The 40,946-nt window shown below is 59.3% G+C and carries 34 protein-coding genes; 14 read left to right on the top strand and 20 right to left on the bottom strand.

Features of this window, described 5'->3' with window-relative positions; translation table 11 throughout:
• The 3 genes from DTF_RS23945 to DTF_RS0115820 form a co-directional block, all read right to left on the bottom strand.
• Nucleotides 1-2,810: efflux RND transporter permease subunit (locus tag DTF_RS23945; RefSeq protein ID WP_226989376.1), on the bottom strand; the 2,810-nt coding region annotated here is incomplete at its 3' end.
• A 1-nt stretch (nt 2,811) separates the two neighbouring features.
• Nucleotides 2,812-3,912 (bottom strand): efflux RND transporter periplasmic adaptor subunit, encoded by a 1,101-nt coding sequence (locus DTF_RS0115825; RefSeq protein ID WP_027716109.1) that lies wholly within the window; start codon nt 3,910-3,912, stop codon nt 2,812-2,814.
• Complete coding sequence (locus DTF_RS0115820; protein ID WP_081703020.1) at nt 3,909-5,243, bottom strand: TolC family protein; 1,335 nt, start codon at nt 5,241-5,243, stop codon at nt 3,909-3,911. The genes DTF_RS0115825 and DTF_RS0115820 overlap by 4 nt, the downstream gene beginning before the upstream one ends.
• Before the next feature lie 271 nt (nt 5,244-5,514).
• Between DTF_RS0115820 and DTF_RS25705 the strand changes: the two genes are divergently transcribed.
• Complete coding sequence (locus DTF_RS25705) at nt 5,515-6,174, top strand: BON domain-containing protein (RefSeq protein ID WP_051361375.1); 660 nt, start codon at nt 5,515-5,517, stop codon at nt 6,172-6,174.
• 415 nt (nt 6,175-6,589) lie between these two features.
• A complete protein-coding gene (locus DTF_RS26675) occupies nt 6,590-6,784 on the top strand; it encodes a GSU3473 family protein (protein ID WP_027716107.1) in 195 nt (64 codons plus the stop codon).
• Between the two features lie 98 nt (nt 6,785-6,882).
• Here DTF_RS26675 and cls read toward each other — a convergent pair whose 3' ends face one another.
• The 6 genes from cls to pdxA all read right to left on the bottom strand — a co-directional run bounded on the left by cls (nt 6,883) and on the right by pdxA (nt 14,314).
• On the bottom strand, nt 6,883-8,364 hold the full coding sequence (gene cls, locus DTF_RS0115805; RefSeq protein WP_081703019.1) for a cardiolipin synthase: 1,482 nt from the start codon (nt 8,362-8,364) through the stop codon (nt 6,883-6,885).
• Nucleotides 8,365-8,425: 61 nt separating this feature from the next.
• Nucleotides 8,426-8,755: a hypothetical protein gene (locus DTF_RS0115800; RefSeq protein ID WP_027716105.1), complete on the bottom strand. Its 330-nt coding sequence runs from the start codon at nt 8,753-8,755 to the stop codon at nt 8,426-8,428.
• A gap of 129 nt (nt 8,756-8,884) precedes the next feature.
• Nucleotides 8,885-9,394: a rubrerythrin family protein gene (locus DTF_RS0115795; RefSeq protein ID WP_027716104.1), complete on the bottom strand. Its 510-nt coding sequence runs from the start codon at nt 9,392-9,394 to the stop codon at nt 8,885-8,887.
• 248 nt (nt 9,395-9,642) lie between these two features.
• Nucleotides 9,643-10,047, bottom strand: coding sequence for a PEGA domain-containing protein (locus DTF_RS0115785; RefSeq protein WP_027716103.1), 405 nt, complete (start codon nt 10,045-10,047; stop codon nt 9,643-9,645).
• Between the two features lie 323 nt (nt 10,048-10,370).
• On the bottom strand, nt 10,371-13,241 hold the full coding sequence (uvrA, locus tag DTF_RS0115780; RefSeq protein WP_027716102.1) for an excinuclease ABC subunit UvrA: 2,871 nt from the start codon (nt 13,239-13,241) through the stop codon (nt 10,371-10,373).
• 74 nt (nt 13,242-13,315) lie between these two features.
• On the bottom strand, nt 13,316-14,314 hold the full coding sequence (gene pdxA / locus DTF_RS0115775; protein ID WP_027716101.1) for a 4-hydroxythreonine-4-phosphate dehydrogenase PdxA: 999 nt from the start codon (nt 14,312-14,314) through the stop codon (nt 13,316-13,318).
• Between the two features lie 242 nt (nt 14,315-14,556).
• Between pdxA and DTF_RS23930 the strand changes: the two genes are divergently transcribed.
• Entirely contained in the window at nt 14,557-15,246 is a 690-nt protein-coding gene (locus DTF_RS23930) for a cyclase family protein (protein ID WP_051361374.1), read from the top strand.
• Here DTF_RS23930 and DTF_RS0115765 read toward each other — a convergent pair.
• The 3 genes from DTF_RS0115765 to DTF_RS0115755 form a co-directional block, all read right to left on the bottom strand.
• Nucleotides 15,243-15,695: a universal stress protein gene (locus DTF_RS0115765; protein WP_027716100.1), complete on the bottom strand. Its 453-nt coding sequence runs from the start codon at nt 15,693-15,695 to the stop codon at nt 15,243-15,245. The genes DTF_RS23930 and DTF_RS0115765 overlap by 4 nt on opposite strands.
• 16 nt (nt 15,696-15,711) lie before the next feature.
• On the bottom strand, nt 15,712-18,147 hold the full coding sequence (locus DTF_RS23925) for a TRAP transporter fused permease subunit (protein ID WP_035057553.1): 2,436 nt from the start codon (nt 18,145-18,147) through the stop codon (nt 15,712-15,714).
• Between the two features lie 103 nt (nt 18,148-18,250).
• A complete protein-coding gene (locus DTF_RS0115755; protein WP_027716099.1) occupies nt 18,251-19,246 on the bottom strand; it encodes a TAXI family TRAP transporter solute-binding subunit in 996 nt (331 codons plus the stop codon).
• Nucleotides 19,247-19,707: 461 nt separating this feature from the next.
• Between DTF_RS0115755 and DTF_RS0115750 the strand changes: the two genes are divergently transcribed.
• A complete protein-coding gene (locus DTF_RS0115750) occupies nt 19,708-19,893 on the top strand; it encodes a DUF2188 domain-containing protein (RefSeq protein ID WP_027716098.1) in 186 nt (61 codons plus the stop codon).
• An 84-nt stretch (nt 19,894-19,977) separates the two neighbouring features.
• Complete coding sequence (locus tag DTF_RS0115745) at nt 19,978-20,457, top strand: DUF4112 domain-containing protein (RefSeq protein ID WP_027716097.1); 480 nt, start codon at nt 19,978-19,980, stop codon at nt 20,455-20,457.
• Nucleotides 20,458-20,541: 84 nt separating this feature from the next.
• Here the strand turns inward: DTF_RS0115745 and DTF_RS27835 are convergent, their stop codons facing one another.
• Nucleotides 20,542-20,712 (bottom strand): GSU3473 family protein, encoded by a 171-nt coding sequence (locus DTF_RS27835; RefSeq protein WP_369798623.1) that lies wholly within the window; start codon nt 20,710-20,712, stop codon nt 20,542-20,544.
• Between the two features lie 230 nt (nt 20,713-20,942).
• Here DTF_RS27835 and DTF_RS23920 point away from each other — a divergent pair, with 230 nt between their 5' ends.
• On the top strand, nt 20,943-21,740 hold the full coding sequence (locus tag DTF_RS23920; protein WP_035057549.1) for a DUF3014 domain-containing protein: 798 nt from the start codon (nt 20,943-20,945) through the stop codon (nt 21,738-21,740).
• Between the two features lie 106 nt (nt 21,741-21,846).
• Here DTF_RS23920 and DTF_RS0115730 read toward each other — a convergent pair whose 3' ends face one another.
• A complete protein-coding gene (locus tag DTF_RS0115730) occupies nt 21,847-24,231 on the bottom strand; it encodes a U32 family peptidase (protein WP_027716095.1) in 2,385 nt (794 codons plus the stop codon).
• 226 nt (nt 24,232-24,457) lie between these two features.
• Between DTF_RS0115730 and DTF_RS0115725 the strand changes: the two genes are divergently transcribed.
• A complete protein-coding gene (locus DTF_RS0115725; RefSeq protein WP_027716094.1) occupies nt 24,458-25,519 on the top strand; it encodes a hypothetical protein in 1,062 nt (353 codons plus the stop codon).
• Nucleotides 25,520-25,621: 102 nt separating this feature from the next.
• Here DTF_RS0115725 and radC read toward each other — a convergent pair whose 3' ends face one another.
• From radC to DTF_RS0115705, 4 genes are all read right to left on the bottom strand, one after another.
• Complete coding sequence (radC, locus tag DTF_RS0115720) at nt 25,622-26,308, bottom strand: DNA repair protein RadC (RefSeq protein WP_155890846.1); 687 nt, start codon at nt 26,306-26,308, stop codon at nt 25,622-25,624.
• Between the two features lie 78 nt (nt 26,309-26,386).
• Entirely contained in the window at nt 26,387-26,743 is a 357-nt protein-coding gene (locus DTF_RS0115715; RefSeq protein WP_155890845.1) for a hypothetical protein, read from the bottom strand.
• Nucleotides 26,744-26,747: 4 nt separating this feature from the next.
• Nucleotides 26,748-27,245, bottom strand: a complete 498-nt coding sequence (locus tag DTF_RS0115710; RefSeq protein ID WP_027716091.1) for a ferritin family protein — start codon at nt 27,243-27,245, stop codon at nt 26,748-26,750.
• A gap of 156 nt (nt 27,246-27,401) precedes the next feature.
• Nucleotides 27,402-28,706, bottom strand: coding sequence for a M23 family metallopeptidase (locus DTF_RS0115705; protein ID WP_226989375.1), 1,305 nt, complete (start codon nt 28,704-28,706; stop codon nt 27,402-27,404).
• Nucleotides 28,707-28,991: 285 nt separating this feature from the next.
• Between DTF_RS0115705 and DTF_RS23915 the strand changes: the two genes are divergently transcribed.
• From DTF_RS23915 to DTF_RS0115665, 7 genes are all read left to right on the top strand, one after another.
• A complete protein-coding gene (locus tag DTF_RS23915; RefSeq protein ID WP_035057544.1) occupies nt 28,992-30,446 on the top strand; it encodes a sigma-54-dependent Fis family transcriptional regulator in 1,455 nt (484 codons plus the stop codon).
• Between the two features lie 185 nt (nt 30,447-30,631).
• A complete protein-coding gene (locus DTF_RS25700; RefSeq protein ID WP_051361373.1) occupies nt 30,632-33,052 on the top strand; it encodes a transporter substrate-binding domain-containing protein in 2,421 nt (806 codons plus the stop codon).
• Nucleotides 33,053-33,249: 197 nt separating this feature from the next.
• Complete coding sequence (locus DTF_RS0115690; RefSeq protein ID WP_027716089.1) at nt 33,250-33,687, top strand: Hsp20/alpha crystallin family protein; 438 nt, start codon at nt 33,250-33,252, stop codon at nt 33,685-33,687.
• Nucleotides 33,688-33,748: 61 nt separating this feature from the next.
• Nucleotides 33,749-34,129, top strand: a complete 381-nt coding sequence (locus DTF_RS0115685; RefSeq protein WP_027716088.1) for an Hsp20/alpha crystallin family protein — start codon at nt 33,749-33,751, stop codon at nt 34,127-34,129.
• 142 nt (nt 34,130-34,271) lie between these two features.
• Nucleotides 34,272-36,902: an ATP-dependent chaperone ClpB gene (clpB, locus tag DTF_RS0115680; RefSeq protein WP_027716087.1), complete on the top strand. Its 2,631-nt coding sequence runs from the start codon at nt 34,272-34,274 to the stop codon at nt 36,900-36,902.
• Between the two features lie 104 nt (nt 36,903-37,006).
• Nucleotides 37,007-37,864: a response regulator gene (locus DTF_RS0115675; RefSeq protein ID WP_027716086.1), complete on the top strand. Its 858-nt coding sequence runs from the start codon at nt 37,007-37,009 to the stop codon at nt 37,862-37,864.
• Between the two features lie 198 nt (nt 37,865-38,062).
• Nucleotides 38,063-38,338, top strand: a complete 276-nt coding sequence (locus tag DTF_RS0115665; RefSeq protein ID WP_027716085.1) for a thioredoxin family protein — start codon at nt 38,063-38,065, stop codon at nt 38,336-38,338.
• Between the two features lie 90 nt (nt 38,339-38,428).
• On the opposite strand, the gene DTF_RS0115660 is transcribed toward DTF_RS0115665, so the two are convergent.
• Both DTF_RS0115660 and DTF_RS26875 read right to left on the bottom strand, forming a co-directional pair.
• Entirely contained in the window at nt 38,429-40,294 is a 1,866-nt protein-coding gene (locus DTF_RS0115660) for a radical SAM protein (RefSeq protein ID WP_027716084.1), read from the bottom strand.
• Between the two features lie 31 nt (nt 40,295-40,325).
• The coding region (locus DTF_RS26875) for a patatin-like phospholipase family protein (RefSeq protein WP_193352707.1) at nt 40,326-40,946 on the bottom strand (621 nt) is incomplete at its 5' end.

The following is a 40,946-nucleotide window of genomic DNA, read 5'->3' as shown; positions in this document are numbered from 1 at the left end:
CGGCAGCCGAACCAGGATATCCAGGGGATTGCGTTCCGAAGGGATATGGACGGCGCCGACCTTTTGCCCCTCCAGGGCACCAGCAGGATGTAGATCCCCACCAGGGCGGCCCCGAAGGCGATCCCCAGGTCCCGGAAGACGTCGATGGTGATCTGCCACTCCCCCTCTCCGCTCCAGACGACGGAATTGCCCGTGGGCAGCGGGTGCTCCTTGAAGTGGGAGGAGAGATTGAGGATCGCGTTGACCGGGCTTTTTCCGGCAACGTCTCCCATCACGTAGGATACCCGCTCCAGATTTTTATGGTAAATGGTCGGCGGCAAGGTTTCGCGCTCGAAGCTTCCGAGTTCCGAAAGCCGCACCGCGGAGCCCGCTTCGCCCCGCACTGAAAGACCTTGCAGGTCCTCCAGAGAGGAACGGCCTGCACGCGGCAGCCGAACCAGGATATCCAGGGGATTGCGTTCCGAAGGGATATGGACGGCGCCGACCTTTTGCCCCTCCAGGGCGACCGCCAGGGTCCGGGCGATATCGCTGTCGGTGATTCCTGAAAGGGCGGCCTTCTCCCTCTCCGGGATGAAATGCCAGCGCTCCTGGGGCGCCTCGACCATGTCGTCGACATCCACCACGCGGTCCTCTGATTCCATGCGCTGCCGGACGATTCCGGCGGCGGCGACCTGATCCTCATAGGGAACGCCCGGCTCCGCATAGACCTCCCCGACAAGGGTGGCGATCACCGGCGGACCGGGTGGCGACTCGACGATCTTGAGGTTGGCGCCGTGAGCTTCGGCGATGCGGGTGAGCTCGTCGCGCAGGCGCAGGGTGATCTCGTGGCTGCGCATGCTCCGTTCGGCCTTGGGGAGCAGGTTGATGCGGATGTCTGCCGCGTTGGGGCCTTCCCTAAGATAGTAGTGGCGCACCATGCCGTTGAAATCCATGGCGCTGGCCATGCCCACGTAGGACTCGAAGTCCGTCACTTCGTTCACCGTTGACAGGTAATCTTCCAGGGCCCGGACCGCCGCGTCCGTTTCCTCAAGAGTGGTCCCTTCCGGCATGTCCACCACCAACTGGAACTCGTTCTTGTTGTCGAAAGGGAGCATCTTCAAAGGAACCAGGTTGAGGACGGGCAGCAGCATGGAGCCCAGCAGCAGAACCACCACCGCGGCGACGAGCAGCCACGATTTCCTCCGCGATTCGAGAAAGAGCAGAAGGAGGTTCCGGTAAAGGCGCTGCAGCCGGGTCTTCCCCTCTTCCTTTTCCTGCGGCTTTCCGTATTCCCCCTTAAGGACATGGTAGGTCATCCAGGGGGTGACGGTGAAGGCCACCAGCAGGGACATGGCCATGGTCAGCGGCACGTTCACCGCCATCGGCATCATGTAGGGGCCCATCATGCCGGTGATGAACATCATCGGCAAAAAGGAGATGATGACTGCCGCCGTCGCCAGGATGATCGGCGGGCGCACTTCGTCCACCGCGGTCAGCACGGCTTCCCGGGGCTTCTCCCGGCGCAGCTTGAAATGCCGGTAGATGTTTTCCACGTCGACGATGGGGTCGTCGACCAGCAGCCCCAGGGAAAGGACCAGGGCGAAAAGGGTCACCCGGTTGATAGTGAAGCCGAACCAGTAATTGACCAGCAGGGTGAGGGAGTAGATGATGGGGATCGCCACGGCGACGATCAGCGCCTCCCGCCATCCCAGGGAAAACAGGATGAGCAGCAGCACCGTGATCACCGCCACGGTCAGGTGCATCATCAGTTCGTTCACTTTGTGGTCGGCGGTCTCCCCGTAATTGCGGGTGACGCGGACCTGGACGGCGTCGGGGATGATCGTTCCCCGCATTCCCATGACCCGCTCGATGACGTCCTCGGCCACCGTGACCGCATTGGTCCCCTTCTTCTTGGCCACGGCGATGTTGACCGCCTGAAACTCCGTCTCCCGGCTTCCCTCCCCGGAGTCTGCGGCGGGGCCGAAACGCAGACGGGTGTAGCTGTCGGCCTCGGCCATGCCGTCGTTCACCTCGGCCACGTCGCGCAGGAAAACCGGCGCTCCCGCATGGACTCCCACGACAAGTTGGCCGACATCCCGGGCCGAGCGGAGAAAGGCGCCTCCCCGCACCAGCACCTCGGTATTGGCCCGCTGGAAGCTTCCTGCGGGGAGCTCCAGATTGCCCCCTTCGAGAGCTCGCACCACATCCCGGACCGCCAGCGATCGGGCCGAAAGCGCCTGCGGATGGAGCTCGACCCTGATCTGACGGGGACGGCCGCCGATCAGGGTGGTGACATTGGTGTCCTTCACGGATTGGAGGCGCTCCCGCACCTCTTCGCCCACCCGCCGCAGGTCATGATCGGAGAAGGTCTCAGAGTACAGGGTCAGATTGACGATGGGCACGTCATCGACGGAAACAGGCTTGACCACCCAGCCGGCGACTCCGGAGGGCACCTGGTCGATGTTGGAGCGGATCTTGTCATGGAGCTTGACGAGGGAAGGAATATACTCCTCGCCGACGTGGAACCGGACCGTGACGACGGCCATGTCCGCCCTGGACATGGAGTAGACGTACTCCACCCCCTCCACCTGCCACAGGAGCTTCTCGAGGCGCGAAGCGACCAGCTTCTCCACCTCCTCGGCATCGGCGCCCGGCACATGGACGAAGACATCCGCCAGCGGCACCTCGATCTGGGGCTCCTCCTCCCGGGGGGTGAGGGTCAGGGCGACGAAACCGGCGAGGAAGGCGAGGGCGATCAGGATGACCGACAGGTTGCCGTCCAGGAACTTATCGACGATGCGGCTGGAGAAAGAGCGCTTTTCGCCGGCCATGCTACCCCTCCACCCTGGCCCCGTGGCGGGCATTTTCGACCCCGCGGACCACAATGGCCTCTTCCCCCGAGAGCCCAGAGAGTATTTCGATGCGTTCATCCACCTTCTCGCCGGTCTTGACCTGGCGATAGTGAAGGATGCCGTTCTGAACCACATACACCCCGGTGAGCTGGCCGCGGGTCACCACTGCCGCGGCCGGAATCGTAATCAGAACCTCCGGCGCTCCGGAAGTGATCACCCGGGCGTATTGTCCCGACCTGAGAGCCGGATGCTCCGGAACCTTCAGCTTGACAGGAAAGGAGCGGTTTCGGACATCCACGGAGGGCAGAATCTCCACCACTTCTGCGGAAATCTCCAGATTCGCGGCCGGGACCTCAACCGGCAGAGTTTCCCCGATCCGGATCCGGTCGAGAGAAGATTCGGGCACTTCGGTGATCACCTGCCAGCTTTCCCGGGAGTCGAGGGTCACCAGGGGTGAGCCCGGCATCACCGTCGCCCCTTCCCTCACCTCCTTGCGCACCACCATCGCCGCATAAGGGGCCGTGATGCGGGTGTATCCTTCGCCGATCCGGGCCGCGCTTCTGCCGGCGGCGGCCTGGCGGCCGGCGGCTTCGGCGGCAGCCAGCTCCTGCCTGGCCCCCTCCAGTTCGGATCGCACCTGATCCATCTCGTGGGGGGTCACCGCTTCCCCCTCCCGGAGACGGCTATAGCGCTCGAAAGTCTTCTCGGCCAGCTCCATCCGGACCCGCAGGGCGGCGATTCTGCTTTGCGCCTGCTGCATCCCCGCCTCGGCTTCCTGCAGACGCGCCGCGGAGAGGTTTTCTTCCAGGATCAGAAGGAGCTCGCCGGACCGCACTGTTTCGCCTTCACGCACTGCGAACAGCCCGACCCTGCCGTCGACCCGGGCCGTCAGGGTGATCCGGTCAGGTCGCTGGACAGTCCCGATAAGTGCCCGGGCGGCGGAATGCTCCCTACGAAAGACCTCTCCGATTTCGATGCCGGAGACGAGCGGTCTCTCCACGGAAACCTGACCGGGGGGAACCTCCTGTCCGCATCCGAAGAAAACGAGGACCACAGATAGTATCAGGAACAGTAGTTTCACGGCTGAACCTCCATGTCGGGAAGCAAGGTTTCGATCAATGTTCCCTGCTCGTAATGGATCCGGCCCAGAGAAAGGATCAGGTCGGTCGTCGCCTCAGTCAGGTCGAAACGGCTGCGGTCCAGGGCCGCCTGAACCGCAAGGAGGGCGGTCAGATCAACCAGGCCGGCCTGGTAGCGCTGTTCGATCTGGCTGCGGCTCTCTTCTCCCGCGGCCACCGACTGTCGGGCCGCCTCCAGGTTGAGCCTGGCTTCCTCGGCCCTCAGGCGCGCCTCCTCGACCCTGAACCGAGCCTGTTGAGCCGCTTCCAGCCACCGCTGCCGGGTTGCCTGCTCTCCGGCATCCGACCGGGCAACGGCATGCTTGCGGGAGCCCCCGTCGAAGAGTTCCCAGGACAGCCTGGCGCCGACTTTCCAGGATCCCGCATCGGTTCCGAACGGGACGTCGGCATCATGCAGGGAATAAGAGGCGCCTAAGTCCGCGCGCGGCAGATATCGGTTCCGGCTCTGCTCCGCGGCGAGTTCCGCTTCTCGGCTGCGGTGACCCAGGGCCGCAAGATCGTTCCGCCGCAGCATCGTCTGCCCGCCTTCTTCAGCAAACAGCTCCGGAGTCAAGGGGGCGGCGATATCCACCGCCTCTCCCGCGCGTCCCATGTTCAATGCCAGCGACCGCCTGGCAAGTTCCAGGTCATTCTCCGCGGCCCGAACCCGTCGCCGAGCTACGGTCAGTGCGACCTTGGCTCGCAGCTGATCCGCCTTGAGACCGGTGCCCGCCCGGTATTGTTCATCGGAGAGCCGTAGCATCTCCGCCGTTTCTCTTTCTGAACTTCGGGACGATTTAAGGGCCGCATGGGCCCGTTGCAGATCCAGGTAGGATCGGAAGGCGGCAAAAGCCGCCTGCTGGGTCGACCATTCCGCTTCGGCATCAGCGGCGCGCGCGGCCTCCTCGGCCCGGCGGGTCCCGTAGGAGATGTCCGGGTTGAACAAAGGCTGCTCGACGGAAACGCGGGTTTCGAAATCCCGGCGCGAAGGAGGAAAGTTGTAGCTGTCGGCATCCTGGCTGAGCGCCAGGTCCTCCTGGTTGAGGTCGATGAACAGACTGCCGGCCGGCTCATCGGTCCAGGAGAAAGTCTCCGAAAGCATCACCCGCGGCAGATAAAGGCTCCTCGCCTCATCGGCGGCCGCGCGGGCGGCCGCCGCGTCCCCCTTAGCCGCCACCGCCAGCGGACGGCGGGATATCGCTCCATACAGTGCCTGATCTAGATTAACGGTTTCGCCTCGGAGGGAAGCGGGAAGGGACACGAATAATAAGGTTATGAATACCGGCCAATGCATTTAACGATCTCCAAATGATTGTAAGAATAATATATATATATCAAATCATATTTTGTCTACCCCTATTCTCTTAAAAATACTTTACCTTTCAGGTGAGGCAAGAAAGATCGGAACTCTTCTGCTGCACTGTTCCGATCCGATGCTTTCCGCCCCGGCGGATCCGCGCCTACTGGCGCTCCTCTCCGACTCCTTGAGAATGCCGCCGGGCGCGCTAAACTGGGAGTAGATTCCCCCATCAGCAGAGCGTGTTTATTCCGTCCGGAGGAAAGAGATGAGCGAGGACCGAAAGATCATCCAGAAGATTGAGGGAACCCTGACCCGTGACAAGAGAGTCAACCTGAATTCAGGTACTGTGGAGATCTCCTGCGAAGGAGGCTACGTTACCCTGACAGGGACGGTCCCGACTGTGGCTGCCAAACGGTTGGCGGTAAGATTGACGCAAGAGCTGCCCGAAGTGAAATCGGTCAGAGATGAGCTTCGAGTCACGACCGACAGTCCCATGGGTGATCTGCAGATTGCCGATCACGTTCGCCACGCCTTTATTCAGGAACGCAACATTGAAGAGGGTAATATCGAGATAGAAACCGACCCGGAAGGGGTTGTCATCCTGAGGGGCCATGTCCATGCCCTGGCGTACACGCGGCTCTGCGAGGTTCTCTGCTGGTGGGTGCCGGGAGTCACAGAGGTTCGAAATCTGCTGGTGGTCGACCCTCCCGAAGAGGACAGCGATGAGGAACTGAAGGATAACCTGATCACCATTCTGGAAAAAGATGTTCTGGTGAGTCCTGCCAAGTTCCGCCTGGATGTTCATGGGAAGAAAGTCACTCTCCGCGGTCGGGTCGACTCACAGACGGAAAAGGACGCGGCCGAGAAGGATTGCTGGTATACGCCGGGCGTAATCGACGTGACCAACGAACTGACGGTTTCCTGAAATAGAAATGCTTGTGTTTCGGTTTTAAACAATATATATTAAATGAACTATATAGGAGGTGCTTCATGGAAATTCTCAGTATTTTAGGTATTGTGGCAATCTGGTACGCACTCAATCGATGGATCCTGCCCCGGTTCGGGATATCCACCTGACTCTCCAACACCTGCAGCCTTCCGGTTCGGAAGGTAAAACCCGCAGCTCAAGAAGATTCAGACGAAAACATGGAATAGTTGTCTAAATCATCCAACCTGGAGAAGAATAACCTCCCCGGCATCGCATGGCAGTGCCGGGTTTTTCATTGGGAGGAATGACCGCGCCCAGGAGCAAAAAACCAGGGGCAATCTATTTTGTCAACTTTCCGCGCCCTGCTATGATGGAAGTGGAAACTTCAGAGGCCTTCGCGGAGGAGCCCGTCATGATGATTAAGGTTATGTACAAGGACGGGTCAACACACCTGGTGTCGCCCCGGTTTCTTGATCGGCTGCTTTCCTCAGATGAGATATTTGCCTTCAGACGTTCCAGCGGCTGGGTCGTTGTCAGCCGCGATCGGTTGAGGGAGAACGACGAAGGAAATGGCTATACCGGGCAGGAAAGGCGCTTAAAGCACTGAGGAGATGATAGCTCTTCGTTTTGGAATACTACCTCTGCGCCAGGAACTCATCCGTGCAACCACCGCACATCGGGCCTGGAATATCGCTCGCGCGGTGTTCACAGGTAAGGGGAGAAAATTTTCGCGGAAGTGTCCCGGAGCTTTACCGGCAGCGATCGGCCATCGACTTCTTCCAGCGACGTTCCCCGCGCCTGCTGGCGCAGATCGTCAAAATGCCGCGCCAGGGACGCGTTCAATTCCCGGTCGTAAACCTCCAGGTTGAACTCGAAATTGAGACGCAGGCTGCGCGGATCGAGATTGGCCGAACCTATCAGGGAATAATGATCGTCCACCAGGAGGAACTTGCTATGAATGAAGGGCGGCGGCTGAAAATAAATGAGGGTCCCGTACCGGAGCAGCTCCCAGAGATAGGCCTGGGTGGCCCAGGCGACATACGGCAGGTTGTTTTTACCGGGCAGCAGGATCTCCACGGTGACCCCCCGGAGAGAAGCGGCGTTAATGGCCGAGATGAGTGCGCGGTCGGGGATAAGATATGGGGTCATGATTCGAACGTGACGCCTGGCGCAGTCCAGGGCGCCGATCACGATCCAGGTAAGCTTCTCGAAGTCCTCATTGGGTCCGGCACTGATCCCGCGGCAGAACGCCTTCGATTCAGCGATACCTTCCGGATATCCCATTTCGGGAATCGCCTCCCCGGTTGTAAACTGCCAGTCCTCCAGAAAAGCCTCCTGCATCTGTTTCACCACCGGTCCCTCAACCCGGAAGTGGATATCCACAACTCGCCGGGGGTTGTTCCTTTCGGCCAGGTGGCGGTCGCCGATGTTCATGCCGCCTGTGAAGCCGGCTGGTTCGTCGACGATCAACAGTTTCCGGTGATTTCTCAGATTGAGGTGAATGCCCCGCTCGGAGAAGGACGGGGGAAGGAAGCGGGCGACGCGGACCCCGCTCCCCCGCAACAGCCGGCGGGCCGGAGGGAAAGAATACCTCTCGCCGAGGGCATCGACAAGGACACGAACGTCCACACCCCGGGCGGCGGCCGCGCGCAGGGAGTCGACAAACTGCCTGCCGGTGGTGTCGGTATCGAAAATATACGTGGACAGATAGACGAAGGAGCGGGCACGGCCTATCGCCTCGAGCATGGCCGGATACGCTTCCTCGCCGTTATGAAGGGGCGTGATGCGGTTTCCCTGGAGCAGGGGCCTCCGAGTCACGGCATCGGCTAGGCTCAGCAGTGCGGCATAGTTTTCGGAACGAAACGGCAAATCGCCCGCCATATCCGCCACCCAGAGGCAGTGATCAGGCTCGGGACCGTGCATCCCCCGGCCGCTGGCCTGCCAGTAGCGGGCCAGGGTCCGGATGCGGTTCACACCCAGCAGCCAGTAGACCATCGCGCCGATGCCGGGAAAAGCCAGGCAGAGAACGATCCATCCGAGAGCGGATCGGGGATCGCGTTTATTCAGCAGGGCGTGGCCGGCCGAAAAAAAGGAGAATGCCGCCAGGGCGCTCCAGAACAGGAGCTTGAGAATCGATTCTATCAAAAGGGGGACTCCTCCTGCGACGCGGGTCCGCGCCACTCTCATGAGAAGTCTATCTGAAAAAGGCCTGGAGTCCAAGTGAAACGAAGAAGCTTTACTTATTCACTCATCGCAGGCTGGTGGCACAGCGGGGGCAGGTCAGCATGCTGGTCGAAGGCACCTTGTGCCCGCAGGTGGGACAGCTGAACCAGTACTTGCAATATTTGCATTGCGGCTCCGAAAGTCCCTGTTTCTTCTTACATTTGGGACACTGTCGATACATCTTTCGGTTGGTGATATAGTCAGCCAGCAACAGCCCGCATCGAGGGCACTCCGCGGCGTCGTGTTTGCGGATCTCGGCGCCGCAAGCCTGGATGGGGCAAACGAAGACTGCTTTACAGGCGCTGCACCAGTACTTTCCCTTTTTCAATTCCTTGCACACCGGGCATTTTTCCATAGTCACACCTCATGATGAATCATTGGTTCATACTGCCATCGAGCCCGCGCCTTGCCAGAGGTACAGATCCGCACCAATAGAAAAAGCCGGGCCCAGGGGCCCGGCTTTGAGCGTCCGTGGGAGAGTATTTCAGTCCATCTTTTTGAAGGCGCTTTTTGCCGCTCCGCAAACCTCGCAGGGTCCGTCCGGCTCTCCTTCGAGCGTATGGCCGCACGCCTGGCAGACATAATAATCCACAGTATCGGACTTGCCAAGATTCTCCAGGGCCTTACGGTAAAGATCGGCATGAACTTTTTCCACCGCATTGGCCAGGGTGAAGGTCTTCAAGGCGGCATTGAAGCCCTCGTTTTCAGCCGTCTTGATCATCTCCGGATACATAGCAGTAAATTCGTGAGTCTCGCCGCTTATCGCTTCCTTGAGGTTCTCCTCGGTGGAAGAAATCCCGCCCAGCACCCGCAGGTGGGCGTGGGCATGAATGGTCTCTGCCTCCGCGGCCGCCCGGAACAGTTTAGCCACCTGGGTGAATCCTTCCTTGTCGGCCATCTGGGCGAAGGCCAGATATTTTCGATTCGCCTGGGACTCCCCGGCAAACGCTTCTTTCAGATTATTTTCCGTCTTGCTTCCCTTGAGATCTGACATGGACTTTCCTCCTGAAACTATAAAATAGAAGCCAAAATAGATAACCGGAACCGCCGACAATGAACGCACCTTAGTGTACCGCGTCCGCCTCTGGTGTCAACCCCCAAAGAACCGGCTTCCCCCATCGATCATCAACACCTTTCCCAGCGAACCGGCGGAAAGAATCAGCCCTTCTACAATTGAAACAAAAAAAAGCAGACCCATCGGCCTGCTTGTATTCTATCTGCATAACAACTCTTAAATAGAACTCAGAAAGTTTTTTCGCCAGCTGATTCCGCTCTGGCGGTTACAGTCGATGATTTTTTCAGGACGAACTCGTAATTATCCCTGAGTTTTTTTGTGAAAAGAGCTCCCAGCATGAGGGCGCTTCCTCCCGGGATTATGAGGCCGGCCGTAAGTAGCTTGTTTCGGGTTGCCCGGTCCACCTCAACGGCCGCGATATCATGATGAACGGTTCCGTATCCTTCCTTGCTGACGGTTACCTCGTAATCTTCACCGGCACTGTTATTGTAATCAAAGTTACAGGGGGTCACCCCCACAAGTTTGCCGTCGATCATCACCCGAGCTCCGGGAGGGTCTGAGAGAATCACCGCCTGATGGGCGCACGCGCTGGTGAAAAAAGTCAGCAGTGCAGCGGCAACCAATTTGAGCATGACCGATCCCTTCGGAGTCGCAGAAATTCCGTCTTTTGCGCTTACGATGAGACAAGTCAAGCAAGTCACATGCCAGCTCGACCTGACCAATGCAGTCTATCCGTCCGGCCGACCTCATCTCCGTCGCAAAAACGACCACACCGGCGTCAAACGGTCGGAATCACTTGGTCAAATATTCTAAGCTGTTGACTGGTCGCGATTTTTCAAAAGGATGGAACCTCAGAGGTCTCGTATCGCATCCGGTCGTTTCGCGAGACCGTTCCGTGAAAAAATCACCATTCCGTGCAAACGCGTCTTCCGATTGCTGAAAAAATGGATGGGATTCATAGATCGAGGTAAGGGCGGAGATAACGGCCGGTATGAGAGAGGGAGGAGCGTGATACTTCCTCGGGCGTGCCGCTGACCACCACCTCGCCGCCGCGGCTTCCCCCCTCCGGGCCGAGATCGATGACATGGTCGGCCGTTTTGATGACGTCGAGGTTGTGCTCTATGATCACCACCGTGTTGCCGGTATCCACCAGACGGTGCAGCACGTCGAGCAGCTTGCGGATATCGGCGAAGTGGAGCCCCGTGGTCGGCTCATCCAGGATATAGATGGTCTTGCCGGTGGCTCGCTTGGCCAGTTCTTTGGCCAGCTTGACCCTCTGCGCCTCGCCTCCGGAGAGGGTGGTGGCGCTCTGCCCCAGCTTGATGTATCCGAGTCCGACTTCCCGCAGGGTCTCCAGCTTGGCATGAATGCGCGGGATATTCTCCAGAAAGCGGGCGGCCTGGTTGACGGTCATGTCCAGCACCTCGGCGATGCTTTTCCCCTTGTATTTCACTTCAAGGGTTTCCCGATTGTAGCGGGCGCCCCGGCATACCTCGCAGGTGACGAAGACATCCGGGAGGAAGTGCATCTCGATGCGGAGGATTCCGTCTCCCTGGCAGGCTTCGCAACGCCCCCCCTTGACGTTGAAAGAGAAGCGCCCCGGCTTGTAGCCGCGCACCTTGGCCTCGGGGAGATGGGCAAAAAGGTCGCGGATGTCGGTAAAAACCGCCGTGTAGGTGGCGGGATTGGAACGGGGGGTGCGGCCGATGGGAGACTGGTCGATATCGATGACCTTGTCCAGGTGCTCCAGCCCCAGGATGTCGTCGACTTGGCCGGCCTTCTCTTTGGCACGATAGAGGCGCTGGGCAAGGGCCTTGAACAGGGTGTCGATGACCAGGGTCGATTTCCCTGATCCGGAAACGCCGGTGACGCAGGTCATCACTCCCAGAGGGATCTGCACATCGATCCCTTTGAGATTGTTCTCCTTCGCCCCGCGCACCTCGAGAAAGCGTTCGCCGCGGCGCCTCTCTGCCGGCAGGGGAATAGTCAGCGACCCGGAGAGGTACTGGCCGGTGAGGGATTCCGGGTGCTCCATGATCTGCCGGGGCGTCCCCTGGGCGACGATCTCGCCGCCGAGCATCCCTGCCCCCGGCCCCATGTCGATGACATGGTCGGCCTCCAGAATGGTTTCCTCGTCATGCTCCACCACCAGCACCGTATTGCCAAGATTCCGCAGCCGCTTGAGGGTTTCCAGAAGCCGCCGGTTGTCCCTCTGGTGCAGCCCTATGGAAGGCTCGTCAAGAATATACAGAACCCCTACAAGGGAGGAACCTACCTGGGTGGCCAGACGGATCCGCTGCCCTTCCCCCCCGGACAGCGTGCCGGAGGAGCGATCGAGGGCCAGATAGTCGAGGCCGACATGGGAGAGGAAAGAGAGTCGCTCGCGGATCTCCTTTAGGATGCGCCGCCCTATTTCCGCCTCCTTCCCCGAAAGCTGCAGCTCGGCGAAAAAGGTCTCCGCCTCGACGATGGACAGGGCGCATACCTCGCGGATGTTTTTTTCTCCGACCCGCACAAAGAGCGCCTCCGGGCGCAGACGCGCGCCCTCGCAGGTGGGGCAGGGCATCACGTTCATGTAACGCTCCAGGTTCTCCCGCACCCCGTCCGAATCGGTCTCCCGATAGCGCCGCTCCAGACTGGGAATCACCCCCTCGAAAGGCTTGCTGTAGAAGTGTCTCCTCCCCCCCTGGTCGAACCAGAACTTCACCTCTTCTTTCCCGGAGCCGTGGAGAAGGATCCGGCGCACCTTTTCGGAAAGGGCGTGGAAGGGGGTGTTGATATCGAAGCCATAATGGTCGGAGAGGGCCTCCAGCAGCTGCTGATAGTAGAACCCGGTGCGGGTCTCCCAAGGGGCAACGGCTCCCTCGCGCGGGGAGAGGGCGGGGTTGGGGACCACCTGCTCGGGGTCAAAGTACATACGGGTGCCGAGCCCTGAGCAGTCGGGGCAGGCCCCGTGAGGATTGTTGAAGGAGAATAGGCGAGGAGCGATCTCGGGATAGGAGATGCCGCACTCGATGCAGGCGTGTTTTTCCGAGAAGAGGATGGATTGTTCCGGCAGGCGCGAGGCGCGCGGTGCCCCTGCCTGCGCTGCGGCACCGCCGGCAGGAGAATCGACTGTTTCCACCCGGACTGTGCCGTCGGCCAGACGAAGGGCGGTCTCCAGGGAATCGGCCAATCTCCCCTGAATCCCCTCCTTGACCACGAGCCGGTCCACCACCACCTCGATGGTGTGTTTCCTCTTCTTGTCCAGGGCGATCTCTTCGGCCAGCTCAATCATCTCGCCGTCGATGCGCACCCGGACGAAACCGTCGGCCTGGAGCTGTTTCAGTTCCTTGCGGTATTCTCCTTTGCGCCCTCGGACGATAGGGGCGAGCAGCAGCAGGCGCGTCTTCTCAGCCATCCCCATGATCCGGTCGACCATCTGTTCCACCGTCTGGGAGGCGATTTCCCTGCCGCACTGATGGCAGTGCACACGGCCGACCCGGGCGAAGAGCAGACGCAGGTAGTCGTAGATCTCGGTGACCGTCCCCACCGTCGAGCGGGGGTTCTTGGAGGTGGTCTTCTGTTCGATGGAGATGGCCGGCGAGAGCCCTTCGATGCTCTCCACGTCCGGTTTTTCCATCTGCTCGAGGAACTGGCGGGCATAGGCCGAAAGGCTCTCCACATAACGCCTCTGCCCCTCTGCATAGATGGTGTCGAACGCAAGGGTGCTCTTTCCCGAACCGGAAACGCCGGTGATGACCACCAGCTTTTCGCGGGGGATCTCCAGATCGAGGTTCTTGAGGTTGTGTTCGCGGGCGCCTTTTATGATGATCTTGTCGGACATTGAAAAACCGTGACGGGTGATTCGTGATTCGTGATTAGTGACTCGTGACTGGAGCAAAGGCAAACGACCGGATGTCAGGTTTCTGCCATTTCCTCGGCCATCCTGACCGCCGCAACCAGGCTGGTGCAGCTGGCTTGGCCGGTGCCGGCGATATCGTAGGCGGTGCCGTGGTCGACTGATGTGCGGACGATGGGGAGCCCCAGGGTAATATTTACCCCATCCTCAAAGGAGAGCAGCTTCAGCGGAATCAGCCCCTGATCGTGATACATGCAGACCACCGCGTCGCAGGAGCCCCGCACGGCAAAGTGAAAAAGCGTGTCGGCACTGTGCGGCCCGGTGGCGGCGATCCCCTCGGCCTGCGCGGCAGCAATCGCCGGGCGGATAATCCGCTCCTCCTCGTCGCCGAACATTCCCCCTTCTCCGGCATGGGGATTGAGAGACAGAACGGCAATACGCGGCTGAACCAATCGGAAGTGCCGACGAAAGGCGGCATCGGTGATGCGTATCGTCTCCAGAATTCCAGCCGTTGTGAGCACCTTAGGCACCTCGGCCAGGGGCAGATGGGTGGTGACGAGGCAAACCTTCAACCGCTCCCCGGCAAGCATCATCACCACCTTTTCCACTCCGCAGCGCTGGGCCAGCAGCTCGGTATGCCCCGGAAAATCGCAGCCTGCCGCCCGGATTGCCTTCTTGCTGATCGGCCCCGTAACCATGGCCGAAGCATCGCCGGCCAGACACCGGTCGCAGGCCCACTCGATATAGTCGAGCATGGCGCGACCGCAGGAGGCATCGGGATTGCCGTAGACGAGACGCTCTGCGGCGATGCTGGAGAGGGACCTCACGGCCAGAGTGCGATCTCCGATCTTTAGCCGATGGCTGGCTCCGCCTTCGCCGGGCAGGAGCTCGGCTCCGGCCGGAAAAACCGCGGCAGCCCGCTGCAGCACACCCGCATCGCCGGCCACCAGCAGGGGACGGGACAGATTGTCCAGGTCTCCATGCAGCAGGGCCTTGACGATGATTTCGGGACCGATGCCGGTAGGATCTCCCATGGTCAGAATAATCGGGCGCGTCACGTTTCCTCCGGAAAATGTGAGAAGCAGATTATAACCTCTCAGGTCAGGAAATGACAACGTCTATCAACGCGGCGGAGGAAATTCGGGACAGATTCCGGAATATCCGGATCTCCCATCCTTGATGCCCTCGTATATCCGGAGAATAGCTAACTGACAACGGCAGGGATGATGTGCTACATTTTCACCTCGACACCGGCGGATATTTCAGACATGCAGCCGGACCTTTCCCCCCCGAGGCACTTATGAGCGACGATGCTGAATGGATCGACATTTCGGTCCCGATCACGGAAGAGATGGCGACCTGGCCCGGAGATCCGCCGGTGATAATCGACCGGGTGCTCGATATGGCGGCGGGGGACGATGTCACCCTCTCGAGACTCGAAACCGGACTGCATGCCGGCACCCACGTCGATGCCCCTCTTCACTTCCTCCCGGGCGGCGCGAGAATAGACGCCATGCCGATCGAGGCGATGACCGGACCGGTGCGGGTGATCGCCATCGACGCCGATGAGCGGATCGAAGTCGCCCACCTCCGGAAGGAGCGACTTGCCGCGGGGGAGAGGGTCCTTTTCAAGACCCGCAATTCGCGTCTCTGGGCGGAGAAAGGATTCATCAGGGATTTTGTTCATCTGAGCCTGGAGGCGGCCGAATATCTGGCGGGAACGGGCGTGCGGTCGGTCGGAATAGATTATCTTTCCGTATCCGGGTACGGAAAAGAGGCCGGCGAGGTGCACCGGGTACTGCTCGGCGCCGGAGTGTGGATCATCGAAGGACTGGATCTCTCAAGGGTTGTTCCCGGCCGCTATCGGCTTTTCTGCCTGCCGCTTAAAATCGCCGGTGCCGAGGCCGCCCCGGCGCGGGTTTTCTTGCAGCGCACGGGGAACCCTGGCAGGCCCTCGTGCTCGGACGAAGATGAAAACCGTCGAGGCTAGACCTCCGAGCGCACCGTCAGGACGGGTATAGTCGATCTGCGCACCAGACGCTCGGCAGTGCTGCCGACGAGGACATGTTCGAGGCCGGTGCGGCCATGGGTGCCGATGACGATCAGATCGGCCGGGAGGCTTTCGGCCCGCTTCAGAATCTCCTGGAAAGGGATTCCCATAACCACTTCGGTCTGGAAACGCACCTTCTCGTCGAACTTGTCCCGACAGAAGTCTTTCATCTCCTTGACCGCCTGCAACTCGACTTCCCGTTCGAGAAGCGCCATCGCCTCGGGCTGGATCTGGCTCTTGCGCTGGTCGGCGAACTCGCCGATGACATGCAGCACGTGCACCTCGGCCCCGGCCAGGCCGGCCAGAGTCAGAGCGTAGTCGCAGGCCGGTACGGAGCTCTCCGAGTAGTCCGTGGCATAAAGAATTTTGCGAATCGTTTTGACTGGCACGGTTGTCTTCCTCTTCTCAGGCTGTTACTGCCACCATGGCATCGCGCTTGTTCTTGGTTTTTTGCATGAACCACACCAGGGCCACCACCACCAGTCCGGCCACATCGGTAACAACGGTCGGCCAGTAAAGCAGGACGGTCGCGGCCGCAAGCAGCAGCCATTCGGGAATGGTGGTTCGCCGGATCCAGTAGAGCATAGTCAGCGAGGAGAAGGCGATGGTGCCCAGGATGGCCGAAACGAAGGAGGAGACGACCTTTGTTTTGGTCGCCTTGATCTCACCGAGGACAATGGCATCATCGGGGTTGACCATGCCGCCTGCGGGAATCAGGACCTGCGTGACCGTTCCGTCTCTCTGTGCCGTGACCTCTAACGGCTTGTCGTCGATCAGGACCGTGGCGATGATGTCGCCATCGGCGAAGACATCTCCTTCCTTGACGTTGACCTTGAGGACCGTGGCGAAAGGCATCTCGCTTTCGATCTCGGGCATGTTGACCATGATCGGTTTCGCCTGGAAGAGGATGGAGGGGGTGAAGGCGAAGAGGATCGGCATCACGTACAGGAGCTTGGCGTACTTGAAGCTTGTCCAGCCGGTCTTCCAGGGGTCGGATCCCGCGATGGCCGCTCCGGCGTAGGCCGCGACGCAGACCGGAGGGGTGATGTTCGAGTCCTGGCTCAGCCAGTAGACGATCATGTGGGCGGCGAGAATCGGCACGCCGAGGTCGCCGAGGGGCGGCACGGCAAGGACGGCGGTGATCAGGTAGGCGGCGGTGACCGGCACCCCCATACCGAGGACCAGGGAGGCCAGGGCCACCAGCAACAGGGCCATCAGCAGGTTGCCGGCGGCGAGCGAGATGATGATGTCGGAGAATTTCAGGCCGATGCCGGTCAGGGAGATGATCCCGACGATGATCCCGATGACGCCGACGGTGGCGCCGATGACCAGGGTGTTGCGGGCTCCGACCTGGATGGCGTCCCAGATCTCCCGAGGACCCATGCGGGTCTCCTGGCGGAACCAGCTGATGCCGATGCAGGAGAGGGTGGCCCAGAAGGCGGAGAAGCCGGGAGAACGCCCCATGATCATCAGCACGGTGATGATGATCAGCGGCAGGGCGAAATAGCCGTCGCGCTTGAGCACCTGCTGCCAGCGGGGGAAGTTCTCGTCGGTCAGACCCTTGATCCCCATCTTCTTGGCTTCGAAATGGATCATGCAGAAGACCGAGAAGAAGTAGAGCAGGGCCGGAAAGACCGAGATCATCATGATGGTAGCGTAGGGGGTCTCGGTGAGTTCCGCCATCAGAAAGCCCCCCGCCCCCATGACCGGCGGCAGGAACATGCCGCCGATAGAGGCCGCAGGCTCGATGGCGCCTGCCACGTGCGGCCTGAAGCCGGCCCGCTTCATCAGCGGGATGGTGAAGGCGCCTGTGGAGACGGTGTTGGCGATGGCGCTGCCCGAAACCGAGCCGAAAATGGCCGAGGCGATGACCGCCACCTTGGCCGGCCCGCCAGTGGTCCGTCCGGCGAGCGCCAGAGGCAGGTCGATGAAGAACTTGCCGGCCCCCGACTTCTGCAGGAAGGCGCCGAAGAAGATGAAGAGGATGACGTAGGTGGCCAGAACGCTGGCCATGACTCCGAACACCCCATTGGTGGTGAGATAGATGGAAGTGGCCAGCCGCTCCATATCGAAGCCCCGATGGGCGATGATATCGGGGAAGTGGGGGCCGAAATAGCCGTAGCAGAGCATTCCGACTCCGATCAGGGTCATCGCCCATCCGAGCACCCTGCGGCAGACCTCGAGGGAGAGGATGACGCCGGCGATGCTGACCAGGGCGTCGAGCTCGTTTTCGGCGCCGGCCCGGTAGTTGAGCGCCTCAAACTGGCTGATCCAGTAATAGACGACGAGAGTCGAGGCCAGGGCGAAGAGGACGTCGGAGAGGACCGGCCACTGGGGCCGGCGTTTCATCAACCAGGTATCGGCAGGCATCAGCAGCGCCGCTATTGCCAGTGTTCCGAAGGCCACCCACCAGAGACCGCCGGCTGCCCCCAGGGCTGCCATTCCCTTCTCGCTCCAGGCTTCGCCGAAAGCGGTCAGTTGGCCATGGAAGGAAGCGGTGTCCTCGAAGAAGAACAGGACGGCTGCCGTGCAGGAAATCATCGCTCCGAGGATCAGCGAAAGCAGCAGCCTGATCCGCGTCTTTCCCGCCGGATAGAGGAGAAAGACCAGGACGTAGGTGGCAAAGACGTAGATCCCCCGATGATACTCGGTGGCGACAGCCTTCAGGCCGGCCGCATAGAAATAGAAGATGACCATGCCGGCGCCCAGCAGGGCGACGACCCAGTGCCAGAAACCGGTCGGAGTGCGGAAGGATTTGGCGTCCTTCTCCATCAGCTTCTTGAGTTTTTCCTGCTCCTCGGGAGAGAGCTCCTTGAGTTCGTCGTTGAGTTCTTCAGCCATACTGCCTTCCTGCGCCGTTTTTGATGAAATAGTAATGAGGGGATAGACGAAGCGGGGCCGGAAGGCCCCGCTCCTGTATTTCAAAAAATCATTTGCCGCTTCATCACTGGGCTTTTTGCCGCTCGCTGATGGTGAGGCCTTTTTCGGTCCAGAACTTCTCGGCCCCGGGATGAATGGGGGTGACGATGCCGTTCAGGCCGCCTTCGACGGACATAGCCTTGGCGGTGCTCTTGACCTTGACCAGGTAGGCGAGCCCTTCGGGTGAGAAGGTCTCTTTCAGGGCCGCGGAGATGACCTCCGGCTTGACATGCTTTCCCGTCACCCAGAGGGCGGAGTCCTGGAAAGTCTTCACCGGGGCGTCCACGCCGCTATAGGTGCCGGCGGGAATGGTGACCTCGGTATAGAAGGGGTATTCGTCGAAGAACCCCGCCTTCTGGCCCGCCTCGACGGTGTCGAGGACCTTGATTTTGTTGCTGGCGGCGGCCTGGATGACGGAGGCGTTGGGGAAGCCGGCAAAGACCCAGACGGCATCGATCAGCTTGTCGCCCATGGCCGATACGGCTTCGCTGTAGCCGATGAACTGGGGCTGCATCTTGTCCCAGACCCCGAGCTTCTTGAAGTAACGTTCCGCCGAGGCCGCGGCTCCGGAACCGGCTCCGCCGACGGCAACCTTCTTGCCGGCCAGTCCGGCAACATCGTTTATGCCGCTTGCTTCAAGGACGACCAGGTGAGCAGGGGCGCCGTACAGGTAAGCCATGCCCAGAACGTTTTCGTATTTTTTCGCGTCCTGCGGCAGCTTGCCGTTGCGCGCGAGGAAGAGGTCGCCCGAATAGGTGATGCCGAAGTCCGCGTCACCCGAGTTGACCCGCCGCAGATTCTCGACGGAGCCGGCCGAGGCCATGTTGGAGACTTCTACGTCCGGCAGATTCTTGGACAGAAGCGTGGAGATGCCGTTGGAGAAATACTGGAAGGTGCCGCCTTCGGGTCCGCCGGAGAAGGCGAGGCGGGATTTTGCCGCCAGACCCGTACCGGGGAGAGTCAGCAGGACGGCGATGGCCAAACAGCCTGCGAGGGAAAGGATACTCTTCATTCTGCCCATGTTCTACTCCTCCTCTTTTTAGGGGGTGAAATTTCAAACGCCATTTTAAATCAGGAACATGCACCTATCGCAATGATGATGCCAAGACGGAATGGCGTTAATACGCATTTAACTTAACCAAAGATGAATGGAATATCAAGCACATAACGAGAATTAAAATCCTGTGAGGCTTGATAGTCGTGGCCAATTGTTGCCCAAAGAGGCTGAAAATGGCCGGTGCCGGCTAAAATCTGTAAATAGATCAAACTGCGTTGTAGATCGCAGTTCCTTTTAATGGATAAAAATACGGCAGATCCAATCATCCCTTTTGCCTGCCGGTGAATGTTTCTTTTTTACGAAGATCAGGACCTGTATTACATCCAGGTGCGCGAGGAGCAAGTTTCCTGGGGCCGCACTTTATTGACAGGTCTCGATTCGGCTATACAGTGAATACAGCATGAGAGGGGGAAAGGAGAAAGGTGATGGCTACGGTCCATATCATGCCCCGAGGAGTGGAGGGCTGGCTCCTGAAGGTTGAAGGCGAAAAAATAAAAGATGGCTTTTTCGCAACCCGCGAGGAAGCGCTGCGGGTTGGGCGAACCATGTGCGATACCCTGCGAGCCGACCTGGTGATACATAATCCGGATGGAACGACGACAAGGCAGTAAAGAACCGGACGGGCAAAACTCCTCTTTTCCATTCCGCCGAACAGGAGGGAGGGGAATGAACGGCATGGATGCGGAGAGACCGAGATGAATCCCGGCGAGAGGGAAAGAGCGAAACAGCGTCTTGATCGCATAGCCTGGTACCTGGATAGTTCCATTCCCATACCGGGCCTGGAAACGCGTTTCGGCCTCGATGCCCTGATCGGCCTTTTTCCCGGCATCGGCGACACGCTGGGAGCGCTCATGTCGAGCTATATTCTCTCGGAAGCAGCCCGACTGGGCGCTCCGAAATCCGTCCTCCTCAAAATGGCCTTCAACATCGCCCTGGATGCTATTCTGGGCGCTGTTCCCGTCCTGGGGGACCTGTTCGATGTGGTCTGGAAAGCTAATCAGCGAAACGTGCAACTGCTCGGGACCTACCTCGAGAGACCGCGCAAGGCCGTGGCCACGAGCCGGTTGTTCGTGTGGTCGCTTGCTTTCTTGCTGGTCGGATTCGTGATTTTCGTCGGAATGTTGGGGTTTGCGCTGATGCGCTGGGCATGGTTGGAGATCAATGGAAATGGATGATGTCCCGTCGCGTACAGGAGTCGAATCGCGCCATGGACGGCCTCCGCAAAGAGCAGAAAGCAGAGCACGCTTTCTTGACAACAGCTAAGCTCTCCTCCGGTCACGACCGTGAGATCCCCCATCCTGGCCCCTGATCGGACCTTCGCTGATGAGCACCCAATCGCCACCGCGTTTGAACCGGACGATTTTCCCCATCTGGATATACGTATTGAGAAGATAAGGATTTATCGCATCGGTTTCCCCGTCTGGATACATGACTTCCACGCGTCTTTTTCGGATAGGCCACATTGATTGTTCCTCCTGTTATGATGTCCTTCCTCCTGTTATGATGTCCGCTTTTTGAGTCAACTTGAGCATAGTTTATCCGAATTGCAACTCAGTCTCTCCTGCGGGTTGACGAATCGCAGAATAATCGGTAACTTAACAAATACACTCTGGAAACTTGCCGATTTCATCGCCACACCTATCACGGGGGAATACGCGCTATGAAAAAAGCTTTCCTGCTCCTCGTCGTATTGGCCCTGGCCATCGGATTGATCGGTTATTTTCGGGTGGCTCGTCAGCCTCAGGTGCCGGTGACCTACCCGATTCCCGAAGCGCCGGATACGCCGGGAATCCTTTATCCCATTGAAGGAGCCGCACCGAAGTCGGAGCCGGCGACGCCGGTGATCGATCCGGAAAAACCGCTCCCGGAACTCCGGGAAAGCGATGAGAGGATAGAGGATACTCTCTCCAGGCTTTTTGCCGGACGGGAGATCGACAAATTTTTTGTTCTGGACAATTTCATTCGGCGCTTTGTCGTCATGGTGGACAACCTGCCGCGCCGGAACCTGCCCGCGACTCACATGCCGACCAAGCCGGTTCCGGGTAATTTTCTGGTGGTTGGAAAAGACCAGAACCTTGAGATCGACCCGGCGAACTACCGACGATATGCACCCTACATCCAACTGGCCGAGGCAGTGGAACCGGCCCGGCTCGTGGCGGTCTATGTCCGTTTTTATCCTCTGTTCCAGGAGGCCTACCGGGAACTCGGTTATCCGTCCGGCTATTTCAACGACCGTCTGGTCGAGGTGATCGATCACCTGCTCGCCGTGCCGGAGGTCTCCCATCCCATCCGCCTTGCACAGCCTAAAATTGCCTATCAGTATGCCAATCCCGAACTGGAGTCCCTGTCGGCCGGCCGCAAAATCCTGATCCGGATGGGGCCGGAAAATGCCGCCCGCGTAAAGTCCATTCTTCGTAGATACCGGCGGGAGCTTACCGCGGCCTCGGACCGAAACTGAACCGATGAAGGCAAAAAGCAGGGCTCCTTGTTTCGGAGCCCTGCTTTTATTGATCAATCTTTTTATCCTTTTTCGTCACCCCGCGCCCATCACGCCTCACCTCGCCTTATTCCATTCCCATTTCAAAATTGAAAGGCGAGGTTCCCGGGACCTCGTTTCCCTTGCGCAGCGCCTCCAGCACCCTTTTCCCCTCGGGGGAGAACGGACCGAGGTGGTTCAGCTCTAGGATGAAGCGTCCGCAGCCCATGGCCTGGATTTCGCCAAGGCGCCCAAGGAGCGAGAAGTCGACCTCCGGGGTAAGGACGGTAAGGCCGGCGCGCTGACTGACCCTGTAGGCATCGTTGCGGTCGGAGAGGAGCGGGGTGTCCGGCCGCACCCCGCGAATCGGAATCCTGGAAGTGATGAGAGGAACGTTGCCGTACACCGTCAGGGAAAGATGCAGGCCGCACTCCCGCTGCAGGATCTGGCGCAGGTTGTCCCGGTCGTCTTCGATATAGAGAGTCGCCTCCGCGGCTCCCAACTCCTTCCAGGCGAGAAGGGCCTGACTGTTGAGGGAGAAAAGGCGGTAGCCGGCGCTGAGTTCCACCCCCTCGACCCCTTCGAACAGGTGGAAATGGCCCAGATTGTTGAGGCGGAAATTTCGATGGCCGCGCTTTACCAGCGACCTGACGGCCTCGCGGTACCCGCTCCACTCGGAATCGAAGAGGATGAAGGGAAGGTCCCAGATCACCCGGTTTTCCCTTCCGGACAGGCGTTTGCCCGCATGGCCGAGCCCTTGTACATTGCCGGCAGTCAGGGGAAGGAGCACGCAATCGACGAACGGGTCGTTGAGAATATGAACGTCGCGAATGTCGCGGATGGCTACCGTCACGATCCTTTGGGTCTCCCCCGAAGGCTTCGCAGACGGCAACAGATCCGACAGAGCCTTCTTCAGGTGTTCACTGCGCCTGCCTGCGGCGCGGTCGTTCACCGCCTGCCGGAGGATCCCGTAGAAGTCGCGGCGAATCTCCTTGAGACGACTGGGCGGGATGACCAGAGGGGGAAGCTTTCCGGCTTCCAGCTGTTCGAGAACGAAGGACTCACCGGCGGTCCTTTCGAACACACCCTTCAGGGTGTCGGAGCTCAGGGGGCGGTCGGTAGCCGAAAAAGTTTCGACGGGGTAGTCCCGGGTTATCGTGATGTGTCCGGTTACCCCCTGGACTGACAGGGTGGCGTTATCCGGCATGGCGACGACCAGGCGAACCGGGGCGGGCGGGGCGGCGGCCTTCTCCAGTTTCCGCCGGCAGGCGGCTTCGCTCATGGTGAATGCCTGGTCCGAGGAAACCTTGAAGACGGCGTCTCCCACCCGGAAGATGTCGCGGAAAGGGGAAGGGACGCTGACGTATGCGCCGGATTCGACTCTTTTTACCGGCTTCCGCCCCTGACGGATTTCCTTGACGGTGAAAGCGGTGCCGGCCTGATCGGACTTGGGTTGAATGCGCAGCCGATCGCCCACGTGCAGGCGGTCCCGTGTCTTGAAGGAGATGTCCCCCTCTTTCACCGCGGCGATCTCTCCCAGAAAACGTCCGGTCGAGCCTTTCAGGGACGGGATGGCGATATCCGTGGGAACATTCCCGGGAAGAAAGCCCCTGGTTGGGGTGCGTCCGAAAGAGGCCTTGAGCAGTTCCTTGGCTTCCTTCACCGCCTCCGGGCGGCGGGAAGGGGGGGCGTCGAGGACCCGGCGGTAGGCCGAAACTACATTGGCCACGTATTCGGCGCTCTTCATCCGCCCCTCGATCTTGAAGCTCACCACTCCGGCCTCCGCCAGTTCGGGGAGCAGCTCGATGGCGGAGAGATCATTGGTGGAAAAATAATACCCCTCGTGCTGGCGGTAACGGTAGCGGCGTCGGCAAGGCTGAGCACAGCGGCCTCGATTGCCGCTTTTGCCGCCGAGCCAGGAGGAGAAGTAGCACTGCCCTGAAAAAGAGAAGCACAGCGCCCCGTGGATAAAGTGCTCCAGCTCCAGGGTGGTCTGGCGTCGAATAGCGGAGATTTCTTCCAGGCTGAGTTCGCGGGCAAGCACCCCCCGGGTGAACCCCATCCGCTCGAGCATCCTGACCCCGGCGGTATTGTGAACCGTCATCTGGGTGGAGGCGTGCAGTTCCAGACCCGGGAAGTTCCTGCGGGCGAGACGCCATACCGCCAGATCCTGGAGAATGATCCCGTCCACTGCCATAGCCTCCAGGGCCGACAGGGTTTCGACCAGCGCCGGCAGCTCCCGTTCCTTGACCAGGGTGTTGAGGGTGACATAGAGCCTGCGCTGTCTGGCATGTGCATACCCGGTCATCCGCTCCAGCTCCTGGAGGGTGAAATTTTTAGCCTTGGCGCGGGCGGAGAAATCCTTCAGGCCCGCATAGACTGCGTCGGCTCCTGATTCCATGGCGGCAAAAAAGGCCTCCAGGCTGCCGACGGGAGAGAGAAGCTCGGGTTTTTCGACGTTTTTGATATTCATCTGATTCTCTGGGGCGGGGACGGCTGATCGTCCCCCAAAGCTCAATAAAAAGGAGCCGGGTTCGCAGAGATCCCGGCCCTCGGTTTGTTCAATTTTCAAGCTACCATGGCAGAGCGAGGCGAAGCAATCGGAAAATCGACGGTTTCGAGTGGTCAACATGATAAAACATTGTTATACTTTTTGCTGCACTTCCTGTTGATGCTCACCTGTTTTCGAGGAGATGGCCATGCCGATAGCTCCGCCCCCCGAGGAACTCCTCGACCAGCCCTCCATGGAACTGATGGACCTCTTCGGCAGGATGCGTTCCCTGACCGATGACGGCGGTTTTGGCGGCACCCTGCCGGCCCTATGGCAATGTTCCGACGAGAGCCAGGGGATCAAGAAGGCGCTTTTCGGCTACGTCTACAACTGTCCCGTGTTCAATCTGGGAAGGGTCGGCGCCCTGCTGGACCCGACGCGCCTGCTGCCCGCATCACATCACGGAAGGGACTTGGTCATTCTGGGAGGAAGCCATCTGGGAGCCAGGGAAGAGGACGGCGTTGGAACGGTGGAGCGGGTCCACGGAAGAATGGCTCCCTGCTGCGGCATGCTGTACAGAATGCTTGAAGAATACCTGCTGGTTTACCGCCGGGCCGCCTCCCTGATCACTCTTTTTCGAGGGGTCGGTGGTCTCAAGATCGAGCTTCCTTACAAGTACCTCTTCAGAAAGCCTCTCGGCTCAACTGTGCGCATCCACGTGCGGTGGCAGCGCCTTGTCGATGGAGAAGCCCTGCGGGATTCCAGCCACGGCAAGATCTACCATCTGCACAGGGATTTCATCGCCCGCCATGAGCAGGCGCTCAGCGATCTCGGAACGGAGCCACGGTCCATCGGGGAGTTGCTGGATCCGGATATTTTTTCCTTTTCCAAGCAGCTCGACTTGGAGAGTCTCGACACGAAGGCCCTTCTGGAGGCCTCAGTCTTCGATTTTCTCCCGGATATCGTCACCTCTCAAAGGCCCCACCGCCGCCTTGCCGATGTCAATACCTGGCGTGAGTTCCATCGCCTGGCCGCATATCTTACAGACTCTTTCGACAGCGGCGAGCGCAACATTCTGGTGATAGCGGGCCTGACCCTCGATCACTCCATCCGCCGCAACACCTTCGTCCCGCAGTTCGGCTTCTGGATGGAGCAGGGTCGGGCTCTGCAGGCGCGCTATTTCGGCCCGCCGGAGATCCGTGCACTGCTTGATGAACAGCCGGTTTGGCGCCCGGAGCAGAGCTTTCTGGAATACGCAGGGGTGGAATAAAAGACTTCAGGTTCAAGGCTTCACGTTTCAGGTTGGATCAAAACCCTCGAATCTGGAGCCGTATGCTCCTGGTTAGCCTGATACCTGAAACCTGAGTCCTTTTCACCCCATCAATCCCCGATCGACAAAACTCACGTAATCGCCGCTGCCGATGATGATGTGGTCGAGAACCCTCACCCCCATGAGTTCTCCCGCTTCGCGCAGTCGGGTGGTGATCTCCACGTCCTCGCGGCTGGGAGTGGGATCTCCGGAAGGGTGATTATGGACAAAAAGAACGGCGGCGGCGGATTCCCGAACCACCGGGGCGAAGACTTCCCGTGGATGAACGATGCTTGCGGTCAGACTCCCCTCCGAGACCTGCACCTGGCGGATCACCCGGTTTTTACTGTCGAGCAGAAGGGCCAGAAAGACTTCCTTCTTGCGGTCCCGCAATTGTTCATGAAAGTGCCGAAAGACATCCTGGGAACAGGTGTAGCGATCTCCCTGGCGCAGGGCGACCGTGCCGAAGCGGCGGGCCAGCTCAAAAACCGCCTTCAGCTCGGCCGCCTTCGCCGGACCGATCCCTTTGAGATCGCACAGTTCGGCGACAGACGCGGCGGCCAGCTCCCGCAGGGAGCCGAAGCGGCCCAGAAGGAGCCGGGCATGATCGAGGGCGCTCATCCGCGAGGAGGCGTCTCCGGTGCGCAGCACCAGCGCCAGAAGCTCGGCATCGCTGAGAGCTTCCGGCCCCTTGTCGAGAAGTTTTTCCCGCGGCCTTTCAGCTTCGGGCCAATCTTTGATCGTTCTCATTTCCCCCTCCATCGTCGTGTAAAGAAAGGGCCGGCTGCGAGAGCCGGCCCTATCCGCGTTGAGCATTTAGATTACCTGTTATTTCTCCTTGAGCGGAGTCCCCCAGAACGTGCCCAGCACTTCCCTCTCCCGCTCGGTGAGTACGACATTGCGCTTGAGCAGAATCTCTTCCACCGATTCAAATGGCAGCCGGTTTTCGATGGCCTTATCGATCCGGTCCGAAGTATGGCAGATAACGCAACGGGTTTCGATGATGTGCCGATATTCGCGCAACCTCTCGTCGAACTCCGCGGCGGTAGACATCTCAGCCGGCCTCTTCATGGGATTGCCCCGGAAGGTCCCTAAAATGTCCTTGTCCCGTTCGGTCTGGGCGGCGGCCGGTGCGGCGACCGTCAGAACCAGGATAAACAACGCTAGTGCGTTCCGTCGGCTCAAGGCGTTATTCCCGAACAAAGATGTCAATGTCCGTCTCGTGGACCATGGCCATGAGATGGGCGTATTCCGATTCGATGATTTCATAATGATCCCGTGTTTCCCTGACCATTCGCTCGAAAACGGCACGAACCCCAGGGTCGACGATGTGAGATGACGTCATAGTCAGATTCTTTGCCAGATCTTCCTCTTCCCGCAGGGCTATTTCCATGGCTTTGCGCTCGTGAACGTTTTCGTCAAGAGCCTTTTCCAGTTCTCTGAGCATGGCGGAATCGGGATGGGGGGGCGACGCTATGAATTCCTCAAAGGTTCCCAGATCTCCTCCCCGATACAGATGAAAGAAATGACTGGCATGCTCCCTTTCTTCATTGGAAAGAATCTCGAAAACCTTTTTCGCCTTGGGATTTTTGGTGATCTCCGCCGCTTTCTTGTAGAAGTCCATCACGTTCTTTTCAGTCTGAACCGCTAGCTTGAGTGCTTCCTGCATATTAAATTCCTGCGGCATTTGTATTCCTCCTTCTGCTGTGTAATCGCTGTACAGGTCTTTTAGAATAGATGATTAAAGTATTACCCAAAAAACCTACCTGTCAAATGCCTATATACAGGTAAATAATCGAAGAAATACTTCGGGAGAATAACACATGAAACGTAAAAATCATTATTATTTCGCGACAGAGAGTGACAGCTTGTCGCCCACATTGTTTTTCAGCCAGGCCGGATCCCACCACTCCACCGGATTCACCGACAGCCCTGAAAGGATAATTTCGAAGTGGAGGTGATCGCCGCCTGCCAGTCCGGTCGCGCCGGAATTCCCTATGGTCTGGCCCTTGGCGACTGTTTCGCCCTTCTCAACGTCAATGCGGCTCAAATGCCCATAAAGGCTCTGCAGTCCCATTCCATGATCGATGATGACGCACTTTCCATAGATCCCCAGATCGTCGGCATGGACAACCTTGCCCGCATTTGCGGCCGGGATCGGCGCCAGGGCTATAGAAGCCAGGTCGACTCCCATGTGGGTCTGTTCGTCTACCTTCTTCCCTTCATAAAAGTAGGAACGCGCGGCGGCAAATCCACCCAGATGGGCGGCATTGGGCTGGCGCAGGAAAACGCCCTGCCAGAGGGGTCCGGAAGCAGTCTGCTTTCCGAAATCGCGCAGGGCACGGACATTCTCCTTTCGCAGTTCACCGTTGACTTTCAAAAAGAGCTCCAGCGGCGTGGCGGCTTCCGGGAAAAAAGCTTCGAACCGCGGCTGAAGCATTTTAAGAAATCTCTCATCGAGATTGATTTTCCCCGAGGGAAAGTTTCTTGGATTGGCGTGATGGTAAAAATCCGTCCGGCGCTGGTTGCCTGCTCTGTCCTCGGCAATCAGCTCCGGAGCGAACTGCTTGGGGGACATATGGTAAGGAAGAGCGAAAAAACAGGCGTAATTTCCCGACTCCTGAAGATAGCCGGGAAAAAAGAAGTCTCCAACCATCACCCCCGTCCTGTCGACCTCCTCGGAGATGGTATAGACGATCAGTGCGGAGCCGCCCTGGTTGAGGTTATGGGCGGAGCTCACGACCGAAAGGATCGGAGCTCTTGAGTCAAATTGGAGAATATACGTCTCTTCAGCGGTATTCCCCGCGCCAAAATGATAGATGGAATGGTCGGTGGCGGTAACACGCAGCTCAAAGGGGCCGTCCTTCAGGGGCGCATCCTGCAGGCCGAATTCCGTCTCCCGGAAAAGCGTTTCGGATCCGAAGGTTTCAGAGAAGACTGGAAAAGCTTTTTCCCCCTGAACGGCAACGACCTTGATGCTGTTCAGGCCCGAGCCGGGATCTTCGAGCTGCAGTCTCAGGGGGCGTTTGGCAGAAACCGCCTCCGTGCCCGGGCTCAGGGTGAGCCGGGGTTCTTCGGTGTCGCGAAAATAAAAGACGCCGCCCACAATCAGAGCGCCGAGCAGCAGGAGAATGCCGATTTTTTTCACCCATGTCCCCTTTCTGGTGATCGATGAACGTTAAAGCTAGCTGCACATAAGCGATGAAAAGCGCAGGAAAAAATTACTCCATCATTTTAAACATGGAATGGGAAAAGGGCAATGGCGGAACCCGTTCCTTCCGTCAGATCATCCTCAGGATAGGAATCTTCGGATGCGCTCCATCCTCGTTTATGCCTCGTAATTACAGGGAAAAAGCCGTCGCAACATCTTGCGCTTCGCTCTTTGAAGAGTTAAATTGATTCAGGTTCGCCCTCTTTCATGAAGTTGAGGTCCATGGATTCGAACAAACCCCTTCAGACCACTGGAACCAACCTGCCGGCTCTTTCTCCCGACTTGATAGTGGAGGCTCGTTCCGTCGAGCGCCTGCTGATCCGGGCGATTTCTCCTGCGCTGGCCCGGCTGACCGGAACCACCCCCGCCGACGCGAGAGGATTAAACATCGACCGGGTTTTTGCCGGAACCATTCCCCCCCTTGCCGAGCTGGCCCGTGAGGTGCTGGAAAGGGATGAGGCTCTGACCGACATCCAGGTGGGTTTTCCCGGAGGAATCGCACTGACGGCGGAAATTGCGCCCGGCGGGCTCACCGACGATTTCCGGGGGCGCATCGTGGTTTTTTCCTTTCGGGAGAAGACCCCGCCCGTCGTTTCTCTTCACGGCATGCGGGGAACTTCTCCGGCGATTCGAGAGGTTTTTCGGAAAATCGCCTGCTACGCCCCCTCAGATGCCTCCGTGGTCATCACCGGCGAAACCGGAACCGGCAAAGAGCTGACGGCCCGGGCTCTCCACCAGGGCAGTCCCCGGTCCCACGGCCCCTTCGTGGCGGTCAATTGCTCGGCTATTTCCGACGAACTGCTGGAGAGTGAGTTGTTCGGCCATGAAAAAGGGGCCTTTACAGGGGCGGTGCGCACCCACCGCGGACGCTTCGAAAGGGCGGATGGGGGCACCCTTTTCCTCGACGAGATCGGTGAGATGCCCCTGCACACACAGGCCAAGCTGCTGCGCGTCCTGGAGGAGAAGCGGATCGAGCGGGTCGGCGGCGAGCAGGAGCGAGAAGTCGATGTGCGGGTGGTCTGTGCCACCAATGTCTCCCTCGAACAGGCGGTAGGGCAGGGTCGCTTTCGGGCCGACCTGTATCATCGCCTGAGCGTGCTTCGCATTCACCTGCCTCCCCTGCGGGAACGGACGGAAGATCTCCCCCTGCTTGTGGAACACTTTCTCGGCAGCCTCAATCACAAATACGGCCGCCGGATCGAACGGCTCACTCCTGAGGCCCTCGCCCTGTTGCAGTCCTACTTGTGGCCCGGAAATATCCGCGAACTGCGCAACGTGCTCGAACGGGTCTATATCGAAACCCAGGCCGAGGTGATCGGCGCCCGGGCTTTCAGTGAATGGATTCGCGAACGGCGCGACTTCTCCCCCGGAGAATGGGGTCCCCAGACCACCATGGCCCGCAAGACCTCTGCTCTCGCCCCCCCCTGGCCGCTCCATTCAGAGCGCCACCTCCTGACGATGACCCCGCCCTTCATCGAGGTCGACCTGGTGCCGGAGAAAGCTTCTCGACGCAGCACCCGACCCGCCGACTTGGACAAAGGGGATATCCGAAACGCCTATCGTGCCGCCGACGGCAATCTGGCCGCCGCCGCCCGCCTTCTTGGAGTGCACCGAGCCACCCTCTACCGTTACCTCGATAAGCTGGGGTTGAAGCGGGAAGATCTGGAATCGGGGTAATCCCTCCTTCTGCGCGTTAAGAAAGTAGCTTTTGTTTGTTGTTTTTGCATCAATTCCGTTGTCGTACGGAGACTGTCACTGGATATAAATCGGAGTCCTTCGGTTTGCTTTCATGCCACTATATCTTATGCTTTAGCGATGGATATTTTTGTTAACTTCTCAGCCATCTGCCCCAGGTGAAGGCGATGAGGCGGTTCGCAACAATCTTTCTGGTTTTCATATCAATCCTCCTGTTCCTCGTCGGTCCCGTCGCCGCCGAGACTCCCCCACCCACACCGGAGTTGTCCCTGACTCCTGCCGAGAGGAACTGGCTGGAGCAGCATCCCGTCATTCGCGTGCGTATCGGCTCCCATAATCCCCCCTTTGAATACTATTCCGACGGCCGCTACCATGGAATGGCCTATGACTACCTGGTTGCCGTTACCCAGCGTCTGGGAATCGAATTCCGACCGGTTCCAAACCTGACATGGTCCGAGGCACTGGAAGAAATCAGGTCCGGGCGATCAATTGATCTGATTCTGCTTATCACCAGGACCTCCGAAAGGGAGGAATTTCTCGAATTCACTCAGGACTACATGAGCTTTCCCTGGGTCATTTTTACCACCGAAGAGGGACCGACGATCACGGGGCTGATGGATCTTGCCGAACTGGTGGTGGCGGTGGAGCGGGATTACATTACGCAAGAGTGGCTGAAGCGAGACCTGCCTGGAGTGCGCCTGCTCGAATACGACCATAGCGAAGAGGCTCTTACGGCGGTTTCGACCGGACAGGCCGATGCCTACGTGGGGAACCTGGCGGTCGGCAGCTATTTCATCGAGGAAAAGGGGCTGGTCGATCTCAAGATCGCCGCGCCGACTCCTTATGGAAGCGATCGTCTCGCCATGGGGGTGCGCAGGGACTGGTCCGAACTGGCCGACCTGATCGACAAGGCCCTCGACTCGATGACTGCGCAGGAACACAGGGATATTCGGCAGAAGTGGCTGTCGGTGCGCTATGAGCACGGGATCCGGGTCCGGGACATCGTCAAATGGACCCTCTTGGTTGGCGGATTGTCGCTGATATGGATCCTCTACCTGCGGCTTGCAGTCAAAAGGAGAACAGCGCAGCTGCGCAGGGAGGTGGAAAGACGCCGGGAGAAAGAGAAGGAGCTCGAACAGAGGGTCGATGACCTGCGTGACGCTCACCAGCGGCTGAGCTTTCACGTACAGCGCATGCCCGTAGGATACATCGTATGGGACACCGATCTGCGGGTGGTGGAGTGGAACCCCGCCGCCGAGAGGATTTTCGGATGGTCGGCAGCCGAGGCCCAGGGGAAGCATGCCTATGATCTGATTGTCCCGGCGGATATTCGCCCCGCAGTCGATAAAATCTGGAAAAACCTTCTGGAGGGGCGGGATGTGGTCAATGAAGAAGGGGGGAATATTCGAAAGGACGGCCAGCGCCTCATCTGCGAGTGGTACAATACGCCGCTGCGCGATCCCTCGGGCCATGTCATCGGCATTCTCTCCATGGTTCACGACATAACCGAGCGCCGACGAACACGGGAGGCGCTTCAGTCCCAATTCGCCCAGATCAGTACGATTTTTGACTCGATCAATGCGGTCGTTTCCGTGTCCGACATGGGATGTCATGAACTCATCTACCTGAATCGCTACGGAATTTCGGTCTTTGGCGAGGACTGGCGGGGAAAACCGTGCTACAAGGTTCTGCAGGTCGACCAGGAGGTTCTCTGTTCCCTGTGCACCTGTGACCAGCTGGTCAAGGACGGGGTCCCACAGGGGGCTTGCGTCTGGGAATTCCAGAATACCGGAACAGGGCAATGGTATCAGTGCATCGATCGGGCAATACCCTGGCCCGACGGACGCCTGGTGCGGATGGTGATTGCCTTCGACATCACAGAGCGCAAGGAGGTGGAGCGGATCAAGGACGAGATCATCTCGGCGGTAAGCCATGAAATGCGAACGCCCCTGACCGCCGTGATGGGTTACTCCGAATACATGCTGGAACATGACGTGCCGCCGGACAAGCAGAAGGTCTACATGCGAACGATCTATCAGCAGACGGAAAAGCTCAACGAAATGATCGATGCCTTCCTCAGCCTGCAGCGACTCCGGGCCCGCCAGACTCCACTGACCTTTAAGCCACTTCGCCTGCGGCCGCTGCTGAAGGAAGCCGCCACCCTTTTCGGTACGGCCTCGCCGACCCATCGCATCATCCTCGACATCCCCGGCAACCTGCCACCTGTTCGAGGCGACATCAACCAGCTTCAGCAGATGCTGGCCTGCCTTGTCTCCAATGCCGTCAAATATTCCCCGGCCGGTGGAGAAATCGTCCTTGGCGCCCGCCGCGACGAGGACGGCGTCACACTCTGGGTGAAGGACCAGGGGGTGGGTATTCCGCCAGCTGCCCTGGAGAAGATCTTCGACCGGTTCTATCGGGTCGACAACACCGACCGTCGACTCTTCGGCGGAACCGGGCTGGGGCTGGCCCTGGTGCGGGAAATCGTCAATCTTCACGGCGGTCGGGTCTGGGTGGAAAGCACCCTTGGGGAGGGAAGCACCTTTTACGTCATGCTGCCGGTAAGCCCTGACTCCGTTATGGCGTAAGACGTCACAAGCGTCTTGTGCGACAGGACATGCGACGTCGCAGAACCCTTCGTCTATTCGTATGACTTCTCTTAATCTCTTAAAATTCAGCAGGTTATATTCACGACAATTCTGGCATGACCGTTGAATTATTGATGGGCGAATGCGGAAGCGAACCAGCTTCCCGGCATAAACCCACCAACAGAGGAGGACAAGTCATGACAGGGTTCGATCTTTTCAGAGAAATGGAGCATTTCACCCGCGAAATGGATGATGTTTTCCGCGGTCTCGGCTTCGGCCGCCCCGAAATGTCTGCGGCACCCGTTCTGGGGCGTTTCCCCCGCATCAAGCTGCGGGAAGACAAGGAACACTTCTACGTTCAGGCACTCCTTCCCGGCATCGACCCCAAGGAATTGGAGATGACCGTTCTCAAAGGGACGCTGACTCTCTCCGGCGAACGCAGGGGCATCAGCGCCGAAGGCGCCACCTGGCATCGCCGCGAGCGCAGCGTGGGCAAGTTCCTGCGCGCCATCGACATCCCCGCCGAAATCGATATCGACAAAGTGAAGGCGGACTTCCGGAACGGACTGTTGACCGTCACCCTTCCCAAGGCGGAGAGCGAGCGGCCGAAACGCATTGAGGTTACGACGGCCTGAAGAGGATGAAGGAACGGATAATTTGATTTGGACAACAAAACTCAACATAAGGAGACGAACCATGGGAAACAAGGAAATAGCCCTCAAGAAAGGTAATGAGCTGAGTGTCGAGAAGCGTTCCGGCGACTGGCTTACTCCGGCCGTCGATATCTTCGAAACGGAGGAAGCCGTGACTCTGGTGGCCGATCTGCCGGGGATGGGGAAGGAAAACCTCCAGCTCGGTGTCGAAGCCAGCATCCTCACTCTCCAGGGACCGGCGGACACCGGTGATGACGCCTTCTATCACGAATTCGGCGCCAACGGCTATTACCGCCGCTTCCAGCTCCCCGACAATCTGGATCTGGAAAAAATCGCAGCCGAACTCAGGAACGGGGTGCTGACCGTCACCCTCCCCAAGGCGGCCGTCGCCCGACCTCGTCGCATCGAGGTTTCCGTCCACTGATGACGGGGATAAAAGGCCGGGCGGGACATCCCCCCGGCCTTTTTACATGAAGACGATAGGGCTGTTATACCTGCTATACTTTTATCTGTTGCCTTTGAGACCCTGGCTCAAAAAAAATAGCGTATCACCGGAAGGACGTTCAATGGACATCAACAAAATGACCATAAAAACTCAGGAAGCCCTGCAGGGAGCGCAGAATATCGCTTTGAAGCGCGGACATATCGAGGTGGACGGCGAGCACCTGCTGCTGGCTCTTCTGGAACAGGAAGGGGGGCTGATTCCCCGGTTGCTGCAGAGGATGGACGTGCCGGTGGACGACTTCACCCGCGCCGTTCGCGAGGAGCTCGACAAACGGCCGAGCGTCTCGGGACCCGGAGTCGAGGCGGGGAAAATCTATGTTACCCAGCGATTCAATAAACTGCTGCTCAAGGCCGAAGAGGAGGCCGCGCGTCTCAAGGACGACTTCGTTAGCGTCGAGCACCTGCTGCTCGCCCTGGTTGAAGAGGGAGTGGCGACCGCCGCCGGCAAAACTCTCAAACTGTTCAATATCGGCCGCGATCGCCTGCTCCAGGCCCTGACGGCGGTGCGCGGGCATCAGCGGGTGACGTCCCCGGATCCCGAAGGCACCTACGAAGCTCTGGAGAAGTACGGGCGCGATCTGGTCAAGGAGGTCCGCAAGGGGAGGCTCGACCCCGTCATCGGCCGGGACGCCGAAATCCGCCGGGTCATTCGCATCCTCTCCCGCAAGACCAAGAACAACCCGGTGCTGATCGGAGAGCCGGGGGTGGGCAAGACCGCCATCGTCGAGGGGCTGGCGCACCGCATCGTTCGAGGCGACGTCCCGGAGGGGCTCAAGGACAAGACCGTGTATGCTCTCGACATGGGATCGCTGATCGCCGGCGCCAAATACCGCGGCGAATTTGAAGAGCGCCTCAAAGCGGTGCTCAACGAGATCCGTGAAAGCGCCGGGCGCATCCTGCTCTTTATTGACGAACTGCACACCATCGTCGGCGCCGGCAAGGCGGAAGGGTCGATGGGTGCCGGAAACATGCTCAAGCCGATGCTCGCCCGCGGCGAGCTGCACTGCATCGGCGCCACCACCCTGGACGAATACCGCAAGCACATCGAGAAGGACGCGGCTCTGGAGCGGCGGTTCCAGCCGGTGCTGGTGGAGCAGCCGGACGTCGAGGACACGGTGAGCATCCTGCGCGGTCTCAAGGAGCGCTTCGAGGTGCATCACGGGGTGCGAATTCAGGATGGCGCCCTGGTGGCCGCGGCGACTCTTTCCCATCGCTATATCTCCGACCGGTTCCTGCCGGACAAGGCCATCGACCTGGTCGACGAGGCCTGCGCCACCATCCGCACCGAAATCGATTCGATGCCCCAGGAACTGGACGAAGTCACCCGCCGGGTCATGCAGCTGGAGATCGAGGAGGCGGCGCTTAAGAAGGAGAAGGACCCGGCGAGCAAAGCGCGGTTGGAGGCGCTGCGCAGGGAGCTGGCCGAGCAGAAGCACCAGGCCGATACCCTGAAGGCTCAGTGGGACGCTGAAAAAGAGTCGATCAAAAAGGTCCAGGGACTGCGCGGGGAAATCGAAAAGGTGCGGCAGGAGATCGAAGTCGCCGAGCGCAACTATGACCTGAACAGGGCCGCCGAACTCAAGCACGGCCGCCTGCCGCAACTGGAGAGGGAGCTTAAGGAAAAGGAGGCCCGGGCCGGAGGCGAAACGGCTGGACCGCGCCTGTTGCGCGAGGAGGTCACCGAAGAGGAGATCGCAGAGATTGTCGCCCGGTGGACCGGCATCCCCGTCACCCGTCTGGTGGAGGGAGAGCGGGAGAAGCTGTTGAAGCTCGACCAGGTCCTGCACCGCCGGGTGGTCGGACAGGACGAGGCGGTAGGGCTGGTTGCGGATGCGGTGATCCGCGCCCGCGCCGGAATAAAGGATCCGCGGCGCCCTATCGGCTCCTTTATCTTTCTGGGTCCGACCGGAGTCGGCAAGACCGAGCTGGCCCGCACCCTGGCCGAGGCGCTCTTCGACTCCGAAGAGAACTTGGTGCGCATCGACATGTCCGAGTACATGGAGAGACACAACGTCAGCCGCCTCATCGGCGCCCCTCCCGGCTACGTCGGCTACGAGGAGGGCGGCCAGCTGACCGAGGCGGTCCGGCGCAAGCCGTACAGCGTCATTCTTTTCGATGAAATGGAAAAGGCGCACCACGACGTCTTCAACGTCCTGCTGCAGATCCTCGACGACGGCCGGGTAACGGACGCCCAGGGTCGCACCGTCGATTTCAAGAACACTGTCATCATCATGACCAGCAATATCGGATCGCAGTTCCTCCTCGACGGGGTGACGGAGGACGGGCAGATCAGGGAAGGAGCGAGAAAAACGGTCATGCAGGAGCTCCGCACCAACTTCCGGCCTGAATTTCTCAACCGGGTTGACGACATCGTCCTGTTCAAGCCCCTGACTCGCGAAGAGATCCGAACGATTGTCGATCTGCAGATGGCCGAACTCCGCCGTCGCCTGGAGTCGCGGCGGATCACCCTGGAGATGACCGACGCGGCCCGGGATTACATCGCCAGAGCCGCCTACGATCCCGTTTATGGCGCCCGTCCCCTCAGGCGCTACCTGCAGCACCAGCTCGAGACGAGACTCGGCCGGGAACTGATCGCCGGCGACATCCATGACGGGGCGCTCGTGACCATCGATGCCGGCGAGGGTGGGCTCACGATAGTGCATCGCAATCCCCTCGAAGATGAGCGCCTATGATCTCCGGAGGAGGCAAATATATTGTTTTCCCTTGTTTTTAGCCCCTTTTTAACCTACAAAAGATAAGATTCTTAAAACGGGAGGGGAGAGGGAAAGGTCCGTCTATGGCAAGAAAGCGATTCGGCGAAATCCTGGTAGAGGCCGGGGCTGTCAAAGAGAACGTTCTCCAGCAGGCTCTGGGACAGCAGAAGGGAAGCGGCAAAAGGCTGGGCGCGGTCCTTGAAGAGATGGGAGTCATCTCCGAGCAGGATATCGCCGTCGTGCTCTCGCGCCAGTTCGGCATCAAGCAGGTGCGCGAGTTTGCCAAGTACGCCTTTCCCAAGGAGCTGCTCCAGCTGGTCGACGGCGAAAAAGCTCTCAAGGCTCTGATCTTCCCTCTCAAGAAGGATGAACGTTCTCTCTACCTTGCCATGGTCAATCCCCTGGATATGGCGACGCTTGACGACCTCTCCTTTCGCACAGGCATGCGGATTATCCCCTGCGTGACCACGCCGAGCGAAATTCAATCGGCCGTCAACAAGCATTATTTCAGTGCTGAGGAATCGACAGGCGAGAAAACCGACTGGTGGACCATTCTCGTGGTGGACGATCAGGAAATCGTACGCAGCGCTGTAGCCGCGGCCCTGAAGAAAAAAGGATTCAATCTGCTCGAAGCCGCCAACGGAGCGGAGGGCCTCAAGACCTCCTTCCGACAGCCGCCTCACTTGGTCATTACCGACACGGTGATGCCGCGCATGGACGGATATGAGATGTTCCGCGCCCTGCAGGCCAATCCAAAAACCGCCCGTATTCCGGTGATCGCTCTTTCCTCGCGCGCCGCGGCGGAGGAGGAGGCCAGGCTGCTTGATCTGGGTTATTTCGATTTCGTGGCCAAGCCGATCAACCCTATCAGGCTGGTCGCCCGGGTCAGCCGCGCCCTCCGAATCGTATATGGGGACAGCGTTCCTTCCGAAGCCGGATAGAAAGCAATGCGTCTCCCTCGGTGACGGAAAGGCCGCCCGTTTCTGGGCGGCCTTTCCTTTCAAAACACTTGAGTATCTTTTGAGAAGAAAAAAATCAGGTTGTTTTTGCGGTGGGACCGGCTATAATGACTGAAAAGGTTATCTTTTAAAAAGAAGGGAGTTCCCCCCTTTACCCTCTTCAGGTGAAAGGAGGAGGTCATGCGCATAGACATCTTGTGCAAGCCGGAAAGCGGGCGTCGGTGTGAAAGGACCTTGGAAAATGTTCGCGAGGCGCTGAACCAGGTCGGAATCGAAGCCGAGGTCCATCTCTATCGGGATCGCCGCAAAATGATCGACAACAGGGTCTATGTCTCCCCGGCGCTGATGATCGACGACAGCGTAAGGGTTTCCGGAAGAGTACCGGAAATTCCTGAAATCCTGGGCCTGCTGGCCGAACGGCCGAGATATCGGAAAAGGATCCAGGAGGTGGCCTGAACCTTAAAAAGCCCTCTTTTCTATCTAAAGGGGGCTTTTAAGTTTCAGATATCAGGCAAGCTTTGAATTAGAATATTTCTGATCGCGCATTTATGGAATCAAAAACCCCTCGGCCACGGCGAATTCGACGATCTCCTCACCTTCGCGTCGGGATATGCTCCCGGCGAAGATCTCCCCCGGGGATCTTTTCCCGTCGCTGCCTTGCAGCAATTTAAAAAAGTCCTCTTCCAGCGACTCGCAGAAAACCTCGAAATCACGACGAAAAAAAAGAGCCACCGAACCCACCGGCCGAAACATCGAGGAAAACTGCTCCAGGTCAATCCCCCCCGTCTCCAGAAAATCGAGAATCTCATAGGAAAAAGACACCATGCGGACGGTCGGAGCCATCCTCCAGGGCGTATCCCATACCATACGGTTGCGCAGCAGCTCCGGCGGAGCGGGAGCGGTATCCTCGCCCAGCAATGTTTCGGCAAAATGGTAATGGTAACGGATCAGGTCCATGGCGGCCGGTAAAAGGTCATGGCGCTCCTCTTTTTCAAACAGCTGGCTGATGAAAGCTTCCTGCAGCCGGTTGACCTCACCGGCCTCCCATCTTTCGGCGTTCAGAAAATGCTCCTCCGCAACGCCCCCCGCCCCAAGGGCCCACAGGGCAAACTCTTCCAGGAACGATACGGGATTCCTTCCCGTAGACCGCAGAAGGGCTGAGAAGAAGCCGACTGCCCGGCCGGCATTGTAGAAGATGTCAGCGGCGGCAGCCAGCCGGCGACTCCGCTCCAGATCGGCCGGACTCCAAGTGGCGCTCTCCAGGATTACATAGGGAGGCTCCTCCTGTGCCCGGAGAGAATGCCTAAGGCGATTGCCGTGGAGTGTTGTGCCGGGGAGAACGGCCAGGGGAAAGAGATCGATCTGGTTGGGGGCGAATTCCAGGGCAAAGTTCAGGCTTTCGCAGAAACCGGAATAATCGTCCCCGGGGAGGCCGTAGATAAGGTCCAGTCCGAATATGACACCCTCCGCGGAGAGGAGGTGCATTTTCTGCCTGAACCCGCCTGGGTCAAGGGATCGGTGAATATTGCGCAGCACTTCGGCGCGGACCGACTGCAGACCGATCTGGACGGAACAGGAGATTCCCGCCAGGAGGCGGGCCGTCTCCCGGTCAAGGAAGTCGGCCTTGGCCTCCAGGTGAAAATGAATATGGGGAGCTTTTTCGGCCAGAAGCCGCAGCAGGGACTTGCCCCGCTCGGGAGGAAAGTTGAAGGTGGAATCGAGGACCCACACCTGGGAAACGCCGCAGCGGACAAAGAGATCGAGTTCGGCTTCCAGTCTCTCCGGCGGCAGGTGGCCGACGCCTCGGCTGCCCCGGGCGTCGAAGCAGAAGTCGCATCCGAATGGGCAGCCGCGCGAGGTTTCCCAGAGCACTCCCTGACCCGGCTGCGGCGTCAGCACTCCAGTCAGCCAGGGTGAAGAATGAGCGGCGAAGACGGCTCCCGATTCCCGGTCCGGTCCGGAGAGGATGCCCTGCGGGCCGCGCAGGGTGATACCGGGCAACGGCTTCAGCCCCTCGCCCCTTTCCAGGTCCTGGACCATTTCCAGGAAGGTCTCTTCCCCCTCCCCCCTGATCACGGCATCCAGCCCCTGTTCCCGGAGGAGATTTTCGGCATCGGCCGTAGCTTCCGGGCCGCCGGCCACAACCCACAGCGAGGGTTGCGCCCGCTTGAGGCGCCGGGCCAGGGAAAGGACCTTTTCCCGGTTCCATAGATAGACGGGGAAGGCCACCAGTTCGGGGCAGCGGGAGAGGATTTCCTCCGCCATGACTTGGTCGCTCTGGTCGGGAAAGAGATCGAGCAGATGCACCTCTTCGCGGGCATCCACCGGCAGGGCGGCGGCCAGGCAGGCGGCCGCCAGGGGAACGGCCTGGACGGAGCGGCGCACGTGCAGGGTAGGCAGGGCGATGTTCACTACGATCCTCTTTTTCGCTCAGGCACAGGGCTCATACGGAGGCTTCCACCGATGGAGGGTCGGCCAGGTGGTCCGCGGTAGTCCGGATGCCGTGACGGGCGAAGACCTCCCGGAGCCTGTCATAGCGATCCTGAAACTGGATCAGGGAGAGATTATAGCCGTAATTCATGATGTGGTTTCGGGCCACGCTGCTCATTGGGCTCTGAAAAAAAAGAAGGGATTCTTCCCGTCCAGGCTCGACGAGCACAATGTCGACGTCCGGGTGTTCCCGTCGATACATCGCGAGGGCCAGTTCCAACTTTTCTTTGTTTTCGATCCGCTGGGCCTGCTCCCAGGCAAAAGTGATTCCCAAGTCGGCGATACTGGAACATTCGCCGTAGGAGAGGGAAGGGAGGCAGAAACGCTCCAGGTCGTTGTCCATCGGCACCCGCGGATTGATCACAACGATGAGTTTGGCGCCCCGCTCGATGGCGATGTCGAGGTGAGCCAACCGGCCGATGGAGCCATCCAGGTAATAATGGCCATCCACCTTATGGGGACGGAAAAAATACGGGATGGCGCAGGAGGCTGTGATGGCCTGGCAGATGTGCATATCCCTAAACCCCTCGGAGCCGAAAACGATGCGCCGGCCCCGATCAATATCGTACGCTGG

This window comes from Desulfuromonas sp. TF (assembly GCF_000472285.1).
GTDB lineage: Bacteria > Desulfobacterota > Desulfuromonadia > Desulfuromonadales > ATBO01 > ATBO01.
This window is presented reverse-complemented; position numbering and strand designations above follow the sequence as displayed.

Bases quoted from the DNA above. Each gene is read 5' to 3' on its own strand.
- uvrA (WP_027716102.1), bottom strand. From the start codon at position 13,241: ATGTCCGACAAGATCATCATAAAAGGCGCCCGCGAACACAACCTCAAG.
- DTF_RS23920 (WP_035057549.1), top strand. From the start codon at position 20,943: ATGAAAAAAGCTTTCCTGCTCCTCGTCGTATTGGCCCTGGCCATCGGA.
- DTF_RS0115665 (WP_027716085.1), top strand. From the start codon at position 38,063: ATGCGCATAGACATCTTGTGCAAGCCGGAAAGCGGGCGTCGGTGTGAA.
- DTF_RS0115745 (WP_027716097.1), top strand. From the start codon at position 19,978: ATGAATCCCGGCGAGAGGGAAAGAGCGAAACAGCGTCTTGATCGCATA.
- DTF_RS0115800 (WP_027716105.1), bottom strand. From the start codon at position 8,755: ATGGAAAAATGCCCGGTGTGCAAGGAATTGAAAAAGGGAAAGTACTGG.
- radC (WP_155890846.1), bottom strand. From the start codon at position 26,308: ATGAGAACGATCAAAGATTGGCCCGAAGCTGAAAGGCCGCGGGAAAAA.
- DTF_RS0115795 (WP_027716104.1), bottom strand. From the start codon at position 9,394: ATGTCAGATCTCAAGGGAAGCAAGACGGAAAATAATCTGAAAGAAGCG.
- DTF_RS23925 (WP_035057553.1), bottom strand. From the start codon at position 18,147: ATGGCTGAAGAACTCAACGACGAACTCAAGGAGCTCTCTCCCGAGGAG.
- DTF_RS0115710 (WP_027716091.1), bottom strand. From the start codon at position 27,245: ATGCCGCAGGAATTTAATATGCAGGAAGCACTCAAGCTAGCGGTTCAG.
- DTF_RS25705 (WP_051361375.1), top strand. From the start codon at position 5,515: ATGAGCGAGGACCGAAAGATCATCCAGAAGATTGAGGGAACCCTGACC.
- DTF_RS0115750 (WP_027716098.1), top strand. From the start codon at position 19,708: ATGGCTACGGTCCATATCATGCCCCGAGGAGTGGAGGGCTGGCTCCTG.
- DTF_RS0115785 (WP_027716103.1), bottom strand. From the start codon at position 10,047: ATGCTCAAATTGGTTGCCGCTGCACTGCTGACTTTTTTCACCAGCGCG.
- DTF_RS25700 (WP_051361373.1), top strand. From the start codon at position 30,632: ATGAGGCGGTTCGCAACAATCTTTCTGGTTTTCATATCAATCCTCCTG.
- DTF_RS0115675 (WP_027716086.1), top strand. From the start codon at position 37,007: ATGGCAAGAAAGCGATTCGGCGAAATCCTGGTAGAGGCCGGGGCTGTC.
- DTF_RS23930 (WP_051361374.1), top strand. From the start codon at position 14,557: ATGAGCGACGATGCTGAATGGATCGACATTTCGGTCCCGATCACGGAA.
- DTF_RS0115730 (WP_027716095.1), bottom strand. From the start codon at position 24,231: ATGAATATCAAAAACGTCGAAAAACCCGAGCTTCTCTCTCCCGTCGGC.
- DTF_RS0115685 (WP_027716088.1), top strand. From the start codon at position 33,749: ATGGGAAACAAGGAAATAGCCCTCAAGAAAGGTAATGAGCTGAGTGTC.
- DTF_RS27835 (WP_369798623.1), bottom strand. From the start codon at position 20,712: ATGTATCCAGACGGGGAAACCGATGCGATAAATCCTTATCTTCTCAAT.
- DTF_RS0115725 (WP_027716094.1), top strand. From the start codon at position 24,458: ATGCCGATAGCTCCGCCCCCCGAGGAACTCCTCGACCAGCCCTCCATG.
- DTF_RS0115755 (WP_027716099.1), bottom strand. From the start codon at position 19,246: ATGGGCAGAATGAAGAGTATCCTTTCCCTCGCAGGCTGTTTGGCCATC.
- clpB (WP_027716087.1), top strand. From the start codon at position 34,272: ATGGACATCAACAAAATGACCATAAAAACTCAGGAAGCCCTGCAGGGA.
- DTF_RS0115820 (WP_081703020.1), bottom strand. From the start codon at position 5,243: ATGCATTGGCCGGTATTCATAACCTTATTATTCGTGTCCCTTCCCGCT.
- cls (WP_081703019.1), bottom strand. From the start codon at position 8,364: ATGAGAGTGGCGCGGACCCGCGTCGCAGGAGGAGTCCCCCTTTTGATA.
- DTF_RS26675 (WP_027716107.1), top strand. From the start codon at position 6,590: ATGATGATTAAGGTTATGTACAAGGACGGGTCAACACACCTGGTGTCG.
- DTF_RS23915 (WP_035057544.1), top strand. From the start codon at position 28,992: ATGGATTCGAACAAACCCCTTCAGACCACTGGAACCAACCTGCCGGCT.
- DTF_RS0115690 (WP_027716089.1), top strand. From the start codon at position 33,250: ATGACAGGGTTCGATCTTTTCAGAGAAATGGAGCATTTCACCCGCGAA.